This window comes from Kitasatospora sp. NPDC002040 (assembly GCF_040296785.1).
GTDB lineage: Bacteria > Actinomycetota > Actinomycetes > Streptomycetales > Streptomycetaceae > Kitasatospora.
The window spans coordinates 56212-113882 of record NZ_JBEOXV010000018.1 but is presented as its reverse complement, the minus strand read 5'-3'; the positions used below and the strand labels follow the sequence as shown (position 1 = coordinate 113882).

Annotated in this window: 47 protein-coding genes, 2 tRNA genes and 1 pseudogene (2 of these 50 only partly in view); 31 read left to right on the top strand and 19 right to left on the bottom strand. The window is 73.0% G+C overall.

Features of this window, described 5'->3' with window-relative positions:
* The 5 genes in view from ABT118_RS28315 to ABT118_RS28295 are tightly spaced (at most 56 nt apart) and all read right to left on the bottom strand, a layout consistent with a single transcriptional unit that may run on beyond the window.
* A protein-coding gene (locus tag ABT118_RS28315) for a bifunctional salicylyl-CoA 5-hydroxylase/oxidoreductase (protein WP_350674960.1) crosses the window boundary here: on the bottom strand, positions 1-656 show its 5' portion. 1705 nt of this gene lie to the left of the window's left edge; 656 of the gene's 2361 nt are visible here — the first part of the coding sequence; its start codon is at positions 654-656; its stop codon lies off the left edge, out of view.
* A complete protein-coding gene (locus ABT118_RS28310) occupies positions 653-2302 on the bottom strand; it encodes an AMP-binding protein (protein WP_350674959.1) in 1650 nt (549 codons plus the stop codon). Before ABT118_RS28310 ends, ABT118_RS28315 begins: the two co-directional genes overlap by 4 nt.
* Positions 2302-3231 (bottom strand): acyl-CoA thioesterase, encoded by a 930-nt coding sequence (locus ABT118_RS28305; protein WP_350674957.1) that lies wholly within the window; start codon positions 3229-3231, stop codon positions 2302-2304. The genes ABT118_RS28310 and ABT118_RS28305 overlap by 1 nt, the downstream gene beginning before the upstream one ends.
* Entirely contained in the window at positions 3231-3716 is a 486-nt protein-coding gene (locus ABT118_RS28300) for a cupin domain-containing protein (protein ID WP_350674956.1), read from the bottom strand. Before ABT118_RS28300 ends, ABT118_RS28305 begins: the two co-directional genes overlap by 1 nt.
* 56 nt (positions 3717-3772) lie before the next feature.
* On the bottom strand, positions 3773-4591 hold the full coding sequence (locus ABT118_RS28295) for a fumarylacetoacetate hydrolase family protein (protein WP_350674954.1): 819 nt from the start codon (positions 4589-4591) through the stop codon (positions 3773-3775).
* A gap of 123 nt (positions 4592-4714) precedes the next feature.
* Between ABT118_RS28295 and ABT118_RS28290 the strand changes: the two genes are divergently transcribed.
* From ABT118_RS28290 to ABT118_RS28275, 4 genes are all read left to right on the top strand, one after another.
* The gene (locus tag ABT118_RS28290) at positions 4715-5149 is read left to right on the top strand and encodes a RidA family protein (RefSeq protein ID WP_350674953.1); all 435 of its coding nucleotides are present in this window, start codon (positions 4715-4717) and stop codon (positions 5147-5149) included.
* A gap of 87 nt (positions 5150-5236) precedes the next feature.
* Complete coding sequence (locus ABT118_RS28285) at positions 5237-6868, top strand: amidohydrolase (protein ID WP_350674951.1); 1632 nt, start codon at positions 5237-5239, stop codon at positions 6866-6868.
* Between the two features lie 144 nt (positions 6869-7012).
* Positions 7013-8425, top strand: coding sequence for a lipase/acyltransferase domain-containing protein (locus tag ABT118_RS28280; protein WP_350674949.1), 1413 nt, complete (start codon positions 7013-7015; stop codon positions 8423-8425).
* Positions 8422-13860 carry a tetratricopeptide repeat protein gene (locus ABT118_RS28275; RefSeq protein ID WP_350674947.1) on the top strand — a complete coding sequence of 1813 codons (5439 nt, stop codon included), beginning with the start codon at positions 8422-8424 and terminating at the stop codon, positions 13858-13860. The genes ABT118_RS28280 and ABT118_RS28275 overlap by 4 nt, the downstream gene beginning before the upstream one ends.
* Here ABT118_RS28275 and ABT118_RS28270 read toward each other — a convergent pair.
* The 7 genes from ABT118_RS28270 to ABT118_RS28240 all read right to left on the bottom strand — a co-directional run bounded on the left by ABT118_RS28270 (position 13850) and on the right by ABT118_RS28240 (position 19824).
* The gene (locus tag ABT118_RS28270; protein WP_350674945.1) at positions 13850-14542 is read right to left on the bottom strand and encodes a response regulator transcription factor; all 693 of its coding nucleotides are present in this window, start codon (positions 14540-14542) and stop codon (positions 13850-13852) included. The two genes, ABT118_RS28275 and ABT118_RS28270, sit on opposite strands and share 11 nt — an antisense overlap.
* Positions 14539-15768, bottom strand: a complete 1230-nt coding sequence (locus ABT118_RS28265) for a sensor histidine kinase (protein ID WP_350674943.1) — start codon at positions 15766-15768, stop codon at positions 14539-14541. Before ABT118_RS28265 ends, ABT118_RS28270 begins: the two co-directional genes overlap by 4 nt.
* Positions 15769-15995: 227 nt before the next feature.
* Positions 15996-16586, bottom strand: coding sequence for an RDD family protein (locus ABT118_RS28260; protein WP_350674940.1), 591 nt, complete (start codon positions 16584-16586; stop codon positions 15996-15998).
* A gap of 392 nt (positions 16587-16978) precedes the next feature.
* Positions 16979-17102 (bottom strand) — tRNA-OTHER (locus ABT118_RS28255).
* Between the two features lie 279 nt (positions 17103-17381).
* On the bottom strand, positions 17382-18008 hold the full coding sequence (locus ABT118_RS28250; protein WP_350674986.1) for a damage-control phosphatase ARMT1 family protein: 627 nt from the start codon (positions 18006-18008) through the stop codon (positions 17382-17384).
* Positions 17894-18541: an ARMT1-like domain-containing protein gene (locus ABT118_RS28245; RefSeq protein ID WP_350674937.1), complete on the bottom strand. Its 648-nt coding sequence runs from the start codon at positions 18539-18541 to the stop codon at positions 17894-17896. The genes ABT118_RS28250 and ABT118_RS28245 overlap by 115 nt, the downstream gene beginning before the upstream one ends.
* Positions 18542-19736: 1195 nt before the next feature.
* Positions 19737-19824, bottom strand: a tRNA-Leu gene (locus ABT118_RS28240).
* Between the two features lie 178 nt (positions 19825-20002).
* Between ABT118_RS28240 and ABT118_RS28235 the strand changes: the two genes are divergently transcribed.
* Entirely contained in the window at positions 20003-20707 is a 705-nt protein-coding gene (locus ABT118_RS28235; RefSeq protein WP_502884705.1) for an HdeD family acid-resistance protein, read from the top strand.
* A gap of 187 nt (positions 20708-20894) precedes the next feature.
* Positions 20895-21464 carry an ATP-binding protein gene (locus tag ABT118_RS28230; protein ID WP_502884707.1) on the top strand — a complete coding sequence of 190 codons (570 nt, stop codon included), beginning with the start codon at positions 20895-20897 and terminating at the stop codon, positions 21462-21464.
* A gap of 64 nt (positions 21465-21528) precedes the next feature.
* Here the strand turns inward: ABT118_RS28230 and idi are convergent, their stop codons facing one another.
* Positions 21529-22158, bottom strand: a complete 630-nt coding sequence (gene idi, locus ABT118_RS28225) for an isopentenyl-diphosphate Delta-isomerase (protein ID WP_350674932.1) — start codon at positions 22156-22158, stop codon at positions 21529-21531.
* 222 nt (positions 22159-22380) lie between these two features.
* On the opposite strand from idi, the pseudogene ABT118_RS28220 reads away from it, so the two are divergent.
* From ABT118_RS28220 to ABT118_RS28130, 19 genes and pseudogenes are all read left to right on the top strand, one after another.
* Positions 22381-22590 (top strand): annotated as a pseudogene (locus ABT118_RS28220) (DUF5941 domain-containing protein); the annotation flags it as partial.
* A gap of 148 nt (positions 22591-22738) precedes the next feature.
* Positions 22739-23494 (top strand): phosphocholine cytidylyltransferase family protein, encoded by a 756-nt coding sequence (locus tag ABT118_RS28215; RefSeq protein WP_350674930.1) that lies wholly within the window; start codon positions 22739-22741, stop codon positions 23492-23494.
* Positions 23482-24543: an iron-containing alcohol dehydrogenase family protein gene (locus ABT118_RS28210; RefSeq protein WP_350674928.1), complete on the top strand. Its 1062-nt coding sequence runs from the start codon at positions 23482-23484 to the stop codon at positions 24541-24543. Before ABT118_RS28215 ends, ABT118_RS28210 begins: the two co-directional genes overlap by 13 nt.
* A gap of 70 nt (positions 24544-24613) precedes the next feature.
* Positions 24614-25351: a CDP-alcohol phosphatidyltransferase family protein gene (locus tag ABT118_RS28205; protein ID WP_350674982.1), complete on the top strand. Its 738-nt coding sequence runs from the start codon at positions 24614-24616 to the stop codon at positions 25349-25351.
* Entirely contained in the window at positions 25348-26232 is an 885-nt protein-coding gene (locus ABT118_RS28200; RefSeq protein WP_350674924.1) for a glycosyltransferase family 2 protein, read from the top strand. The genes ABT118_RS28205 and ABT118_RS28200 overlap by 4 nt, the downstream gene beginning before the upstream one ends.
* Positions 26233-26365: 133 nt before the next feature.
* On the top strand, positions 26366-27283 hold the full coding sequence (locus ABT118_RS28195) for an ABC transporter permease (protein WP_350674922.1): 918 nt from the start codon (positions 26366-26368) through the stop codon (positions 27281-27283).
* Between the two features lie 31 nt (positions 27284-27314).
* A complete protein-coding gene (locus tag ABT118_RS28190; RefSeq protein ID WP_350674980.1) occupies positions 27315-28088 on the top strand; it encodes an ABC transporter ATP-binding protein in 774 nt (257 codons plus the stop codon).
* 125 nt (positions 28089-28213) lie between these two features.
* Complete coding sequence (gene hpnC / locus ABT118_RS28185) at positions 28214-29143, top strand: squalene synthase HpnC (RefSeq protein ID WP_502884704.1); 930 nt, start codon at positions 28214-28216, stop codon at positions 29141-29143.
* A 41-nt stretch (positions 29144-29184) separates the two neighbouring features.
* Positions 29185-30042 carry a presqualene diphosphate synthase HpnD gene (hpnD, locus tag ABT118_RS28180; protein ID WP_350674978.1) on the top strand — a complete coding sequence of 286 codons (858 nt, stop codon included), beginning with the start codon at positions 29185-29187 and terminating at the stop codon, positions 30040-30042.
* Between the two features lie 94 nt (positions 30043-30136).
* Positions 30137-31537, top strand: a complete 1401-nt coding sequence (gene hpnE, locus ABT118_RS28175; protein ID WP_350674918.1) for a hydroxysqualene dehydroxylase HpnE — start codon at positions 30137-30139, stop codon at positions 31535-31537.
* 74 nt (positions 31538-31611) lie between these two features.
* The gene (locus tag ABT118_RS28170) at positions 31612-32706 is read left to right on the top strand and encodes a polyprenyl synthetase family protein (protein WP_502884703.1); all 1095 of its coding nucleotides are present in this window, start codon (positions 31612-31614) and stop codon (positions 32704-32706) included.
* Positions 32707-32713: 7 nt separating this feature from the next.
* Entirely contained in the window at positions 32714-34804 is a 2091-nt protein-coding gene (gene shc / locus ABT118_RS28165) for a squalene--hopene cyclase (RefSeq protein WP_502884702.1), read from the top strand.
* The gene (locus ABT118_RS28160) at positions 34801-35469 is read left to right on the top strand and encodes a phosphorylase family protein (RefSeq protein ID WP_350674915.1); all 669 of its coding nucleotides are present in this window, start codon (positions 34801-34803) and stop codon (positions 35467-35469) included. The genes shc and ABT118_RS28160 overlap by 4 nt, the downstream gene beginning before the upstream one ends.
* 2 nt (positions 35470-35471) lie before the next feature.
* Positions 35472-36491 (top strand): adenosyl-hopene transferase HpnH, encoded by a 1020-nt coding sequence (gene hpnH, locus ABT118_RS28155; protein ID WP_350674912.1) that lies wholly within the window; start codon positions 35472-35474, stop codon positions 36489-36491.
* 109 nt (positions 36492-36600) lie between these two features.
* Positions 36601-38508: a 1-deoxy-D-xylulose-5-phosphate synthase gene (dxs, locus tag ABT118_RS28150; protein ID WP_350674911.1), complete on the top strand. Its 1908-nt coding sequence runs from the start codon at positions 36601-36603 to the stop codon at positions 38506-38508.
* Complete coding sequence (locus ABT118_RS28145) at positions 38498-39886, top strand: aspartate aminotransferase family protein (protein WP_350674909.1); 1389 nt, start codon at positions 38498-38500, stop codon at positions 39884-39886. Before dxs ends, ABT118_RS28145 begins: the two co-directional genes overlap by 11 nt.
* A gap of 358 nt (positions 39887-40244) precedes the next feature.
* Positions 40245-40664: an apotyrosinase chaperone MelC1 gene (gene melC1 / locus ABT118_RS28140; protein WP_350674908.1), complete on the top strand. Its 420-nt coding sequence runs from the start codon at positions 40245-40247 to the stop codon at positions 40662-40664.
* A gap of 40 nt (positions 40665-40704) precedes the next feature.
* Entirely contained in the window at positions 40705-41532 is an 828-nt protein-coding gene (melC2, locus tag ABT118_RS28135; RefSeq protein WP_350674906.1) for a tyrosinase MelC2, read from the top strand.
* Between the two features lie 289 nt (positions 41533-41821).
* On the top strand, positions 41822-45907 hold the full coding sequence (locus tag ABT118_RS28130) for a bifunctional nitrate reductase/sulfite reductase flavoprotein subunit alpha (protein ID WP_350674905.1): 4086 nt from the start codon (positions 41822-41824) through the stop codon (positions 45905-45907).
* A 79-nt stretch (positions 45908-45986) separates the two neighbouring features.
* Here ABT118_RS28130 and ABT118_RS28125 read toward each other — a convergent pair whose 3' ends face one another.
* Positions 45987-46769, bottom strand: coding sequence for an IclR family transcriptional regulator (locus ABT118_RS28125; RefSeq protein WP_350674904.1), 783 nt, complete (start codon positions 46767-46769; stop codon positions 45987-45989).
* Positions 46770-46928: 159 nt separating this feature from the next.
* Here ABT118_RS28125 and ABT118_RS28120 point away from each other — a divergent pair, with 159 nt between their 5' ends.
* Positions 46929-48437 carry an aldehyde dehydrogenase family protein gene (locus ABT118_RS28120; RefSeq protein ID WP_350674902.1) on the top strand — a complete coding sequence of 503 codons (1509 nt, stop codon included), beginning with the start codon at positions 46929-46931 and terminating at the stop codon, positions 48435-48437.
* A 7-nt stretch (positions 48438-48444) separates the two neighbouring features.
* On the opposite strand, the gene ABT118_RS28115 is transcribed toward ABT118_RS28120, so the two are convergent.
* Positions 48445-48720, bottom strand: a complete 276-nt coding sequence (locus ABT118_RS28115) for a DUF6343 family protein (RefSeq protein WP_350674901.1) — start codon at positions 48718-48720, stop codon at positions 48445-48447.
* A gap of 64 nt (positions 48721-48784) precedes the next feature.
* On the opposite strand from ABT118_RS28115, the gene ABT118_RS28110 reads away from it, so the two are divergent.
* A complete protein-coding gene (locus ABT118_RS28110; RefSeq protein ID WP_350674900.1) occupies positions 48785-48964 on the top strand; it encodes an I78 family peptidase inhibitor in 180 nt (59 codons plus the stop codon).
* A 285-nt stretch (positions 48965-49249) separates the two neighbouring features.
* Here the strand turns inward: ABT118_RS28110 and ABT118_RS28105 are convergent, their stop codons facing one another.
* Entirely contained in the window at positions 49250-49441 is a 192-nt protein-coding gene (locus ABT118_RS28105; RefSeq protein ID WP_350674898.1) for a hypothetical protein, read from the bottom strand.
* 90 nt (positions 49442-49531) lie between these two features.
* Positions 49532-50299, bottom strand: a complete 768-nt coding sequence (gene fabG, locus ABT118_RS28100; RefSeq protein WP_350674897.1) for a 3-oxoacyl-ACP reductase FabG — start codon at positions 50297-50299, stop codon at positions 49532-49534.
* Between the two features lie 466 nt (positions 50300-50765).
* Here fabG and ABT118_RS28095 point away from each other — a divergent pair, with 466 nt between their 5' ends.
* Positions 50766-51590, top strand: a complete 825-nt coding sequence (locus ABT118_RS28095) for a MarR family winged helix-turn-helix transcriptional regulator (RefSeq protein ID WP_350674895.1) — start codon at positions 50766-50768, stop codon at positions 51588-51590.
* Positions 51591-51711: 121 nt separating this feature from the next.
* On the opposite strand, the gene ABT118_RS28090 is transcribed toward ABT118_RS28095, so the two are convergent.
* Entirely contained in the window at positions 51712-52566 is an 855-nt protein-coding gene (locus ABT118_RS28090) for an aldo/keto reductase (RefSeq protein ID WP_350674894.1), read from the bottom strand.
* A 216-nt stretch (positions 52567-52782) separates the two neighbouring features.
* Here ABT118_RS28090 and ABT118_RS28085 point away from each other — a divergent pair, with 216 nt between their 5' ends.
* Both ABT118_RS28085 and ABT118_RS28080 read left to right on the top strand, forming a co-directional pair.
* Positions 52783-54561 (top strand): ABC transporter transmembrane domain-containing protein, encoded by a 1779-nt coding sequence (locus ABT118_RS28085; RefSeq protein WP_350674892.1) that lies wholly within the window; start codon positions 52783-52785, stop codon positions 54559-54561.
* Positions 54558-56330 carry an ABC transporter ATP-binding protein gene (locus ABT118_RS28080; protein WP_350674891.1) on the top strand — a complete coding sequence of 591 codons (1773 nt, stop codon included), beginning with the start codon at positions 54558-54560 and terminating at the stop codon, positions 56328-56330. The genes ABT118_RS28085 and ABT118_RS28080 overlap by 4 nt, the downstream gene beginning before the upstream one ends.
* A gap of 12 nt (positions 56331-56342) precedes the next feature.
* On the opposite strand, the gene ABT118_RS28075 is transcribed toward ABT118_RS28080, so the two are convergent.
* Positions 56343-57584: a serine hydrolase domain-containing protein gene (locus tag ABT118_RS28075; RefSeq protein WP_350674889.1), complete on the bottom strand. Its 1242-nt coding sequence runs from the start codon at positions 57582-57584 to the stop codon at positions 56343-56345.
* A 64-nt stretch (positions 57585-57648) separates the two neighbouring features.
* On the opposite strand from ABT118_RS28075, the gene ABT118_RS28070 reads away from it, so the two are divergent.
* Positions 57649-57671, top strand: the start of a protein-coding gene (locus tag ABT118_RS28070; protein ID WP_350674888.1) for an NUDIX hydrolase. The gene runs 499 nt beyond the window's last position; only the first 23 of its 522 coding nucleotides appear in the window; its start codon is at positions 57649-57651; its stop codon lies off the right edge, out of view.

Sequence of the window (57671 nt, the reverse complement as noted above, 5' to 3'; positions counted from 1 at the left end):
TCCCCGGTCCGGTCGAAGCCGGCCCGCCGCCAGACCTCCTCGTGCATCTCGACGATGAAGGTCGAGCCGGTACCGGAGTACGGGTAGCCGTGGATCTGCATGGTGCCCCACTCCGTCTGCTTGACGAAGAACTGGAACGCCTCGAAGACCAGGTCGGTGCCGAGCCAGATGTACTTGTTGCGCCGCCGGTCCAGCGTCGGCCCGAAGACGTCGGCGTACCTGGTCCGGACGGCGGAGTTCAGCCCGTCGGCGGCGAGCACCAGGTCGTGGGACGCCCGCAGTTCGTCCACGTCGGGCACCTGCGTCCGGTAGTGGACGGTGACGCCGAGACCGGCGGCCCGCCGTTGCAGGATCCCGAGCAGGTCCTGCCGGCTCATCGCCGCGAAGCCCTGGCCGCCGACGGTGAACCGGTGCCCGTCGAAGTCGATGTCGATGTCGGTCCAGCGGGCGAACCGGCTCTCCATCGCCGCATGGACCACCTCGTCGGCGTTGTCGATCCCGCTGAGGGTCTCGTCGGAGAAGACGACGCCGAAGCCGAAGGTGTCGTCCGGCGCGTTGCGCTCCCAGACGGTGACCTCGTGGGCCGGGTCCAACTGCTTCATCAGGGCGGCGAAGTACAGGCCGCCCGGTCCGCCGCCGGCGATGGCGATCCTCATGCCAGGTCCTCCGCTGACTGCTCTCGCACGATCCGGCGGAGCTTGAAGTGCTGGAGCTTGCCGCTCGGGTTGCGCGGCAGCGCGTCGACGAAGCGCACGTCGCGCGGGTACTTGTAGGGCGCGATCAGCTGCTTGACGTGGTCCTGGATCTCCCTGGCCTTCGCCGGGTCGCCGACCACCCCGTCCCGGAGCACCACGAACGCGCAGACCACCGAACCCCGTTCGGGATCGGGCGCGGCGACCACCGCCGTCTCGGCCACGTCCGGATGGGTGACCAGGGCGGCCTCGACCTCGGGGCCGGCGATGTTGTACCCGGAGGACACGATCATGTCGTCGCTGCGCGCCTGGTACCAGAAGTAGCCGTCCTCGTCGCGGACGAAGGTGTCGCCGGTGACGTTCCACCCGTTCACGACGTAGTCGGCCTGCCGCTCGTCGTCGAGGTAGCGGCAGCCGACCGGGCCGATCACGCCGAGCCGGCCGGCGACGCCGGGAGCGGCCTCCTCGCCGTCCGGGCCCAGCACGGTGGCGCGGTAGCCGGGGACCGGCCGACCGGTCGCCCCCGGGCGGATGTCCGGCCCGGCGGCCGAGATGAAGATGTGCAGCAGCTCGGTGGCGCCGATCCCGTCGATGACCTTGATGCCGAGCGCGTCGTGCAGCTTCTCCCACAGGCCCCGGGGGATGTGCTCGCCCGCGCTGACCGCCGTTCGCAGGCCCGAAAGGCGGTGCACCTCACCGGACTTGACGATCTGCTGGTACGCGGTCGGCGCGGTGGCCAGCACGGTCACGCCGTGGTCGGCGACCAGCCGGGCGAGCTGCACCGGGGTGGCGGCCTCGGTCAGGAAGGCGCAGGCCCCGGCCCGGAGCGTGAAGACCACCAGCATGCCCAGGCCGAAGGTGAAGGCGAACGGCGCGGTGCACGCGACCAGGTCGTCCGGGCGCAGCCGCAGCGTGTTCCGCCCGAAGGTGTTGTCGATCGACAGCAGGTCGCGGTGGAAGTGCACGGTGATCTTCGGGACGCCGGTGGTGCCCGAGGTCGGCCCGAACAGCGCGACGTCGTCCGCGGCGGTGTCCACCGCCCGGAACGGCGCCGACCCGGCCTCCGTCCGGCGGCTCAGGTCGTCGGCCGTGTCGCCGCCGTGGGGCAGCACGGCCAGCTCCGGCGCGACCGTGTCCCGTACCGCGAACACCTCGTCGAGGTACCGGTGGTCGACCAGAGCCACGGACGGCCGGGTCTTCGCCACGATCGGTGCCAGCTCGCGCGCCCGCAGCGCGGCCATGCTGCTGACCACGATGCCGCCGGCCTTCAGCACGCCGAGCCAGGCGGCGACCGCCCAGGGGGTGTTGGGGGAGCGCAGCAGCACCCGGTTGCCGGGGACCAGGCCCAGCTCCTCGGTGAGCACCCGGGCGACCCGGTCGGCCCGCCGCTGGAGCTCGCCGTAGGTCCAGACCTCGCCGTCCGGGGTCCGCAGCGCGGGCCGGTCCGGACCGAAGGCCGCCACCGGACGGTCGATCAACTCGACTGCGGCGTTGAGGCGTTCGGGGTACTGGAGCAGTTCGGTGGTGAACTCCAGTACCGGCCACTGCCCGGCCGGGGGCAGGTGGTCGCGGGCGAAGGTGTCGGTGTGGGCCGAGTCCGGCGGTGCCATCACCGGCCTCCCCGGGCGGTGTCCGTCCCGGCCGTGCGCAGCATGCCCTCCTGGACGACGGTGGCCAGATGCGTGCCGTCGGGGGTGAAGAAGCGGCCCGAGCCGAGACCGCGCCCGGCCTCGGCCGCGTCCGCCTGCTGGGCGTAGAGCAGCCAGCCGTCCGCCGCACCCGGCGGCAGGGCGCGGTGGAACCACATCGCGTGGTCGAGACTGGCGGTGACCAGCCCCTCCTGCGCCCAGTGCAGGCCCAGGACGCGCAGCACCGGCTCCAGGATGGTGTAGTCGCAGACGTAGGCGAGGGCGGCGGTGTCCCGCTGCGCGTCGGTGAGCCCCTCGACCGGCCGCAGGGCGTCGAACGGCCTGACCCAGACCGCCTGGTGGGGCACCCGCGCACCCTCGACGCCCAGGTAGACCGGGCCCGGCAGGTGGCGCATGTCGAAGCTCCGCCCGGTGGACCAGTAGGCCTTCGAGGCCGCCGTCATCGTCCCGCCGGTCCGGTCCGCGAGGTACTCGGCGGAGCTGGGCAGACCGTCCGGGCCCGGCAGGTCGGGGAGGACGGCCTGGAAGCTCGAACCCGCCTCGCCCGTGGCGAAGTTGGCCAGGCAGACGTAGAGCTGCTTGCCGTTCTGGTAGCCGCGCACCTGCCGGGTCGAGTACCCCCGGCCGTCGCGCAGCAGCTCCACCTCGTAGCGGACCTCCCGGCCGATCTCGGCGGGGCGCATGAAGTAGGAGTGCATCGAGTGCAGCCGCTTGCCGTCCTCGACGGACCGCATGGCGGCCGCCGCGGCCTGGGCGACCAGGTCGCCGCCGTAGGCCTTCGGCCACGGGCAGGGCTGGGTGACGGCCGTGAACGCGAGGTCGAAGTGCTGGGCCTGCGCCGGGCTCAGGGTGACCGCGGCGGTGAAGGTCTCGGAGGTGGTGTCGGTCATCAGGGGCGCTCCAGCCAGTCGCGCAGGTCCGCGTCCGGGACCTCGGGGAGGTTGACCACGATGTTCTCCGGCGTGCGGGTCGTCATCCAGGTCAGCGGGTGGTCGCGGTCGAGGTTGCACTCGACGTGGGGCATGAACGGCGGGACGAAGACCCAGTCGCCCTCCGCCAGGTCGAGGTAGTCCTCGAAGGTCCGGCCGAAGTAGATCCGCCCCCGGCCCGACAGCACGTAGCCGCCGGTCTCGGCCTCGCCGTGGTGGTGCGGGACCGAGCGGTAGCCGGCCTCGTTGCGGACCTTGCCGAACCAGAGCCTGGTGGCCGGGGTGTGCTGGATGCTGACGCCCGAGATCCGGGAGGCGCCGGCGGACTGGCCGGTGTCCCCGGGCTCCGTACCGGCCCGGGTCACCACCGGGACCACCAGGCCGCTCGCGGTCGCGTACATCGAGTTGTCGCCGTCCAGGACGTGGTCACCGGGCGTGGGGTCCATCGAATCTCCTTGTGGGGCGGGGGAGCCGGTCGGGTCGGAGCAGGCCTGACGCGGCCTCAGGCGGTGAACCGCACGGTGTTGCGCAGCGTGCCGATGCCGGGGATCTCGGTCTCGACCACGTCGCCGTCGGCGAGGAAGCGCTGGGGCTCCCGGGCCGCCCCGATGCCGCCGGGCGTCCCGGTCAGCACCAGGTCGCCGGGGCGCAGCACGGTGAAGGTCGAGATGTACGCGAGCAGGTCGGCGGCGTCGAACACCAGCGTCCGGGTGCTGCCGCGCTGGACCTGCTCGCCGTTGACCCGGCAGATCACCTCCACGCCCTCGGCGGGGTCGAGTTCGTCCGGGGTCACGACCACCGGGCCGACGGGGGTGGAGGCGTCCCACGCCTTCCCCTGGAACCACTGCAGGGTGCGGTACTGCCAGTCGCGGACCGAGATGTCGTTCGCCACGGTGTACCCGGCGATCGCGGCCAGCGCGGTCGGGCGGTCGGCGCGACGGAGGGTCGCGCCCACCACCACGGCGAGCTCGGCCTCCCAGTCGACGTCGAGCCCCTTCGGCAGGACGAGGTCCGCCCCGGGGCCGGTGAGGGTGTCGGCGTACTTGGCGAAGAGCGTGGGACGGGTGGGCAGTTCGCGCCCGGTCTCACGGATGTGGTCGGCGTAGTTCAGGCCGCAGCAGATCACCTTGCGCGGCGCGGGCAGCGGCAGCACCGGAACGGCGCCGTCGATCACCGTACCGGCCTGCGCCCGCACGGCCGGTACGGGTGTCCCCGCCGCCAGCAGCGCCGACAGGTCGGCGGCGGGCAGCGCCCGCCAGACGTCCCCGTCGAGCACCGCGGCGCTGGTGCCGGCCGCATGGGCCACTGTTGCGAGGTGCATGAGCCTTGCTCCTCCTTCGTACCGCCCGGCGATCCGGTATTTCATTATTTCTGCGACCGTTACGCAACTGTCAATAGATGCTACGGTGACGGCGCCCAGGTTCCCGGCCCGCAGGAGCTCGCCATGGCAGCCGATCTGACGCCCGTTCCGGTCAACCCCCCGTCCCTGCCCGTGCCCAGCGGCTACTCGCACGGGACGCTCAGCGGCAACACGCTCCACCTGGGCGGCCAGACGGCGCTCGACCGGAACATGAAGATCGTGCCGGGCGGCATCGTCGAGCAGTTCCGGCAGGCCTTCGGCAACGTCCTCACCACGCTGGCTGCAGCGGGCGGCATCCCGCAGGACCTGGTCAGCGTGACGATCCACCTCACCGACATCGCCGACTACCAGGCGCACGGCCGGGAGATCGGCCGGGTCTGGCGCGAGCTGGCCGGCCCGGTCTACCCCGCGATGGCCGGCCTCGGCACCACGGGGCTGTGGCAGCCCGAGGCGATGATCGAGATCCTCGGCGTCGCGGTCATCCCGGACGAGCGCCTGATCCGGCCCGCGACGGCCTGACGCACCACCATCAGGGCCTTCGGTCGGTTGGCCTGACGTCCCGTCGGCCCGCAGCAGCACTGTCGGATCGAGCCGCTGGAGGCCGCCGTGCCCACGTCCACCCCGCCGCCCGCGGACCTGGTGCTGCGCGCAGGCCGCATCCACACCCTGGTCCCCGGCCAGGAGCCGCAGCGGGCGCTCGCCGTGCGCGGCGAGCGGGTGTTCGCGGTGTCGGCGGCGCCGGACGGGCTCGACCGGCTGGTCGGTCCCGCCACGACGCTGCTCGACCTGCCCGGCGCCACGGTGCTCCCGGCCTTCGACGACACCCACACCCACCTGATCGCGGCCGCCGACAGTGCCCACGACGTGGCCGTGGACGGCGCCCGCTCGCTGCCCGGGTTCCTCGACCTGATCCGGGCCCGGGCCGACTCGACGCCGCCGGGGGAGTGGATCCGCACCGCCGGGCACTGGCAGGAACTCAACCTCGCCGAACGCCGCTTCCCCACCGCGGCCGAGCTGGACACCGCGACCGGCCGCCACCCGGTGCTCGTCCTGCGCGGGGTGCACAACCAGGTCCTCAACAGCCAGGCGCTGCGCCGGTGCGGCATCGACGCCGACACCCCCGACCCGGTGGGTGGCCGGATCGCCCGGGACGCGGCCGGCCGGCCCACCGGACACCTGCGCGGCGGAATGGCGCTGATCCGGCCGCACCTGCCGGTACCCGATCCGGCGGCCCGGCTGGACGGCCTGCGGCTGGCCTCGCACGCCTACGCCGCGACCGGCATCGGCACCGTACGCGACACCAACTCCTCCCCGGCCGACCTGACCGCACTCGGCGAGCTCCGCCGGCGGGGCCAACTCGGCTGCCGGGTCAGGGTCCTGCTCGGCACCCTCGGCTTCAGCACGGTGCGGCAGGTCGAGGACCTGCTCGACGGCACGGAGGCGTGGCGGTACGCCGACGACCCCTGGCTGCGCGTCTGGGGCGTGAAGTTCTGGCTGGACGGCGGGATCGAATCCGCCGCACTGGAAGCCCCGTACTGTCCGGCGCACTGCCCGACCCCCGGCTTCACCGGCCAACTCGCCTGGGAGCCGGCCGAGTTGCAGGCAGCCGTGGAGCAGGTGGTGCGGCGCGGCCGGCGGGTCGGCATCCACGCCTACGGCGACCGCGGCGTTCGCACCCTGCTCGACCTGTATGAGCGGGTGCAGCAGCGCATCCCCGGTCTCCCGTACGGGACCCTGGTGATGGAGCACGGCGGGCTCGCGGACCACGAACAGCGCGTCCGGGCCGCGCACCTGGGCATCCCGGTGACCATCCAGCAGCCGCTGCTGCACGACGTCGCCGCGATCCAGACCGAGTACTGGGGGCGGGAGCGGGTGGCCGCACTGTTCCCCGCCCGGGCGTGGCTGGACGCCGGCGCCGACGTCTCGGCCGGCTCGGACTACCCCGTCGGCGCCTACGGCGCCGCGCACTCGCTGTACGGCCTGACCACCCGGGCGACGGTCGACGGGGTCCTCGGCCCCGAACACGCCGTCTCCCGGGCCGAGGCGGTCCAACTGCACACCGTCGCCGCCGCCCGCCTGACCGGCGAGACCCGCCTGCGCGGACAGCTCACCCCCGGCCGCCTCGCCGACCTGACGATCTGGCCGGACGACCCCACCACCGTCCCCGACCACACCCTCGACGCCCTCCGCCCCACCCACACCCTGCTCGGCGGCTCCCTCGTCCACGGCCCGGCCTGACCCGAACAGCGCCGGGGGCAGTCTGCCCTGCGTGACCCTCCCGCCACTCCCCGCGTTCGGAGGCAGGTAGGGTAGGGGAGTTGACGCATCGACAGCTGGGTGACGACGGCCGCCCCCGCAGGTCGGGTGCGCGGGGCGGGAGACATGGGACCACGGCTGCGGCACCTGATCGTGGTGCTGCCCGGAATCGGCGGCAGCGTCCTGCGGACACCGGGCGGTGCGGCCCGGTGGGACGGCCACCGGCGGCAACTGGCCGCCGCCGCGCTGCACCCCGCCCGGCTGGGCCTGGACGAGCACCCGGAGCTGACACCGGTCGGCCTGCTGCCGGACATCCGGCTGGCCGGACCGTTCGTCCTGCCCGGGTACGACCGCCTGGTCCGCCGGATCGAGCGGACCTTCCACCAGGTGCGGGTCGACACCGCCGGGACGGGCCGCCCCGACCCCCGGGCCGACCTGCTGCTCTTCCCCTACGACTTCCGGCTGGGCACCGAGGCCGCCGCCGAGCGACTCGCCGCCGAACTGGCGCCCCGGCTGGCCGGTCTGACCACCGCAGGACGCCGCCGCCGGGTCGTGGTGGTGGCGCACTCGATGGGCGGCCTGGTCGCCCGCCACTGGCTCGGCCCGCTCGGCGGCGCCCCGGACTGCGCGGCACTGATCACCCTCGGCACACCGCACCGGGGCGCACCGAAGGCGCTGGACCTGCTGGTGAACGGCGTCCGGATCGGCCCGGCCCGGTTCGACGCGGTGACCGGGGTGCTGCGCGGCTGGCCCTCGGTGTACGAGCTGCTGCCCCGCTACCCCGCCGTCGGTGCGCCCGAGGGCGGGGCCCGCTACCCGTACCAGCTCACCGACGGCGTGCCGGCGGACTTCCCGGCCCGGGCCAAGGCGGCCTTCGGTGTCCACGCCGAGATCGAACGGGCCTGGACCGAGCTGGCCGGACGGCCCGAACTGCCCGATCTGGTCCCGGTGTTCGGGCGAGGCCACGCCACCCCGCAGCGCGCCGTACCGACCCCGGCCGGGCTGTTGGTGACCAAGGACGCGGCCGAGTGGCTGCCGAACGGGCACTGGCACGGCGACGGCACCGTACCGGCGATCTCGGCCGTCCCGCCCGACCTGGGGGAGCAGCCCTCGCGCTGGCGCGCCACCCCTGACCGGCACCTCGAACTGCCGTCCTCCGCAACGGTGCCGGACCTGCTCCTGAACTACGCGGCGGACTCGCTCCAGGCCGTCCGCGGCGACACCCCGGACCGGCCCTGGCTGGGCCTCGACCTCGACGAGGCGGTGCTCGCGGGCACCCCGACCCCGGTCACGGTCACCCTGCACGGCGCCGCCGCCGACGAACGCACCGCGCTCCGGATCAGGGCCCGCGCCGAGGACGGCAGCGGCGGCACGGACTGGATCGACTGCGCCCGGACCGGGGACACGGCCTGGCGGGCGTCCGTCCCGCCGCTGCCGCCCGGCGCGCACCGGGTGGTGGCGGAGGCGGTCGGGGTGCCGGGAGCGGACCGGCTGCGCTGCGCCGACGTCCTCGGCGCGGTCCGGGCGGAGGCGCCGTGACCGGCGGCCGGCCCCGGTGGAACCGGGCCCACAGCCCCGCAGGGCTGCTCCAGTACGTCCGACTCGGCCTGGCCGGGCGGCTGTTGGAGCGGCCGCTGCCCGTACCCTCGGACGGTCCGCCGATGGAGCGGGCCCGGCAGGTCTACCAGGCCTTCGCGGCGGCGGGGATCCACTACGTCGGGGAGCCGCCCGGCAGCGAGCCGGGCCGGCAGCAGATCCGGCCCCCCGACCAGGTCCTGCTCCGCCCCCGGCACGCCACCTGCCTCGACCTCGCGGTGACCTACGCCGGGGCCTGCCTGGACGCCGGACTGCACCCGATCGTCGTCCTGCTGGACGGTGAGCGCCCCGAACAGAGCGCACACGCCCTGGTGGTGGTCTGGCTGGGCGGTGACTGGGACGGGGCGGAGGCCCACGACTACCCGCTGCTCGACGGCGAGGGCAACGGCGTGCTCCACCCGGCGCCGCCCGCGGAGCTGCTCGACGACCTGCGCGAGGCGGTCGACCGGCCCGGCGCCTTCCTGGCCGTCGAGGTGACCGGTGCCGCCTCCGCCCCCGACGGCGCGGACCCGGCCCGCCGCACCGTACTGAGCTGGGATCAGGCGGTCGCCACCGGCGCGCAGTTGCTCCGGACCGGGGCGGACCGCTGGTCGGCGGGCATCGACGTGGGCATCGGCCAGCGCCAGGCGGACCCGTTCCCGCTGCCGGACCACCCGCCCGCCGAGGTGCTCGCGCCGCCGTACCTGCCGCTGCCCGCCGGCAGCGGGCCGCTGCGGCAGCTGTCCGCCCGGCACGACGTGGTCGCCTTCCACCCGCGCGACGAACTCGACCTGCTGCTCGACTGGTGCCAGGAACCCGACACCGGGGCCGACGGGGCGGGTCCGACCAGGATCGCCCTGCTGCACGGCGTCGGAGGCGCCGGAAAGACCCGGCTGGCCGCCGAGACGGCGCGTCGGCTCGCCGCCCTCGGCTGGTGCACCGGCTTCCTGCTGCGCGCCTCCGACCCGCAGGACCTGGCCTGGCTCGGCCGTGTCGTCTCGCCCCTGCTGGTGGTCGTCGACTACGCGGAGGAGGCGAGGGCGGAGGAGGTGATCCGGCTGCTCCGCGCCGTTCGGGAGCGGCGCGGCCCCACCTGTCTGCTGCTCACCGCCCGCTCCGTCAGCGGCTGGTGGCACGACGAGATCGCCGACGCCCTGGCCAAGGAGGCGCATCCGCACGTCCTGCGCGACCTCCCGCTGACGGCACGTCACCCCCGGGCCGCCGGGGTGTACCGGGCCGCGCTCCGGTCGTTCGGCACCCATGCCACCGCATCCGGGGCGGGGGCGGGGACGGGGGCGGGTGCGCCGGACTGGGAACCCGAGGCGTACCGCTGGACCACCCTCGACCTGGTGATGCTCGCCTGGCTCGCGGCGCAGGGCGAGCCCGCCCGGCCGGAGTCCGAGCAGGACCTGTACGCCGAGATCCTCCGGCACGAACTCGCGTACTGGAAAAGGGCCTACCGGACCCAGATCGGCGGCAAGCCCCCGGAGGCCCTGCTGCGCGCGGCCGGCGCCTGCGTCAGCCTGCTCGGCCCCGGACCGGCCCGGCTCCAGGCCGTGCTGGGCGCGGTCGGGCCGCTGGCCGAGGACGCCCGTTGGCGGACCCAGATCGCCGACCTGCTGGCGGAGTTGCTGCCCCCGGCCGCCGAGGACGGCTCGCTCGCCATCCGCCCCGACCCGGTCGGCGCCCACCTGCTGTCCGAGGTGTTCGGCGCCGACGAGGACCTGCTCCGCCGGAGCTTCGCCGGTGCGGACGAGGAGGAGCGGCTCAACGGCTGCACCGCACTGTCCCGGATCGGCGGCCTGCCGGGTGCCGAACTCGGCCGCCGCCTGGCCGAGTCGGCGCTGCGGGCGGTGCCGGAGCTCTGGCGGCCCGCCCTGGCGGTGGCGAGCACGCGCGGCGGCCCGTTCGTGGCCGCGCTGGAGACCCTGGCGGCGGAGGAGGACACGCCACTGCCGCTGGAGGTCCTGCGGGAGATCCTGTCCGCCGGGTACGTGACCACGCGGCAGCTTGCACTGATCGTGACCACCAGGCTGGCCCCGGCGGGCCGGGCCGAGGGCGCGGACGAGGAGGCGTGGGCCGGGTGGCTGGTCGAGTACTCGCTCCGCCAGGGCGAGGCGGGCGACCGCCGGGGTGCGCTCGCCTCGGTGGAGGAGGCGGTCGCGATCCGGCGCCGACTGGCGGTGGAGGAGCCGACCGAGCAGCGCCGCTTCCAGCTCGCCGTGGCCCTCGACCGCCTGGGAGTGACCCAGGCCGAGGCCGGCCGCCGGGAGGCCGCCGTGGTCTCGGGGCGGCGGGCGGTGGCCCTGGTCCGCCGCCTGTCGGCCGAGGGGGGTACCGACCTCGCGGCGGCACTGGCCGAGGCCCTGCACAACCTGTCGGTCCATCAGCGGGGCATCGGCGAACGGGACCTCGCACTCCGTACCAGTGCGGAGGCGGTCCGCCGCTGGCGGGCGGTCGGCGGTACCGAGGCCGTTGCGGCGCTCGCCCGGGCCCTGCACGGGCTCTCGATCTGCCAGACCGAGGCGGGCGAGCTGCAGCAGGCCGTCCATACGGCGCTTGAGGCGGTGGAGTTGGACCGCCGGCTGGCGGAGGAGGACCCGGCTGCTCATCTTCCCGGCCTGGCGAACGCGCTCAACGGCCTGTCCAACCAGCTGTCGGCAGCCGGGGAGCCGCGCCGGGCCCTGGCGGCCATCGCCGAGGCCACCGAGATCCGGCGCATGCTGGTCCGGCTGGACCCGGACGCCCATCTCGAGGACCTGGCGGGCGCCATGGTCAACCTGTCGGTGCAGCGCTACGCCAACGGGGACCGCACCGGCGCGGCGGCCACCTCGCGCGCTGCGGTGGAGTTGCTGCGCGGGCTGGCCGATCGGGACGCCGAAGTGTTCCGCCCGGCTCTGGGCGTGGCCCTGCAGAACCTGGGATACCAACTCGCGGCCGTCGGCGACGCGGAGGGGGCGCTCGCGGCGGCCGAGGAGAGCGTCGCCCTCCACCGGGAGCTGGTGCCGCACGCCCCGCAGCTGTTCCTGCCGCAGCTCGCCGCCGTGCTCTCGAACCGCTCCGTGGTCCAGCAGGAGACCGGTGACGCCGCCGGAGCGCTGGCCTCGGCGGAGGAGGCCGTCGCGCTCTACCGGCAGTTGGCCTCGGGTCATCCGGAGGTCTTCCGGCCCCTGCTGGCCAGGACGCTGGCCAATCTCGCGGTCCAGCGGGCGCGCAGTGGTGACCGCAGCGGCGCCCATACCCTCGGGCAGGAGGCGGTCGACCTCTTCACCGGCCTGGCCGAGGAGGATCCGGGATCGTTCCGGGCCGCACTGGCAGGTGCGCTGACCAACCTGTCGCACCATCAACGCGATCTCGGTGACCGGCGGGCAGCGCTCGACTCGGCCCGGCAGGCGGTCGCCCTCCGCCGGGCGCTCGCCCGGATCGATCCGGCCCACGTACCGGAGTTGGCCGGATCGCTCAGCACGCTGGCGGCGAGCCTGACCGAGCTGGGAGACCTCCGGGGTGCACTTGCCACGGAGGAGGAGGCGGCCGGCCTCCAGTGGCAGCTGGTGGCGCTCGACCGGGGCGGCCACCTGGCCGGACTCGCCAGGGTGCTGCACAACCTCTCGCTGTCCCAACTGCGGTTCGGTGACCGGTCGGCGGGACTTCAGTCGGCCCGGGACGCCGTCGAGCTCCAGCGCGAGGTGACCCGGACCAATCCCGGTGGCGGCCGGGAGGGTCTGGCCAAGTTGCTGAACACCCTCTCGATCCAGCAGCGCGAGGCCGGCGAGCTGATGGGCGCGCTGGCCTCGTCGCTGGAGGCCGTCGACCTCCAGGAGCAGCTCGCGGGGGTCAACCCCGCCGCCTTTCTGCCGGAGTTGGCGGGGATGCTCGGCGCTCTCGCGAACAACCAGTCCGCCGTTGGCGAGCTCGCCGCCGCGCTCGACTCCTCGCGCCGCTCGGTCGCGGTCCGCGAGACCCTGGCGGCGGCCGAGCCGGCGGCCTTCCTGCCCGACCTGGCAGCGTCGCTCGGGACCCTGTCGGTCCATCAGGTCGGGAGCGGCGACGGCGCGGGCGCGCTGGTGTCCGCGACCCGGGCCGTTGAAATCCGGCGGGTCCTGGCGGAGGCCGAACCGGCAGCCTTCCGGCCCGGCCTGGCCCGGTCGTTGCACAACCTGGCCGTGGTTCGGGCGGGGACCGGCGGTTCGGCCGAGGCCACCGCCCCGGCGGAGGAGGCGGTACGGATCGCCCGGGACCTGGTGCTGGCCGACGTGGAGCCGTACCTGCCCGCGCTCAGGCTGTACTCCCAGCTCCTGCTGCTCCAGCAGGCCGCCCAGGAAGGCCTGCCGGAAGCCGTACGCCGGTCCGACGCGGTGCTGCTCGGACTCCCCGCCGACGTCCGGGCCCAACTCCTTACCGACCGGGCCGCGTTGCGCGCCAGGCGCGGAGACGGGCCCGGCGCGCTGGCCGACCTGGCCGAAGCCGCCCGCCGGATCGACGAAGGCGGGCAGCCGGTCCGGGCCGGCGAAGTCCGGGGCGCCGTACGCGAGCTCCTGGCCGGACTGCGCGAGGAGCTGACGGACCCACAGTTCCGGTGGCCCCGGTTCCCCGCCTGGGCAGAGCTGGCCACGGACGCCGGTGCCCGCGAATTCATCGACCGCTGGCGGACGGAGGAGTCCTGGGAGCAGCGCTCCGACCTCGTCGCGGCGGCTGCCGACCGGCTGCTCGACCCGGCCTGGCGCGACACCCTCGCGGTGGCCCGGGCGATCCATCCCGAGGAGGAGTGCCTCGACGGGATCGCGGACCTGCTCGACCTGGTGGCCGAGCTCGGTGTCGGGGCTGCGGTGCAACAGCTCCGGACGGAACACGAGTTGGTCGACCTGCTGTGCCGGTGGCTCGTCCTCGACACCTGGCGGGAGGGCCACCAGTACCTGCTGTCCCACCCCGAACTGCGGACCGACCCGCTGGCCAGGGAACTGCTCGAAGGGCTTCCCGACGACCCTGCGGCCCGCCTGCACCTCGCCGTCCTGCGCCTGGCGGACCACGTCGACCCGGCCGAGGTCTACGACGCGGCGGTCGACCCCGCCGCCGCTGCGGACCTCGGTGTCACCCTGCTCGAACAGGGTCGGGTCGCTGCGCTGGCCGACCTGTTCCTGCTCGCCCCGATGCTGCACGAGCAGCCCTTCACCGGCGGTTTCCTGGGTGCGGTCCACGCGCTCCTGACGCCCGCCGGAGCGGACCGGGCGGCCGGGCTGATGCGGACGGCGGCGGCTCAGGCCACCGAGGTCCAGCGCGGCGCCGGCACCGTCCGGCTCCGCAGGCTTGCCGACCGGTGTCCCGAACTCGGGCCCGCCCTGGTGGAGTTGGGCACGATCCTGGCAGCCGGTGGCCGCCCTGCAACGCCGGTCAGTCGGTGAACCCCGGTACCACCAGGCCGGATTCGTACGCGATCACCACCGCGTGGGTCCGGTTCTGGGCGCCGAGCTTGGTGAGGACGTTCCCGACGTGGGTCTTCACCGTCTCCAGGCTCACCGCGAGGGACTCGGCGATCTCCGGGTTGGACAGGCCGGTGGCCATCGACCGCAGCACCTGCTCCTCCCGCCCCGTCAGCGCCGCCCGGGGAAACGCCTCGGCGGAGCTGAGCGGGCGGGCGGTGACCATCCGGCGCAGCGCGCTCGGGAACAGCACCGCCTCCCCGGCCGCCACCACCCGCACCGCCTCCGCGATCTCCCGGACCGGCCGCCGCTTGAGCACGAACCCGCTGGCGCCCGCGCTGAGCGCGGCGGTGACGTAGCCGTCGTTCTCGAAGGTGGTGATCATCACGACCTTCGACGGCTCCGCCGAATCGGCCAGCAGCTGCCGGGTGGCCTCGATCCCGTTGAGGCGCGGCATCCGTACGTCCATCAGGACCACGTCCGGCCGCAGCTGCCGGGCCCGCTCGACCGCCTCGACACCGTCGCCGGCCTCGCCGACGACCGTGAGGCCCGGCTGCGTGGCGAGCAGGGTGCGCAGGCCGCTGCGGGTCACCTCGTCGTCGTCCGCGATCACGAGCGTGACGGGGGTGACGGCGCTGGCACCGTCCGGGTCGGGCCGAATCATGCGGACAACCGTACCGGCAGCCGGACCGCCAGCCGCCAGTGCTGCGCACCGTCCGGGCCGGCCTCGAACTCACCGTGCAACAGCCGTACCCGCTCGGCCAGTCCGGGCAGGCCGTGCCCGGAGGAGGGGAAGGCCCGCGCGCCCGGGTCCGTCCCGGTCCGGGTCAGGTTGACCACGTCGAGCTCCAGTCCGTCCGGCGCGACCGCGACCCGGAGCGCGATCGGGCCGCCGGCCCCGTGCCGCAGTGCGTTGGTCAGGCCCTCCTGGAGGATCCGGTACGCCGCCCGCGAGAGGGTTCCCTGTACCTGCGTCAGATCGCCCGAGAGCTCGGGCTGCACCACTGCCCCCGCGTGCCGCAGCCGGTCGAGCAGCTCGGGCAGATCGCCCAGGGTGCGGGTCGGCGCCGTGCCGGGCTGCTCCTCGCGGAGTACGCCCAGCACGTAGTCCAGGTCCTCCAGGGCGGCCCGGGTCGACTCCTCGATGCTGCGCAGTGCAGCCCGCGCCGCCGCCGGGTCGGCGGAGAGCACCTCACCCGCCACCGCGGCCTGGACGGTGGCCGCCGTCAGGGTGTGTCCGATCGAGTCGTGCAACTCGTGTGCCAGCCGGTTGCGTTCGGCCAGCAGCAGCTCCCGTTCGGCCGCCGATGCGAGCTGCTCGGCCGACGACGGGCCCAACAGCCTTGGCGCCAGCCAACGCAGAGCGCTTGTCACCCCTGCGCACACCGCCGCCGCCAACAGCAGACAGCTGACTGACAGCAGCCAGCTCCACGGACCCTTCGCCTCCATCGACCAGCCGAACACGTTCACCCTGGCCGTGCCGCCGAGCCAGGCGCCCGGCAGCGTAGTGGCGATGAGGAGCAGCAGGCCGGTCAGCAGCCCGCCGATCCACCCGAGCGTCACGTGCAGCAGCAGCCAGAGCGGAGTCCGCCACCGGTCGGCGCCGGGTCGGCGCCGCGCCGTCGGGTCGGGCAGCGGCACCCGCAGCAGCCTTCGGGCGGAGACGACCAGTACCCGCCGGGTGACACCGACAAGCCCGACCAGCCCGACCAGGACGGCCCAGACCAGCAGCATCAGAGCGACCTGAGCCCCCTCCGGTGCGGACTTCCAGGCGAGCGCCGGGATCAGGGCGAAGAACAGCAGCGGCACGCTCGCGAACGCGCCGAGATAGGCGAACAGCACACCTGTGTACGTGGAGCCGCGCAGCAGCGGCCGGAGTCCCGTGATCATGATCGCCAGTATGGTCGGGCAGCTCAGCGGCGTCCTCCCCCGATCGGGGGAGCACTTGTCTGCTGGACGAAGGCCGGCGAGCCCCGGTGGGTGCTCGGTCCGACTGGTAGCCCGGTCGATCATCATGCACCTGTGTGGTCGCTGCCGGAACGCCGAAGCCCGGTCGCTGTCGACAGGGAGTCGGGCGACCGGGCTTCGGCGTCCGGCGGGCCTCAACCCGCCAGCGCTCAGGACTCCTTGACCACCACGGTCTTGGCGGCCTTGTCGTGGAAGCACTGCTGCAGCGGCTTGTCCCAGAGCAGCGACAGCACGTTCACCAGGGAGAACAGGGAGCCGATGCAGTAGACCGCCTGCGGCAGGCCGTAGACCGCACTGCGGGTCCAGAGCTCGTTGTCGCCGGGACGGCCGCCGTGTGCGGCCGAGACCACCCGCAGCTTCATGACCTTCTTGCCGATGGACTGCTGATCCTGGGTGAGCATCATGGCCGCCTCGTAGCCGAAGACGACCACGGCGCCGATGACACCGCTGAGGATCGCGGACCCGATGGCGAACTGAACCAGGATCAGCGGGATCAGCAGGATGCCGAAGTCGATCAGGCGAGCCAGGAAACGGTCGCCGGGATTGGCCAGGACGCGGGTGCCGGGCGCCGCGGGTGAGCCGGGCGGGTTGGTCGCGCCGAGCCACGGCGGGATCTGACCGCCGCCCTGCGGGTAGCCGGACTGGGGAGGGTAGCCGTAGCCGGGCTGCTGTGGCGGGGGCTGCTTGCCGTAGGGGTCCTGCTCTGACGGGTTCCCGTTGCCGGGTGGTTGGTTAGTCATCGTCCCGCTCGTCTCTACGTGATGTGCTCCTACGTCTAGCGGGTCTGACAATCCTTTAGGAAGACCTTGAGGCCAACCGTTACGCGGTGGCGGAGGAATCGCGACTGTTTCACAGCTTGCCGGAGCGTCACCCTGATCCGGAGCCGCTCCGCCGGCCGGGCCTGTGGTCCCAATGGGCCGCATGAACCTGCGGTGCTGGGCCGGAAGAGTGCCCGGGCCAGCTGAGGTCCTCACCCTGCCGGTGGCGGGTATCGGTCCCGACAGCGCCGCCGCATTCACGACCTGAGGCACGGCCGGAGCAGCAACGATCCGAAAGCGGGAGAGAACCCGGTGGAGGTGTCGGCGGACCCACGTGCCAAGCCTCGTACCTGACTGACCAACCGGGTCGGATGCTGGACCGGCGGGATTCGAACCCGCGGGACGACTAGGAGAGATGGACCCTCTCTGGCGTCCAACCCCGCCATGAAGGGTTCCTCTGCATGACGGGGGCGCAATGGGCCGCTCTGCCACAGCCCAGCATCCTTCGGGAGTGCGCACTCCCGATGCGTTGATCATAGGGAGCGCCGCAGGATCAGCCCAGCTCATTCCGCAGCGGCGGGGGCTCTCTTCGCCGGCCTACTGATCACGGCGAGGCTGCAGGTCGTTCTTGTTGCTGCTCTGTTTGATGCTGAAGCTGACAGGCGAGGGTGCGTTGCCCCGGAGCCGGTCCGGGGCAGCCAGGAACGGCTGACGATGGGAGAACCGAGCGGCCCCGAGCTTCGTCGGGTAGGCCAACGTTGCGCGATTGTGCAGTGGTCAGAGGCGGACTTGGATGACGGCGTGACGTCCGCTGGTGCGCCAGGCCGGCTCCGTGCCGTCGAGTCGGGCCACCGTGGTGACGTCGATCCCGGTGACCACGTCCGACTTGAGTGTTCGTAGGGCGGTGACGGAGGTGGGGAAGTGGTCGGTGGTGGCCGTGAACGGAGTGGTCGGTGGCCAGAGTTGGTCGCCGACCAGGCGGCGGTAGTTGAGGTCGCCCTTGAGGATCGTCATCGTTGCGCCGCTGAGTTCGGCCCGTAGGTCGGCGGGGATGTCGTGGAACGGCAGTGGTGCGGAGAAGAACGGGTGCGTGCGGACGACGAATGCGCCGCTGGCCATGGCGTGGTGGAGACGTCGGCCGATCGCGTGGCCGTGGGCGGAGGGTGCTGCGCGCAGCCGCTCGAGCGTGGCCAGGACGTCGGTCATGGTGGCGTCGGAGACGTAGTAGGGCTGGGGCTTCACGTACAGGACAACCTGGCTTGCCGGCCCGCTGTCCAGGAGGTGGTCGATCAGGACCAGATCCGGCAGCAGTTCTCGGCCGGCGTTGTCCGCGATGACGCAGATCCGCCCGCCCCCGGCGCGCTCCAGCGCTGCCCAGAGCGAGGCACTGTCGTCAGCAAGCAGGTCGGAGGAGGACTGGCTGTCGGACGCGCGGTGAGCTGGAAGCTGAGGTCCGCTCGGTTCCCCCACAGTGCGGATGACAGCAGTGCCTGCGCCCGCTGATGCTGCGGCAGGTCGTCGAGCTTGCCCAGGGCGGTGAGTTCGTCGTCCACCGCTGCCCCCGCCAGCTCGGCGTCCTTGAACGGTGCGAACGGGTCGATCCCCCGCCACACTCCGGGCCCGAAGTATCCAGTGGCGTCGAGCAGACGGCGGTAGAAGTAACTCTCAGCCCAGAGAAAGGGTGCGTCTCCCCAGGGCCGGCCCCACAGATCGCGGCCCCACTCCTGCCACTGAGCGTGGTCGTGGGCGCTGACGGGCAGTGGTTGCAGCACACCGGCGGTGCTCTCCTCGAGCAGACGCTCGACCGCGACACGCGCTCCACGGCCGTACGGGCGTGCGTCGAGGACCTGCTGGACGAGCTTGGGATGACGTTCGTGGAACACGCCCCAGGCGAAGGATCCAGGGACGTCTGCGCGGATCACCGGTGCGGTCGGCACGTAGGAACTCGTCTCTCTCGCCATGGGTGGGCTGACGTGGCGTCAGTGGCTGCGCCTGCTGAGCCTACGAGACCGACAGCTGCAGCGACGCCGGGCCGGCCGGGCTGCCGACCAGGACGTGTCCGGTCGCAGTGTTGGCCGCTGCGCAGTGCAGGGTTGCGTCCACCCGGACCTCTGCGGCCTGGCACTGCCGGTCGAGTGACCAGCTCCGGGCCTTACCGTCGGCTGCCGCCGAGACCAGGTGATCAGGGTCGTCGGCGAACGCGACCGTGAGCGCCCAGCCGGCGTGAACCGTGAGGTGCGCAACGTACTGCTCGGCCTGAAGGTCCCGGATGTGCAGTTCACTGGTGCCCGATCCGATAACGGGCGAGTCCCGGTGGCGTCGAGAGCCATGCCCCCGAGGCGTCCAGTGCGATCGGCCCGGCAGCTGTCCCTGCCGTGCTACCAGGCGATGACCAGTGCGGATATGCAGCGCGTCATCGACGCCGTGTACACCATCCGGACCTGACCCGGCAGCCCGGTCGGTTGTCAGAAGACCGGCGGCCGGCCGAGCTTCGCCATCTGCACGTGCGGGCCGCCTCCCGGCCCACCAGGTCATGGACCGGCCGACGCTGGCCTGGATCGCCCGGCCCGCCGGGTCGGGTGTCGGGGCCACCCTGCCACACCGCCCGAGGCTCCTGGTGCCCGAAGTCTCCTGGTTCGCCCGCATGGAGACGGCCGCCTCTATCCACGGTGTCCTGCACGGCGCCCGCACCGCAGTCCTGGTCCAGTTCCTCGCCCACCAGCACGGCCTCGAACCCATCCGATTCCTCGGTTTGGCAGCCACAGTGGCCTGCCACGACTGCCGTCGGCACCACGAAGGCCTCGGTCCGTTGGCGGACCGTGTGCGTCAGGCTCGGCCTGCCGGAGGGCTTCCGTCTCCACGATCTGCGGTACAGCCGGATCAGCAACGATCTCGAAGCGGCAGAGAACCCAGTGGAGGTGTCGGCGAACGCACGGCACCACTCACCCGGCTGCACGATGACGAAGTACGGCCACCGCAGTATGGCCGAGCCGTGAAGTTGGCCGCCGGCAGTGCCCGGCGGATGGGGCTGTCTTCCCTGGCCTGACAAGGGAATCACTCGGCTGTTGGTCACGTGGTTGGTCACGCCACAGCCGGGAAAGCAAAAAACCCCACGTGAAGTGGGGTCTTAGCTGGTGTCCGAGGGGGGACTTGAACCCCCACGCCCGATAAAGGGCACTAGCACCTCAAGCTAGCGCGTCTGCCATTCCGCCACCCGGACAGGGTGTGTGCCTCGGGGCTTTTCTTGCTGTTCCCCTTGGCGACAGAGAGAACACTACCAGGCCGTGGGAGTGCTTCTCACCTGCGTTTCTTCCGCCTGGGAGGCGGCTGTGGGGGTGCGGGGCGGGGGAGGGGGACAGATGATCACAGAACGGGCAGGTCGGTGATCGGAGGCTGCGGTGAAGCACGGTGGAGCACGGGACGGAACGCAGGGCGGGGCCGGCGCGGAGCGGGGGCTGGTACGGGGATTCGGGGTGCTGGTGGTGCTGGGGGTAGTGCTGGTGGGGGCGGCGGTGTTCGGGCTGCTGTACACGGCGTTCGCGACGCTGACGGGGGTGTTGCTGTTCGGGTGGCTGCTGCTGATCGGCGGGGTGGCGGGGCTGGTGCACGCGGTGCTGGCGCGGCGGGCGAACTACTTCTGGCTGGGGGCGGCGGTCGGGGCGCTGAACATTGCGGCGGGGGTGGTGATGATCTGCCGGCCGGGGGCCGCGGCGGAGGGGCTGACGCTGTTCGCGGCGCTGCTGTTCCTGAGTGCGGGGGCGTTCCGGCTGGTGGGTGGCCTGGCGGTACGGGGGCCGCAGTTCGGGTGGACGCTGCTGCTGGGGGTGCTCGATCTGATCATCGGCATCCTGGTGCTGGCGCAGTGGCCCAGCGACTCGCTGTACACGTTGGGGTTGTTCTTCTCACTGGCACTGCTCTTCGACGGGCTGGGGCTGATCAGCATCGGGGTCGGGGCGCGGCGGGTGATCGGGATGGTGGGTGAGGCGAGGAAGGTCGACGAGGAGGAGCGGGGGCAGCGGGAGGAGCAGAAGGAACAGCAGCAGGAACAGGCGGACGTGGAGCCGGCGCCTCCGGTAGATGTGGAGAAGCCGTCGGCGCCGTGAATGTTCCGTCGGCCACCGGCCTCAAGATGCATCGAAGTGTTCAGACTCGGTCGCAAGGCGGTCGGGACACGCCACGCCGCGCCAAGTTGCAGTCGCTGACCCGCTGCTGACTGTCGTTCTCCTAGCCTCGGTGGACCAGTGCGAAGGGCGGTTTGACGTGGAGCAGACCAGAGGACCGGCCGAGTCGATGACGAGACGGCTGCCGGTCGGGCCGGCCGGAGGCCCCGGAGCGGGCCCCGTACCGGCTCCGGCAGCGAGCCCGGCAGGCCCGGCGATCCCGGTGGGCCCGGTCGCGGGGATCTGGCGGTTCTCGGCGGTGGCGCACGAGGCCTCCGTCCCGCAGACCCGGCACGCGGTCAGGGACCGGCTGCTGGCACAGGGGATGGCCGGACAGGACTACCAGGAGCTGATCGACGACCTGCTGCTGATCGTCTCCGAGCTGGTCAGCAACGCGGTCACGCACGCCGCGGTGCTCTCCCCGCACCTGACCACCGAACTGGTCATCGACGAGGGCTGGGTCCGGGTCTCGGTCGAGGACGGCCACCCGTACCGGCCGAAGGCGCTGGAGAGCGACCTCGGCCAGCTCGGCGGGCGGGGGCTGCTGCTGGTGAAGAGCGTGACGCTGCAGGCCGGCGGGGTGTGCGACGTGGAGCGCACCGGCGAGGGCGGCAAGGTGATCTGGGCGTCCCTCCCGCTGCCGCTGCCCCGGCAGCGCGTGGAGGGGAGCGCCGGGAGCGACTGGCTCCCCCGGCGCTGACCCCCGGGCGCCAGCGGCGCCAGCAGAACGCTGACCCTCGGGCGCTGCCGTGGCAGCAGCAGGGCTACCAGTCCCGGCCGGCGATCTCCCGGATGCCGGGCAGGGCAGCCTCGAAGACGGTCCGGAACCAGACCGAGGTGGGCTTCTCCGCCTCCAGGGCCTTGAGCTCCTCCGCGGTGACGAAGCGGGTGTCGTCGACCTCGTCCGGGTTCGGCGCGAGGTCGGCGGTGACCAGGCCGACGAAGAGGTGGTTCCACTCGCGCTCGATCAGGCCGCTGGCCTCGTCGGGCAGGTCGTAGCGGACCGTGCCCGCCTCGCAGAGCAGCGCCGGGGCGACGCCGAGCTCCTCGGCGGTCCGGCGGGCGGCGGCGGCGAAGGGCTGCTCGCCCGGGTAGGGGTGGCCGCAGCAGGTGTTGGACCAGACGCCGGGGGAGTGGTACTTGCTGAGCGCGCGGCGCTGCAGCAGCATCCGCCCCTGACGGTCGAACAGGAAGACCGAGAACGCCCGGTGCAGCCGGCCCGGCTGCTGGTGGGCCCAGTGCTTCTCGGCGGTGCCGATGGTCACGCCCGCGTCGTCGACGAGCTCCAGCAGAATCTCCTCGGCCGCCCCGGGGGCGGCGGGGGCGGCGGGGGCCGCGGCGACGCCGCCGTCCTCGGCGAGCAGGGTCTGACCGGTCGGTCGGGTCTCGGGCATGGGGCCTCTTTCGGAAACGGGGACCAGGGGAGGGCGAGAGGGCTGGGCCGGCCCAACCGGAGCGCCGCGCGGGGCGCCCGTGAGCCAGTCTGCCGTATGGCTGGCTACCCAAATGGGCGCGACGCACACGAGGGCCTGGAAGGGCCGGATGATCAGACAGTGTGTTCGACGCGTGATCGTTCGAGGTCCGGTCGTGGCGCCTTCTGAGCGCCACCGCCCGCGATCCGGCGGGTCGGCCCCGACCCCCACACTCACAGCACCCCGCCCGACACTCACGGCACCCCGGCCACCCACCCCGCCCGCCCGCCCCGGCGTGAGCTGCGGACGAAGGCGGACCCCGCCGCTTTCGGGCTGGTCGCCGCGGTCGCCTACCATCACTACGACACGGTGCCCCGCCTGCGCGGCGGCACCGGGGCACCGGCCGGCTGGCTGGTACGGGCGATGCTGCCGTCCAGGGTGCGCGGGTGGCCCCGGTGGTTGCGTCCGCCCTGGTCGTGGTCGTGGTCGGGGGCGCCGGGGGCGTCCGCGTCCGGGTCCCCGGTGACGCCTCAGCAGAACACGACGAGTCAGGAGACACCGCATGATCGGCCTCGTTCTGGCAGCCGGCGCCGGCCGCCGGCTGCGCCCGTACACCGACACCCTGCCGAAGGCACTGGTACCGGTCGACGGGGAGCGGACCGTCCTGGACCTCACCCTCGGCAACTTCGCCGAGGTCGGCCTGCGGGAGGCCGCCATCGTGGTGGGCTATCGCAAGGAGGCGGTGTACGACCGCAAGGACGCCCTGGAGCAGAAGTACGGCGTCAAGCTCACCCTGGTCGAGAACGACAAGGCCGAGGAGTGGAACAACGCCTACTCCCTCTGGTGCGCCCGGGACCTGTTCGGCGAGGGCCTGCTGCTCGCCAACGGCGACACCGTGCACCCCGTCTCGGTGCAGCGCACCATGCTGGACGGCAACGACCGGCTGATCACCGAGGGCCACGCCCCCGGCATCCTGCTCGCGCTGGACACGGTGAAGAAGCTCGCCGACGAGGAGATGAAGGTGATCGTCGACCCGGTCACCGGGGTGCGCCGGATCACCAAGCTGATGGAGCCCGAAGAGGCCACCGGCGAGTACATCGGCGTCACCGTGATCAATCCCTCGGCCGCCGCCGACCTGAGCAGCGCCCTGCAGGCCACCTTCGAGCGCGACCCGCAGCTCTACTACGAGGACGGCTACCAGGAGATGGTGAACCGCGGCCTGCGGATCGACGTGCAGCCGATCGGCGACGTCTCCTGGGTCGAGGTCGACAATCACGCGGACCTGGCCAAGGCGCGGGAGATCGCGTGCCTGTACTGACCCGGCTGGTCCCGTCGCCGGTCTTCGTCGAGATCCGCCCGGGCGCGCTGGACTCGCTGGCCGGCATCCTGGCCGACCAACGGCTGTCCGCCGCCGGGCGGATCGCGGTGGCGATCAGCACCGGCTCCGGCGCCAGGCTGCGCGCGCGGCTGGAGCCGGCCCTGCCGAGTGCCGACTGGTACGAGGTGGGCGACGGCACCCTGGACAGCGCGGTGCTGCTGGCCGAGCAGATGCGGGCCGGGCACTACGACGCCATGGTCGCGCTCGGCGGCGGCAAGATCATCGACGTCGGGAAGTACGCCGCCGCCCGGGTCGGCCTGCCGCTGGTCGCGGTGGCCACCAACCTGGCCCACGACGGCATCTGCTCGCCGGTCTCGATCCTCGACAACGACGCCGGGCGGGGCTCCTACGGGGTGCCCAGCCCGATCGGCATCGTGGTCGACCTGGACGTGATCAGGCAGGCACCGCCGCGCTTCGTGGCGGCCGGCATCGGCGACGTGGTCTCCAATCTGTCCGCCTGCGCGGACTGGGAGCTCTCGCACGCCGTCACCGGCGAACCGGTGGACGGACTGGCCGTCGCGATGGCCCGTTCGGCCGGGGAGAACCTGCTCCGGCACCCGGGTTCGCTGCAAGATCGGGACCTCCTCACCACGCTCGCCGAGGCCCTGGTACTGTCCGGCATCGCGATGAACATCGCTGGCAGCACCCGCCCTTCCTCGGGTGCCTGTCACGAGATCTCGCACGCCCTGGACGTGCTCTTCCCCAAGCGATCGGCCCAGCATGGCGAACAGGTCGGCCTCGGCGCGGCCTACGCCAGCTTCCTGCGGGGCGAACGTGTGCTCTCCGGCCAGATCGTGGACCGACTCCGGTTCCACGGGCTGCCGGTGACCGCCGCTCAGATCGGCTTCACCGAGGCGGAGTTCACCGAGGCGGTGCACTACGCTCCGAACACCCGTCCGGGACGCTTCACCATCCTGGAACACCTGGATCTCTCCCCCTCTGACATCAGGGACTCGTACGCCGACTATGTCCAAGCCGTCAACAGCTGACCGCCCCGCGGTCGATCTGACCCGCCGCCCCTCCATCGAGGAGCTGCGCGCCGTGATCCACCCCGAGGGCATGCTCCAGCGCCGTAGCGCGGAGCACTGGGCCGGGCGCCTCTACATGCGGAAGATCTCGCTGCGGATCACCCGGGTGCTCTCCACCGTCACGGCGATCACGCCCAACGGCCTGACCTACCTGATGATGTTCACCGGCATCCTGGCCGGAGCCGCGCTGGTGGTCCCCGGCATCGCCGGTGCGGTCCTCGGCGCGGTCCTGATCCAGATCTACCTGCTGCTCGACTGCGTCGACGGCGAGGTGGCGCGCTGGCGCCGGCAGACCTCGCTGACCGGGGTCTACCTGGACCGGGTCGGCCACTACATGTCCGAGGCGGCGCTGCTGACCGGCCTCGGGCTGCGGGCCACCGACCTGTTCCACCACCAGGGCAGCGCCTCGCACTGGGAGTGGGCCTTCCTCGGCACCCTCGCCGCGCTCGGCGCCATCCTGATCAAGTCGGAGACCGACCTGGTCGACGTGGCCCGGGCCCGCAGCGGCCTGACCGCGGTCGAGGACGCCGCCGCCGTGCCGCGCTCCGCCGGGGTGGCGAAGGCCCGCAAGGCCGCCGCCTTCCTGAAGTTCCACCGCCTGGTCGGTGCGGTCGAGGCCTCCCTGCTGATCCTGGCCGCCGGCATCGCCGACGCGGTGGCGGGCGACCTCTTCTTCACCCGGCTCGCGGTGGTCGTGCTGGCCGCGATCGCGATGCTGCAGACCGTGCTGCACCTGCTCAGCATCGTGCTCTCCAGCAGGCTGCGATGAGCGACGGCTTCCGGCTCGGTGCCGTCATCATCACGATGGGCAACCGTCCGGACGAGCTGAACGCGCTGATCGAGTCGGTCCGCAACCAGCGGGGCCCGGCCGTCGAGCTGGCCGTGGTCGGCAACGGCGCCCCGCTGCCGTCGCTGCCGGCCGGCGTCCGCAGCGTCGAGCTGCCGGAGAACCTCGGCATCCCGGGCGGGCGCAACGTCGGCATCGAGCTGTTCGGCAAGGACGGCTGCGACGTCGACGCGGTGCTCTTCCTGGACGACGACGGCCTGCTGCCGAACACCGACTCGGCCGAGCTGCTCCGGCAGGCGTTCGAGGCGGACCCGGGGCTCGGCATCGTCTCGTTCCGGATCGCCGACCCGGAGACCGGGGTGACGGCCCGCCGGCACGTCCCCCGGCTGCGGGCCAGCGACCCGCTGCGCTCCTCCCGGGTGACCACCTTCCTCGGCGGCGCCAGCGCCGTCCGGAGCAAGGTGTTCGCCCAGGCCGGACAGCTGCCCGGCGAGTTCTTCTACGCGCACGAGGAGACCGACCTCGCCTGGCGCGCGCTGGACGCCGGCTGGACCATCGACTACCGCGCCGACGTGGTGCTGTTCCACCCGACCACCTCCCCCGCCCGGCACGCCACGTACTTCCACAACGTGGCCCGGAACCGGGTGTGGCTGGCACGACGGAACCTTCCGGCCCCTCTGGTGCCTCTCTACCTGGGAGTCTGGTTCCTGCTCACCCTGGCCCGTCGCCCGTCCGGCGATGCGTTCAAGGCCTGGATGGGCGGCTTCCGGGCCGGCTGGCGCGAACAGTGTGGTCCGCGAAAGCCGATGCGATGGCTTACGGTATGGCGGTTGACCAGGATGGGCCGACCACCAATCATCTGATCGCAGAACATTCCGATGGCCCCCCGCGCCATCGGACCGGAACATCCACCCGTGATCCCGGTGGATCAGCCCGGACCTCCACCGACTCCCCCCTCGGCGGAAGCCTGGTCATCCGATCCCGTGAAGGACGAATGTGTCGACAGTGAGTGACTCGGTCAATTTCTCCGCGCCAAGCGGTGTTGACGCGGGTCTGACCCCGAAGCAGCTCGCGGCCAAGTACGGCCTTGCGGTGAGCGGCAAGCGGCCCGGTTTCGTGAAGTACGTCAAGGAGCTGTGGGCCCGGCGCCATTTCATCGTCGCGTTCGCCACCGCCAGACTGGTCGCGCAGTACACCACGGCCAAGCTCGGCCAGGTGTGGCAGGTGCTCACCCCGCTGCTCAACTGCGCGGTGTTCTACCTGGTCTTCGGCGTGATGATGAAGAACCGGGACGGGATCACCGACTACATCGGTTGGCTCTGCATCGGCGTCTTCGTCTTCCAGTTCAGCCAGAGCGCGGTGCTCTCCGGCACCCGGGCGATCTCCGACAACCTCGGGCTGATCCGGGCGCTGCACTTCCCCCGGGCCGCGCTCCCGATCGCGTTCACCATCATCCAGCTCCAGCAGCTGCTGATCTCGATGGTCGTGCTGGTCGGCATCGTGCTGTTCTTCCAGCCGCCGACGATGACCTGGATGCTGGTCGTCCCGGCGCTGCTGCTGCAGAGCGCCTTCAACACCGGCCTGGCGCTGGTGATGGCCCGGATCGGGGCCAAGACCAGTGACATGGCCCAGCTGATGCCGTTCCTGCTGCGCACCTGGATGTACACCTCCGGCGTGATGTACAGCGTCAAGGGCGCGGTCGACTCGTTCCCGCCGTTCTTCCAGGTGCTGTTCCGGATGAACCCGGCCTCGGTCTTCATGGACCTGATCCGCTACGCGCTGATGCCGAACGAGTACAACAAGAACGCGCTGCCGGACCACATCTGGATCATCGCCACCGCCTGGGCGGTCTTCGCCGGGGTGGCCGGCTTCATCTTCTTCTGGAAGGCAGAGGAGGAGTACGGCCGTGGCTGACACCGCTACCACCGAGATCCGAGAGGCCGCCATGACGAACGCCCAGGACGCCCGCGTCCCCACCGTGGTCGTGGACGACGTGCACATCGTCTACAAGGTGCACGGGGCCGGTTCGGGCAAGGGCAGCGCCACCTCGGCGCTGAGCCGGATCATCTCCCGCAAGCGCTCGCCCGCGATCCGCGAGGTGCACGCCGTCCGGGGGATCAGCTTCACCTCGTACCGGGGCGAGGCGGTCGGCCTGATCGGCTCGAACGGCTCCGGCAAGTCGACCATGCTGGCGGCCATCGCCGGCCTGCTGCCGACCGAGAAGGGCGCCATCTACACCAACGGCCAGCCCTCGCTGCTGGGCGTGAACGCCGCGCTGATGAACGACCTGACCGGTGACCGCAACGTCATCCTGGGCTGCCTCGCGATGGGCATGTCCCCGGCCGAGGTGAAGGCCCGGTACCAGGACATCGTGGACTTCTCGGGCATCAACGACAAGGGCGACTTCATCTCCCTGCCGATGCGCGCGTACTCCTCGGGCATGGCGGCCCGGCTGCGGTTCTCGATCGCGGCGGCCAAGACCCACGACGTGCTGCTGATCGACGAGGCACTGGCCACCGGCGACCAGAAGTTCCAGCGCCGCTCCGAGGACCGGATCCGCGAGCTCCGCAAGGAGGCCGGCACGGTCTTCCTGGTGAGCCACAACAACAACTCGATCCGGGACACCTGCGAGCGCACCATCTGGATCGAGCGGGGCGAGCTGGTCATGGACGGCTCGACCGACGACGTGATGAGGGAGTACGAGAAGTCCAACCACTGAGCGTGGTGGGACCGACGGCGGGGGCCGGTACCGGGAGCGACCCGGAACCGGCCCCTCGGCCGTGCCGGTTGCGTGTCCGGTGGGCCGGGTGCCCGAGGGCGGTGTAGAACGGGGGAGTGACGGCAGTGGTGGCTTCAAGGCAAGCGGACGGTCCGACCGACGGCGGCGGCACGCTCGGCAAGGCGGACCTGGAGAACTTCCCGGTCGCGCCCGGCTTCCTGCCCGCGGCCTGGCGGGCCGACCTGATGGCGATCTACGGGTTCGCCCGGCTGGTGGACGACGCCGGGGACGGGGACCTGGCCGAGCCCGAGCGGGTGGCCGGGCTGCTCGGCGTCGCGGGGGCGCCGGCCGACCAGGGGTTCAGGCTCGCCCTGCTGGACGGGCTGGAGCAGGACCTCGACCGGGCCTTCGGCGCCGCGCTGGACCCGGCGGCGGAGAGCCCCCGGCACCCGCTGATGCGGGCGCTGGTCCCGCTGATCGACCGCCACCCGGTCACCCCGGAGCCGTTCCGCCGTCTGATCGAGGCCAACCGGGTGGACCAGACCACCACCCGCTACGCCACCTACGGCGACCTGATCGACTACTGCACCCTCTCCGCCGACCCGGTCGGCCGGCTGGTGCTGGCCGTGGCCGGCTACGGCACCCCCGAACGGATCACCCTCTCGGACGCGGTCTGCAGCGGCCTCCAGGTGGTCGAGCACCTCCAGGACGTGGCCGAGGACCTGGGCCGGGGCCGGATCTACCTGCCCCAGGAGGACCTGGAGCGGTTCGGCGTCACCGAGGCCGACCTGGCCGCGCCGAGCGCCGACCCGAACGTCCGTGAGCTGGTCGCCTTCGAGGTGGACCGGGCGCGCACCCTGCTCGACCGCGGTGCTCCGCTGGTGGGTACGGTTCGGGGGAGGCTCCGTCTGCTGCTCGCGGGATTCACCGCGGGCGGGTACGCCGCCCTGTCGGCCGTCGAGGCCGCCGGGTACGACGTGCTCGCCGTGCAGGCGAAGCCGGACAAGCGCCGCCTCGCGCTGAAGGCGGCGGCAATCTTCGCGAAGGGAAGGTGAACGCCCGCGTGGCGGCATCACCACTGGCCCCGGCCCCGGTCATGGCGGCCTACCGGTACTGCGAGGCGGTCACCGCCCTGCAGGCCCGGAACTTCAGCTACGGCATCCGGCTGCTGCCCGAGCCCAAGCGGCTCGGCATGTCGGCGCTCTACGCCCTGGCCCGCCGCGTGGACGACATCGGCGACGGCGAGCTCTCGGCCGAGCGCAAGACCGAGCTGCTGCGGCAGACCCGGGAGCTGCTGGACGAGGTCCGGCTCGGCACGGTCAGTGAGGAGGACACCGACCCGATCAAGGTCGCGCTGGCGGACACCGCCCGGCGCTTCCCGCTCGATCTGGGCGGCTTCGACGAGCTGATCGACGGCGTCGAGATGGACCTCAAGGGCGTCGAGTACCAGACCTTCGAGGACCTCAAGGTCTACTGCCGCTGCGTGGCCGGATCGATCGGCCGGCTCTCGCTCGGGATCTACGGCAGCGAGAACCCGAAGCTCGGCGCCGAGTACGCGGACACCCTCGGCCTGGCCCTCCAGCTCACCAACATCCTCCGCGACCTGCGCGAGGACGCCCTGAACGGGCGGGTCTACCTGCCGACCGAGGACCTGGTGCGATTCGGCTGCGAACAGGGGTTCGCCCTGGACCGCCCGCCGGTCGGGGCCGACTTCACCGGGCTGATCGCCTTCGAGGCCGAGCGGGCCCAGGAGGCGTTCGCGGACGGCCTGCGGCTGCTGCCGCTGCTCGACCGCCGCAGCCGGGCCTGCACCGCCGCGATGGCCGGGATCTACCACCGCCTGCTCGGCCGGATCGCGGCCGAGCCGGAGTCGGTGCTGCGCGGCCGGGTGTCGCTGCCGGGCTGGGAGAAGGCGTACGTGGCTCTCTCCGGGCTCGCCGGAGGGCGTTCTTGATTCTCTCGGCGATTATGTCACGCTGTGTCAGCACGGCATCACCTCGTGCCGGTTCGGCGTGCGCCGCCGGGAACCACGACAGGGGGAGGGGCAGATGACGGCACGGCACGACCCGGACCGGGCCAGGCCCACCGCCGTGGTGGTGGGCGGCGGCCTGGCCGGGATCACCGCCGCGCTGCGGCTGGCCGAGGCGGACCACCGGGTCACCCTGGTGGAGTCCCGGCCCCGGCTCGGCGGGCTGGCGTTCTCGTTCCGGCGCGGTGAGCTGACGGTCGACAACGGCCAGCACGTCTTCCTGCGCTGCTGCACCGCCTACCGGGGCCTGATCGACCGGCTGGGCGCGGGCCGTCTGGTGGATCTTCAGCCCCGGCTCGACGTCCCGGTGCTCGGGGTCTCGGCCGACGGCCGGCGCACTCTGGGCCGGCTGCGCCGGGCGGGGCTGCCGGTCCCGCTGCACCTGGCCGGCAGCCTGGCGACGTACCCGCACCTCTCCCCGGTCGACCGGCTGCGGGTGGTGCGGGCCGCACTCGCGCTGAAGGCGCTCGACCTGGCCGACCCGGCGCTGGACGCGATCTCGTTCGGCGACTGGCTGCGCCGGCAGGGCCAGAACGCGGCCACCCTGGCCGCGATGTGGGACCTGGTCGGGGTGGCCACCCTGAACGCGACCGCCGACCAGACCTCGCTGGCGCTGGCCGCGATGGTCTTCAAGACCGGCCTGCTCTCCGACCCGGGCGCCTCCGACATCGGGATGGCCAACGTCCCGCTCGGCGCGATCCACCACGACGCGGCCCGCGCCGAGCTGGAGCGGGCCGGGGTGCGGGTGCTGCTGCGCTCCCGCGCGGTGGAGCTGAAGCAGGCCGAGCAGCACGCCGTCCGGCTGGACGGCGGCGAGCTGCTCACCGCCGACACCGTGGTGCTGGCGGGGGCCCAGGAGGCCGCCGCCGCGCTGCTCCCGGCCGGGGCGCTGGACCGGCCGGAGCGGCTGGCCGAGCTGGGCCACGCCCCGATCCTGAACGTGCACGTGGTCTACGACCGCAAGCTGCTCCGGCAGCCCTTCTTCGCCGCGCTCGGCTCGCCGGTGCAGTGGGTCTTCGACCGCACCTCGCACTCCGGCCTGGCGGTGCCGGGCGCGCAGTACCTGGCGCTGTCGCAGTCCGCCGTGGAGGACGAGATCGAGCTGCCGGTGGCCGAGCTGAGGGCGCGTTACCTGCCCGAGCTGGAGCGCCTGCTGCCCGCCGCGAAGGGCGCCGAGGTGCTGGACTTCTTCGTCACCCGGGAGCGCACCGCGACCTTCGCGCCCGCCCCCGGCACCGCCCCGCTCCGCCCCACCGCCCGGACGAAGGTGCCCGGCCTGCTGCTGGCCGGCTCCTGGACGGCCACCGGTTGGCCCGCGACCATGGAGGGCGCCGTGCGCAGCGGCCACGCGGCCGCCGACGCGGCGCTCACGGCCGGCCGCCGCCCGGTGGACCGCGGCGACGGAAGGTGGCCCCGATGACCTCGGCCCCCGCCAGCACCGACACCGGATCAGACCGGCCGCACGCCGCGGCCCCATCACCCCAGGGAACGTACGTGGAGCCTCGCACCGGAACCGCCGCCTCCGTCCAGGACGCGCCGGTGGCGGACGTGCTGTCGGTGCCGGAGCTGCTGGCCCGCGGCCGGACGCTCTGCACCCCGCCGCTGCGGGCTGCGGTGGCCGCGCTGGCCGCGCCGATGGACACCGTGGCCGCGTACCACTTCGGCTGGATCGACCGGGACGGCACGCCGGTCGCGGGTGACAGCGGCAAGGCCGTCCGGCCGGCGCTGGCGCTGCTGTCGGCCGAGGCGGTCGGGGCACCCGCCTCGGTGGGCGTCCCGGGCGGGGTCTCGGTCGAGCTGGTGCACAACTTCTCCCTCCTCCATGATGATCTGATGGACGGTGACGAGACGCGCCGGCACCGGGCCACGGCCTGGACGGTCTTCGGCCCGGCCCAGGCGATCCTGGTCGGCGACGCGCTGGCCACCCTGGGCACCGAGGTGCTGCTGGACGCCGCCGTCACCGGCGGTGCCTCCGCCACCGACGCGGCCCGCGCGGTGCGGCTGATCACCACCGCCACCAGGAAGCTGATCGACGGTCAGGCGCAGGACCTCTCGTTCGAGCACCGCGACGTGGTGACGGTCGAGGAGTGCCTGGCGATGGAGGCCGGCAAGACCGGTGCGCTGCTGGCCGCCGCCTCGGCGATCGGCGCGGTGCTGGCCGGTGCCGACGACCGGGTCTCGGACGCGCTGCAGCGCTACGGCAACCACCTCGGCCTGGCCTTCCAGGCGGTGGACGACCTGCTCGGCATCTGGGGCGCCACCGAGGTGACCGGCAAGCCGCACTGGGGCGACCTGCGCCAGCGCAAGAAGTCGCTGCCGGTGGCCGCCGCGCTGGCCGAGGGCGGCGCCGCCTCCCGGGCGCTGGCCGAGCAGCTCGCCGACCCGGCCGGCCGGGGCGAGGAGAGCGAGCAGCAGCTCGCCGCCCGCGCCGCGCTGATCGAGCAGGCCGGAGGGCGTTCCTGGACCCAGGACGAGGCCCGCCGGCAGCACCGGACCGCCCTCGCCGCCCTGGACGAGGTGCCGATGGCCGACGAGGTGCGCCAGCGCTTCGTCGCACTCGCGGAATTCGTGGTGGTACGAGAGAGGTGACGTTGAGGTGACAGCAACCGCGGACGGCCGGCTCGACCCTGAGTACGATCCCGAGCCGGCCGCGGTGGGTGAACGCCCGCCGGTACCAGAACGGCTGAACGGCCGTCAGGTGACGGTGGCCCAGGCGGCAGCGGTGCCGCTCGGGTCGAGACGGTGGGAACCCGACGGAGCGACTGCGGTAGTACCGTCAGACGATCCCACTCCGACGGAGGCCCTGGCCCGGGCCACCGCCGAGCTGTTGTCACGCCAGAGCCCTGAGGGCTGGTGGAAGGGCGACCTGGAGACCAACGTCACCATGGACGCCGAGGACCTGTTACTGCGTCAGTTCCTCGGGATCAGGACGGCCGAGCACACCGCGGCCACCGCGGCCTGGATCCGCTCCCAGCAGCGCGAGGACGGCACCTGGTCCACCTTCTACGGCGGCCCCGCCGAGCTCTCCACCACGGTCGAGGCGTACGTCGCGCTCAAGCTCGCGGGCGACGACCCGGGCGCGCCGCACATGCTGGCCGCCGCCGCCCACGTCCGGGCCGCCGGCGGCATCGCGGCCAGCCGGGTGTTCACCCGGATCTGGCTGGCGCTGTTCGGCTGGTGGCCCTGGGAGCGGCTGCCGGAGATGCCGCCCGAGATCATCTTCCTGCCCCGCTGGGTGCCGCTGAACATCTACGCCTTCGGCTGCTGGGCCCGGCAGACCATCGTCCCGCTCACCGTGGTCTCGGCCCACCGCCCGGTCCGGCCGGCGCCGTTCGACCTGGACGAGCTGCACACCGACCCGGCGGACCCGTACCCGCTCCGGCCGCTCCCGCCGCTGAACGGCTGGGACGGCATCTTCGAGCGGCTCGACCTGGCCCTGCACGCCTACCACCGGCACGCCGTCAAGCCACTGCGCCGGGTGGCGCTGGCCCAGGCCGGGCGGTGGATCGTCGAACGCCAGGAGGCGGACGGCTGCTGGGGCGGCATCCAGCCGCCCGCGGTCTACTCGCTGATCGCCCTGCACCTGCTCGGCTACGAGCTCGACCACCCGGTGATGCGGTCCGGCCTGGCCGCCTTCGAGCGCTTCACCGTGCACACCGAGGACGGTGCCCGCTGGCTGGAGGCCTGCCAGTCCCCGGTCTGGGACACCTGCCTGGCCACCATCGCGCTGCGCGACGCGGGCCTGCCCGCCGACCACCCCGCGCTGGTCTCGGCGGTGGACTGGATGCTGGCCGAGGAGATCACCAGGCCCGGCGACTGGTCGGTGCAGCGGCCCCGGCTGGCGCCCGGCGGCTGGGCGTTCGAGTTCGAGAACGACAACTACCCCGACATCGACGACACCGCCGAGGTGGTGCTCGCGCTCCAGCGGGTCGACCACCCGGACCGGGCCAGGGTCGCGGGCGCGGTGGAGCGCGGGGTGGAGTGGAACCTCGGCATGCAGTCCAAGAACGGCGCCTGGGGCGCCTTCGATGTCGACAACACCAGCACGCTGCCGAACAAGCTGCCGTTCTGCGACTTCGGCGAGGTGGTCGACCCGCCCTCGGCGGACGTCACCGCGCACGTGGTCGAGATGCTGGCCGAGACCGGCCGGGCGGACGACCGGCGGACGGTGCGGGGCGTCGACTGGCTGCTGCGGAACCAGGAGGCGGACGGCTCCTGGTTCGGCCGCTGGGGCACCAACTACATCTACGGCACCGGCTCGGTGCTCCCCGCCCTGGTCTCGGCCGGGTTGCCGACCGGCCACCCGGCGATCCGACGGGCCGTCAGCTGGCTGGAGGACCGGCAGAACCAGGACGGCGGCTGGGGCGAGGACATGCGCTCCTACGAGGACCCGGAGCAGTGGTCCGGCCGGGGCGACTCCACCGCCTCGCAGACCGCCTGGGCGCTGATGGCCCTGCTGGCGGCCGGCGAGGGCCCGGACGGCGCGCGCAGCGAGGCCGTCGAGCGCGGCGTCCAGTGGCTCTGCCGCACCCAGCTGCCCGGCGGCAGCTGGGACGAGCCGCAGTTCACCGGGACGGGCTTCCCGTGGGACTTCTCCATCAACTACCACCTCTACCGGCTGGTCTTCCCGGTCACCGCACTCGGCCGCTACCTGCACGGCAGCCCGCTGACGGGAGGACGCAAGTGAACGGTGCCCCACCACCCGGTGCCCCGCTGCTGGTGGTCTGCGCGCTCGGGCCCGAGGTCTGGGCCCTGCGCGGCGGCGACTGGGACGGCCCGGCCGTGCTGGTCCGTACGGGGGTCGGCCGGGTCCGGGCCCGGCGCTGCCTCGGGAACCTGCTCGCCCGGGACGGGTACGGTGCGCTGGTGGTGGCCGGTTTCGGCGCGGCGGTCGGCCCCGGCGTCGAGCCCGGTGACGTCATCGTGGCCGACGCGGTCCGCAACGGCGAGGGTGACGAGTGGCCGCTGGATTCCGCCAAGGCGATGGCCGCCGCGCTCGCCGCGCAGGGGCTGACCACCCACGTCGGGCTGCACCACACCGCCGACCGGGTGGTCCGGGGCCCGGAGCGCCGGGCCCTGTACGCCACCGGCGCCCGGGCCGTCGACATGGAGGCGGCCGCCGTACTGGCGGCCCGGGCCGAGCTGCGGCCCGGCCTGCCCGCCGCCGTCCTGCGGGTGGTGGTCGACACCCCCAGCCGCGAGCTGCTCCGCCCCGGCACCCTGCCGGCCGGGTTGCACGCCTGGCACACCCTGCGGTCCGTCGTCCCGGCGCTCACCGCCTGGCACCGGCAGAGCGCCACCGACCCGATCCATGCACCACAGTCCTCGACGCTCCCTCAGGAGGCGAGCTAGTCATGGCAATGCCGCTGCGCCAGACCGTGCGGGTCAGCACCTACCTCATGCAGCAGAAGTTGAAGCGGCGGGACAAGTTCCCGCTGATCGTGGAGCTGGAGCCGCTGTTCGCCTGCAACCTCGCCTGCGAGGGCTGCGGGAAGATCCAGCACCCCGCCGGGGTGCTCAAGCAGCGGATGCCGGTCGCCCAGGCGGTCGGCGCGGTGCTGGAGTCCGGCGCCCCGATGGTGTCGATCGCCGGCGGCGAGCCGCTGATGCACCCGCAGATCGACGAGATCGTGCGCCAGCTGGTGGCCCGCCGCAAGTACGTCTTCCTCTGCACCAACGCCCTGCTGATGCGGAAGAAGCTGGACAAGTTCACCCCCTCGCCGTACTTCACCTTCACCGTGCACATCGACGGCCTGCGCGAGCGGCACGACGCCTCGGTGGCCAAGGAGGGGACCTTCGACGAGGCGGTGGAGGCGATCAAGGAGGCCAAGCGGCGGGGCTTCCGGGTCACCACCAACTCGACCTTCTTCAACACCGACACCCCGCAGACCATCATCGAGGTGCTCGACTACCTCAACGACGAGCTGCACGTCGACGAGATGATGATCTCTCCGGCGTTCGCCTACGAGAAGGCCCCCGACCAGGAGCACTTCCTCGGCGTCGAGCAGACCAGGGAGCTGTTCCGGAAGACCTTCGCCGGTGGCAACCGGCGCCGCTGGCGCCTCAACCACAGCCCGCTCTTCCTGGACTTCCTGGAGGGCAAGGTGGACTTCGAGTGCACCGCCTGGGGCATTCCCAACTACTCGCTGTTCGGCTGGCAGCGCCCCTGCTACCTGATGTCGGACGGCTACGTGCCGACCTACCGCGAGCTGATCGAGAAGACCGACTGGGCCAAGTACGGCCGCGGCAAGGACCCGCGGTGCGAGAACTGCATGGCGCACTGCGGGTACGAACCGACCGCGGTGCTGGCCACCATGGGCTCGCTCAAGGAGTCCATCCGGGCGGTCAAGGAGACCCTGGCCAGCAAGGCCTGACCCCTGTCGGGGCCCGCTTCGGCGGGCCCCACAACAGGCGCGCCACCGGTGATGACCGCAATCTGGGTACAGACCGTCATCGTCCTGACCCGAGCCGCGAGGTGAAGCCATGTCACTCCTGTCCACCGTCCAGGGTCCCGCCGATCTCCGACGCCTCTCACCGGCCGACCTCGGGCTGCTGGCCGACGAGATCCGCGAGTTCCTGGTGGACGCCGTGACCCGCACCGGCGGCCACCTCGGGCCCAACCTGGGCGTGGTCGAGCTGAGCATCGCGCTGCACCGGGTCTTCGACTCCCCGTACGACCGGATCCTCTGGGACACCGGGCACCAGGCGTACGTGCACAAACTGCTCACGGGCCGTCAGGACTTCTCCCGGCTGCGGATGCAGGGCGGCCTGTCCGGCTACCCGTCCCGGGCCGAGTCCGAGCACGACGTGATCGAGAACTCGCACGCCTCCACCGCGCTCGGCTACGCCGACGGCCTGGCCAAGGCGCACCAGCTGCTGGGCACCCCCGGCCGGCACACCGTCGCGGTGATCGGCGACGGTGCGCTCACCGGCGGGATGGCCTGGGAAGCGCTGAACAACATCGCCGAGAGCGACCGCCCGCTGGTGATCGTGGTGAACGACAACGAGCGCTCGTACGCACGCACCATCGGCGGCCTGGCGCACCATCTCGCCACCCTGCGCACCACCCAGGGCTACGAGCGCTTCCTGGCGCTCGGCAAGGGCGCGCTGCAGCGGACGCCGCTGGTCGGGCAGCCGATCTTCGACGCCCTGCACGGGGCGAAGAAGGGCTTCAAGGACGCCTTCACCCCGCAGGGCATGTTCGAGGACCTCGGGCTCAAGTACCTCGGCCCGATCGACGGGCACGACGTCGGTGCGGTCGAGCAGGCGCTCCGGCAGGCGCGCGGCTTCGGCGGCCCGGTGATCGTGCACTGCCTGACCGTCAAGGGCCGGGGCTACCGGCCGGCCGAGCAGGACGAGGCGGACCGCTTCCACGCGGTCGGCGCGATGGACCCGTACACCTGCCTGCCGATCTCGCCCTCGGCCGGGGTCTCCTGGACCTCGGTGTTCGGCAGCGAGCTGCTCGCGCTGGGGGCCGAGCGGCCCGACCTGGTGGCGATCACCGCCGCGATGCTCCAGCCGGTCGGGCTGGCCAAGTTCGCCGCCGAGTACCCGGAGCGCACCTTCGACGTCGGCATCGCCGAGCAGCACGCGGTGGCGAGCGCGGCGGGCCTGGCCACCGGCGGGCTGCACCCGGTGGTGGCGGTCTACGCGACCTTCCTGAACCGGGCCTTCGACCAGGTCCTGATGGACGTGGCGCTGCACAAGCTGGGCGTCACCTTCGTGCTGGACCGGGCCGGGGTGACCGGCAACGACGGCGCCTCGCACAACGGCATGTGGGACATGTCGATCCTCCAGGTCGTCCCCGGCCTGCGGCTGGCCGCGCCGCGCGACGCCGACCAGCTGCGGGCCCAGCTGCGCGAGGCGGTGGACGTGCCGGACGGGCCGACCGTGGTCCGCTTTCCCAAGGGCGACCTCGGCCCCGCGGTGCCCGCGCTGGAGCGGATCGGCGGCATGGACGTGCTCCAGCGCACCGGCCCGGCCCCGGAGATCCTGCTGGTCGCGGTCGGCGCGATGGCCTCCGCCTGCCTGGACGCCTCGGCGCTGCTGCTGGCCGAGGGCTTCACCTGCACCGTGGTCGACCCGCGCTGGGTCAAGCCGGTCGACCCGGCGCTGCCCGAACTGGCCGCCGCGCACCGGCTGGTGGTCACGGTGGAGGACAACGGCCGGGCCGGCGGCGTCGGTTCGGCGATCGCCCAGGCGATGCGGGACGCCGGGGTGGACGTCCCGCTGCGCGATCTCGGCATCCCGCAGGAGTTCCTGGCGCACGCCGGGCGGGGAGAGCTGATGGAGGAGATCGGCCTCACCGGTACCGGCGTGGCCGCCCAGACCGCCGTCTTCGCCAAGCACCTGCTACCGAACCGAGGAGCGAACCAGCACCATGCCGGCTGACCGTCTCGACCTGTCCGCACTGCTCGCCGAACGGGGCGCCGAGCGCTACGAGTTGCAGGCCAGGTACCTCAACCCGCAGCTGCCCCGGATGCTGCACACGATCGGCTTCGACAAGTACTACGAGCGCGCCGAGGGCCCGTACTTCTACGACGCCGAGGGCAACGAGTACCTCGACATGCTCGCGGGCTTCGGCATCTTCGCGCTCGGCCGGCACCACCCGGTGGTGCGGGCGGCGGTCCAGCAGGTGATGGACCTCGACCTGCCGGACCTGACCCGGTTCGACTGCTCGCCGCTGCCCGGCCTGCTGGCCGAGCAGCTGCTGTCGTACGCACCGGGACTGGACCGGGTCTTCTTCGGCAACAGCGGTACCGAGGCGGTCGAGACGGCGCTCAAGTTCGCCCGCTACGCGACCGGGAGGCGGCGGGTGCTCTACTGCGACCACGCCTTCCACGGGCTGACGGCCGGCTCGCTCTCGGTCAACGGCGAGGGCGGTTTCCGCAAGGGCTTCGACCCGCTGCTGCCGGACACGGCCATCCCGCTGGGCGACCTGAGCGCGCTGGCCAAGGAGCTGCGCAAGGGCGACGTGGCCGCGCTGATCGTGGAGCCGATCCAGGGCAAGGGCGTGCTCGCCCCGCCGCCGGGCTGGCTCGCGGCGGCCCAGCAACTGCTGCACGAGCACAAGGCGTTGCTGATCTGCGACGAGGTGCAGACCGGCATCGGCCGGACCGGTTCGTTCTTCGCCTACCAGCAGGAGGAGGGCGTGCTGCCCGACCTGGTCTGCGCGGCGAAGGCGCTCTCCGGCGGGTACGTCCCGATCGGGGCGACGCTCGGCAAGAGCTGGATCTTCGAGAAGGTGTACTCCTCGATGGACCGGGTGCTGGTGCACTCGGCCAGTTTCGGCTCCAACGCCCAGGCGATGGCGGCCGGGCTGGCCACCCTGCACGTGCTGCGGGAGGAGAAGGTGGTCGAGAACGCGCGCCGGGTGGGCGACCTGTTCCGGGACCGGCTGGCCGCGCTGGTGGACCGGTACGAGCTGCTGGCCGAGGTGCGCGGCCGGGGACTGATGATCGGGATCGAGTTCGGCCGGCCGAAGTCGCTCAAGCTGCGGACCGGGTGGACCGCCCTGCAGGCGGCCCGGAAGGGCCTGTTCGCCCAGATGGTGGTGGTGCCGCTGCTGCAGCGCCACCGCATCCTGACCCAGGTCTCCGGCGACCACCTGGAGGTGATCAAGCTGATTCCGCCGCTGATCATCACCGAGCGCGAGGTGGACCGCTTCGTCACCGCCTTCACCGAGGTGATGGACGACGCCCACCGGGGCAGCGGTCTGATGTGGGACTTCGGCCGCACCCTGGTCAAGCAGGCCGTGGGGAGCCGCTGACCCCTCCGCATCGCGCCGTTCCTGCGGGGTGAGCCCGGTCACCGCTGCGGCCGTGACCGGGTGCCGGGGCGGAGGATCTCCGGCGGCCCGACTGCACAGAGTGAAGATCCTGGACTTTCTGATGATCGTTCAGTGAAGGCAGTGAAGATCTTACCGGCCGTCCGAGGGGTGGGCGGCCGGTTTTTGGCTTGATTGTGTGCATCCTTCGTACCCCCGCCGATCGGCAGTTCCGTAGGTCATCGCGGATTGAAAGCATCGAAACAGCGAGAGTGATCATGTGATCGCCTCGCATTAACGTTTCTGCACTGCTCGATGAACGGCGCCCCAATTCCACCGGGCGCCCGAGGGGGATCCACCGATGTCCGAACTCACCCATGCCTCGGCACTGACCCGTCGACGGATGCTGCAGGGGGCCGCCGTCGCGCTGACCGCCGCCGCCGGCACCGCCGTGCTCGGGATCGCGGGGCCGACCGGCAAGTCCGCCAACGCCGCCGACCCCGGCGCGTCCGACACCTTCGACGAGGTCTTCCAGGGCCGCCGGATCCAGGGTCGCCCGGTCGCCGACGGCGGCGGCCACCACCACGGCACCACCGGGGCCGGCGGCACCGGCTACTCGGTCCGCGTCGACGGCGAGGAGCTGCACATGATGCGGAACGCCGACGGCAGCTGGATCAGCGTGGTCAACCACTACCAGACCTTCCCGACGCCGCGCTCGCTCGCCCGCGCCGCCGTCACCGACCTGCAGGGCGCGACGCTCGTGCCGGTCGCCGTCGCCTGAACCCGTACCCGTACCGACACTCGCACCAAAGGGGGGACTCATGGCAGTCCGCAAGAACCAGGCGACGCTCACGGCCCAGGAGAAGCGCGCCTTCGTCAACGCCGTGCTCGCGCTCAAGAGCAGCGGCGGCTACGACTCGTTCGTCAGCACGCACAACCAGTTCATCGTCAGCGACACCGACAACGGCGAGCGGGTCGGCCACCGCTCGCCGTCCTTCCTGCCCTGGCACCGCCGGTTCCTGCTCCAGTTCGAGCAGGCGCTCCAGGCCGTCGACCCCAGCGTCACCCTGCCGTACTGGGACTGGACCGCGGACCGGACCACCGGCGCCACGATCTGGGGCGCCGACTTCCTCGGCGGCAACGGCCGCAGCTCCGACGGCCAGGTGACCACGGGGCCGTTCGCCTACTCGACCGGCAACTGGAATCTCACCGTCCGACCCGACAGCCGTCCCTTCCTGCGCCGCTCGCTGGCCGCCGGGGTGGCCCAACTGCCCACCCGGGCCGAGGCGGAGAGCGTGCTGGCGATCGCCCAGTACGACGCCGCGCCGTGGAACAGCACCTCGGCGGGCTTCCGCAACAACCTGGAGGGCTGGCGCGGCGTCAACCTGCACAACCGGGTGCACGTCTGGGTGGGCGGCATGATGAGCACCGGGATGTCGCCGAACGACCCGGTGTTCTGGCTGCACCACTGCTTCATCGACAAGCTGTGGTCGGAGTGGCAGAAGCGGCACCCCTCGGCGACCTACCTGCCCACGGCGGGCACCGCCAACGTGGTCGACCTGAACGAGACCATGAAGCCGTGGAACGACGTCACGCCGGCCGACCTGCTGGACCACAGCGCGCAGTACACCTACGACACCGGCTTCTGACCGGCCGGCAGTCGAGCGGGCGGTGACGAGGCCTCCCGGCAGGGTGGCGCCGGGGCGGGGTCGGGTTCACCGACAACCCTGCTCCGGCGCTACCCGTCCCGGGCGGAGGTGTGGAAGGCTGGCTGCTCCGGCGCCCCGATCTTCACGACACCTCCGCCTCACAGGGCGGGCCGATCCGGGTGCGGTGGGTGTAACGCGGAGGAATCGATCTCCGTCATCTGCCTGCAACAGGGGCTTCGTAGTCTGCGACCAGGGCATACGGGGTGCGGCTGTGGCGAAGGGACTACGAGTGGATCAGGTACGGACGGTCTGCTCGTACTGCGGGGTCGGGTGCGGGATCGTGCTCGATCTGGCCCGGGGGGCCGACGGACGGGTCACGGTGGCGAAGGCGGCCGGCGACAAGGCGCACCCGGCGAACGGCGGCCGGCTCTGCACCAAGGGTGCGACCCACGCCGACCTGCTGGCCGCGCCCGGCCGGCTGGCCACCGCGCTGATCCGGAGCGACCGGAGCGAACCGCCGGTGGCGCTGGACGTGGACGCGGCGATCACCGCCGCGGCCGGCCGGCTGCGGGCGGTCCTGGACGAGCACGGGCCGGACGCGCTCGCCCTCTACGTCTCCGGGCAGATGTCGCTGGAGGCGCAGTACCTGGCCAACAAGCTGGCCAAGGGCTTCCTGCGGACCAACAACATCGAGTCCAACTCCCGCCTCTGCATGGCCAGCGCGGGCACCGGCTACAAGCTCTCCCTGGGCGCGGACGGGCCGCCGGGGTCGTACGAGGACTTCGACCGTGCGGACGCCTTCCTGGTGATCGGGTCGAACATGGCGGACTGCCACCCGATCCTGTTCCTGCGGATGATGGAGCGGGTGAAGGCGGGCGCCAAGCTGATCGTGGTGGACCCGCGCCGCAACGCCACCGCCGACAAGGCCGATCTGCACCTGCCGGTGAAGCCCGGCACCGACCTGGCTCTGCTGAACGGGCTGCTGCACCTGCTGGTCGAGAACGGCCACACGGACCCGGAGTTCATCGCCGAGTTCACCGACGGCTGGGACGGGCTGCCGGAGTTCCTGGCCGACTACCCGCCGGCCGTGGTCGCCGGGATCACGGGCGTCCCGGAGGCCGACCTGCGGCAGGCCGCGCAGTGGATCGGCGCGGCGGGGGAGTGGATGAGCTGCTGGACGATGGGGCTCAACCAGTCCACCCACGGCACCTGGAACACCAACGCACTGGTCAACCTGCACCTGGCGACCGGGGCGATCTGCCGACCCGGCAGCGGACCGTTCTCGCTCACCGGCCAGCCGAACGCCATGGGCGGCCGGGAGATGGGCTACATGGGGCCGGGCCTGCCGGGCCAGCGCTCGGTGCTGGTCGCGGCGGACCGGGCCTTCACCGAGGAGCTCTGGGGCATACCCGAGGGCACGCTGCGGACCGAGGTCGGCCGGGGCACGGTCGAGCTGTTCGAGCAGCTGGCGGCCGGTGCGATCAAGGCCTGCTGGATCATCTGCACCAACCCGGTGGCCTCGGTGGCCAACCGGCGGACCGTCATCGAGGGCCTGGAGGCGGCCGAACTCGTCATCACCCAGGACGTGTTCGCCGAGACCGAGACCAACGCGTACGCGGACGTGGTGCTGCCCGCCACGCTGTGGGCCGAGTCCGAGGGCGTGATGGTCAACTCGGAGCGCAACCTCACCCTGGTGCCCGGCGCGGTCTCCCCGCCCGGACAGGCGCTGCCGGACTGGCAGTTGATCGCCCGGGTGGCCTGCGAGATGGGCTTCGCCGAGGGCTTCACGTACGGCTCGGCCGAGGAGGTGTTCGAGGAGCTCAAGCAGGCCTGGAACCCGAAGACCGGCTGGGACCTGCGCGGGATCGACTACGACCGGCTGCGCGAGACGCCGGTGCAGTGGCCCGCCGCGCCGGGCGGGCCCGCGCGCAACCCGGTCCGGTACCGCAACGACGGGGTCAGCCAGACCCTGGTCGAGCGGCCCGACGGCAGCCGGCCCCGGCTGGTCTTCCCGACCGCGACCGGCCGGGCCTCGTTCTTCGCCCGCCCGCACCTGCCCGCGGCCGAACTCCCGGACGACGAGTACCCGTTCGTGCTCAACACCGGTCGCCTGCAGCACCAGTGGCACACCCTCACCAAGACCGGCAAGGTCGCCAAGCTCAACAGGCTCAACCCCGGGCCGTTCGTGGAGATCCACCCCGCGGACGCGGCCGCCCTGGGCATCGGCGCGGGCGACGGCGTCGAGCTGGCCTCCCGCCGGGGCCGGGCCGTGCTGCCCGCCGTGCTGACCGACCGGGTGCGGCCGGGTGACTGCTTCGCCCCGTTCCACTGGAACGACCTCTTCGGCGAGTACCTGAGCGTCAACGCGGTCACCAACGACGCGGTCGACCCGATCTCGTTCCAGCCCGAGTTCAAGGCCTGCGCCGTCGCGCTGCGCCGGACCTCGGTCGGCCCGGCCGAGGCCGCGCCGCCGCAGCCCGAGGCCGCCGCGACCGGACAGACGGCCGGACCGGCGGCCGGACCGGCGGCGGGGACGGTCGCGCTGCTCGCCTCCGCGCTCGGCCTGGGCGAGCTGACCCCGCCGACGCTGGCCGAGCAGGAGCGCTACTACCTGGCCGGGTACCTGACCGGCGTCGGCTCGGTCCCCGCGCCGGAGGGCGTGCCGGTGCTGCCCGCCGGGGCGCCGATCGCGGCGGCCACCGCACGCTGGGTGGACGGCCTGCTGGCGGGCATGTTCTCCTGGCTGCCGAAGCAGGCGGACGGCGCGCCGCCGGCTCCGGCCGGCCCGGCGGCCCTGGTGCTCTGGGCCTCCCAGACCGGTAACGCGGAGGAGTTCGCCAACTCCGTCGGGGCCCGGCTGACCCGGGCCGGCCGGAGCGCCACGGTGCGCAGCATGGCCGACCTGTCACCGGCCGAACTCACCTCGGGCGCCGACCTGTTGGTGGTCTCCAGCACCTTCGGGGACGGCGAGGCGCCGGACAACGGCGCCGAGTTCTGGCAGCAGCTGACCGCCGGTGACGCGGCCCGGATCGACGGCACCCGGTTCGCGGTGCTCGCCTTCGGCGACTCCAGCTATGACGACTTCTGCGCCCACGGCCGCCGCCTGGACGAGCGGTTGGCCGAACTGGGCGGCACCAGGCTGCTGCACCGGGTCGACTGCGAACCCGGCGGGGAGACGGCGGCGGACCAGTGGCTGGAGCAGGTGGTCGAGGCGCTGGCCGCCCGTCCCGCCGCCGCCGCACCGGCTCCGGCCCGCACCGGCCGGAGCGCACCCTGCGAGGCCCGGCTGTCCGGCAACCGGCTGCTCAGCCTGCCCGGGGCGGGCAAGGAGGTCCGGCGGTTCACCTTCGACCTCGGCGACAGCGGCCTGGAGTACGAGGCGGGGGACGCCCTCGGGGTCCAGCCCGTCAACTGCCCCGAGCTGGTGGCCGAGTGGCTCGCCGTCACCGGCATCGACCCGGACACCGAGGTGGTGCTGGCCGGTACCGAACCGCTGCGGTTCGCCGACGCGCTGAGCCACCAGCTGGACATCACCCGGATCGGCTCCGACCTGCTCCGGCTGGCGGCCGAGCGGACCCGGGACCGCGAGCTCCGCCACCTGCTCAGGCCGGACAACAAGGATGGCCTGGCGCAGTGGAGTTGGGGACGGCAGGCGGTCGACGTGCTGGCCGAGTACCCGGTCCGGATCACCGCCCAGGAGTGGGCCGAGCAGCTGCGCCGGCTCCAGCCCCGGCTCTACTCGATATCGTCCAGCCCGCTGACCGACCCCCGGCAGGTCTCGCTCACCGTCTCGGTGCTGCGCTACGAGGGGCCACGGGGCGGGCGCCGCAAGGGAGTCGCCTCCGGCTTCCTGGCGGATGCCGACCCCGGGCAGCCGGTGCCGGTCTTCGTCCAGCGCTCGGCGCACTTCCGCCCGCCCACCGATCCGGCGGCGAAGGCGGTGATGGTGGGCCCCGGCACCGGGGTGGCCCCGTTCATGGGCTTCCTGGAGCAGCGCCGCGCCCTCGGCCACCACGGCGGCAACTGGCTCTTCTTCGGCGAGCAGCGCCGGGCGACCGACTTCTACTACCAGGACGAGCTGGCCGGCCTGCACCGGGACGGCACCCTGTCCCGGCTCGACCTCGCCTTCTCCCGCGACCAGCGGGCCAAGGTCTACGTCCAGGACCGGATGCGCGAGCACGGTGCCCAGCTCTGGTCCTGGCTCCAGGACGGCGCCCACTTCTACGTCTGCGGCGACGCCGCCCGGATGGCCAAGGACGTCGACCGCACCCTCCGGGAGATCGCCGTGACCCACGGCGGTCTCACCGAGGAGGACGCGGTGCTCTACCTCAAGCAGCTGACGGCCGACCGGCGTTACGCCCGGGACGTCTACTGACCGACCGGCCCGGCGCGGGCGCTCCGGCCGGATTCAAGGACATGAACCGGAGCCGGCCGTCGATCACCGGCGCCCCGGGTCAGAGGTGCCGGGTGGCCAGGGCCAGCCGGTCCCGGGCGTCGAACAGCGCCTCCCGGATCTGCTCCTCGCGGCCCGGCGTCAGCCGTGCCACCGGCACCGACACGCTCACCGCGTCCCGGGCCGGGGTCCGGTACGGGAGGGCGATGCCGAAGCAGCGCAGCCCGAGGGTGTTCTCCTCCCGGTCCACCGCGTACCCATGCGCGCGGACCTCCCGGAGCTCGGCGATCAGCTGCTCCCGGTCGGTGTGGGTGTGCTCGGTGAGCGGCTCCAGCCCGGCCGGCAGCAGCTGCCTGATCCGCTCGTCCGAGTGGGTGGCCAGCAGCGCCTTGCCGTGCGAGGTGCAGTACGCGGGCAGCCGCCGTCCGATCCGGGTGAACGGGCGCAGGCTGTGCTGGGACTGACGGGTCGCCAGGTAGACCACGCTGGCGCCGTCCAGGCGGGCCAGGTGGATGGTCTCCCCGGTGTCCTCGGCGAGCCGGTCCAGGGCCGGTCTGGCCAGCGCCACCACCTCGTCGCCGTCGATGTACGAGCTGCCGACCAGCAGCGCCCGCACCCCGATGCCGTACCGCGTCCCGGTGGCGTCGGTCTCCACCCAGCCGAGCTCGACCAGGGTGCGCAGCAGCATGTACAGGCTGCTCTTCGGGTAGCCGGTCTGCTCCTGGACCACGGCCAGGCTGTGCATGCCGGGGCGGCCGGCGAAGTACTCCAGCAGCTCGACGGTGCGCACCGCCGACTTGACCGGTGCGCCGCCGCCGGGGCCCGGGTTGGCCGTCGAGTCCATCTGCTTGACCCCTTCTGTCGCGCGGCGTAGCGTTCCGCGAGGTTTAGCCATCCGTCCAGCGTTCAGCATACTGAACAGATCCGGGCCGTGGGGAGGGCCGGGCGGCCGCAGTTCCGGCGGGCGCCGGCCGACCGGCGCCCGGCCGAGGAGGCCCGCGCAGTGCAGTCAGAACCCGGCTCAGAGTCCCGTCGCCCGGTCCACAGCTCCGACCCCCGCACCGGCGAGCCCGGTGTGCAGGTGGCCGTCGAGTCCGGCCCCGAGCAGGTCGACCGGGCCGTCCGCGCGGCCGCGGCCGCCGCGCCCGCCCTCGCCGACCGCGCCGTCCGGGCCGCGCTGCTGCGGGCCGCCGCCGACCGGCTCGCGGCTGCGGCCGAGGAGGTGATCGCCGCCGCCGACGCCGAGACCGCCCTCGGGGTGCCCCGGCTGACCGGTGAACTCGCTCGCACCACCTACCAGTTGCGCTCCTTCGCCGAGCAGGTCGAGCAGGGCGCCTTCCTGGACGTGGCGATCGACCGGGCCGATCCCGCGCTCGGCCGCCCCGACCTGCGCCGGATGAAGGTGCCGCTGGGCGTGGTCGCGGTGTTCGCCGCCAGCAACTTCCCGCTCGCCTTCAGCGTCCCCGGCGGTGACACCGCCAGCGCCCTGGCGGCGGGCTGCCCGGTGGTGGTCAAGGCGCACCCGGACCACCCGGCCACCAGCGAGCTCTGCGCCCGGCTGGTGCGGGAGGCGGCGGCGGGGCTCGGCCTGCCCGAGGACGTGCTCGGCCTGCTGCACGGCTTCGACGCCGGGCCGGAGCTGGTGCGCCACCCGCTGGTCGCGGCGGTCGGCTTCACCGGATCGGTCCGGGGCGGCCGGGCGCTGCACGACATCGCCGCCGCCCGGCCCCGGCCGATCCCGTTCCACGGCGAACTCGGCTCGCTCAACCCCGTGGTGGTCACCGAGCGGGCCGCCGCCGAGCGGGCCGCCGAGATCGGCGCCGGACTGGCCGGCTCGTTCACCCTGGGCAGCGGGCAGTTCTGCGTGAAGCCCGGACTGGTGCTGATCCCGGCGGGGGCAGGGGAGTTGGAGCAGGAGGTGGTGACCGCGGCCGCCAAGGCGGCCACCGGGCCGCTGCTCGACCCCCGGATGCGGGCGGCGTTCCTGGCGGGCGTCCAGGACCGGGCGGCCCGACCGGGCGTCCAGACCCTGCTCGCCGCCGGACCGGCCGACACCGCACCGCTCGCGGTCACCCCCGGGGTGCTCGCGGTCGCGGCGGCGGAGCTGTCCGAGGAGCTGCTGGAGGAGTGCTTCGGTCCGGTCACCCTGCTGGTCCGCTACCGCGACGCGGACGAACTCGACGGTGTGCTGGGTCAGTTGAGCGGCAACCTGACCGCGACCGTGCACCTGGCCGAGGACGAGCGCGGCCCCGAGGCGGTGGCCCTGCTCGGACGGCTGCTCCCGCTGGCCGGCCGCCTGGTGGTGGACGGCTGGCCGACCGGCGTCGCGGTCGCCCCCGCCATGCACCACGGCGGCCCGTACCCGGCCAGCACCAGCACCTCGACCTCGGTCGGCGCCACCGCGATCGAGCGCTGGCTGCGCCCGGTCAGCTACCAGAACACCCCGCCGGAGCTGCTGCCCGCCGAGCTGCACGACACCAACCCGCTCGGGGTGCCGCAGCGGATCAACTAGAGCTCCGTCAGAGCTCCGTCCGGCGGCGGCGCAGCACCACCAGCAGGTCGGCCGCGGCGAACAGCGTCAGCAGCCCGCAGGCGACGGCGAAGGCGGTCAGGGTCCCCGGGCCCGGGTTGTCGCCGGGGCCGGCCAGCGCGGCCCAGAGCGCGAAGCCGGCCGTGGCGAGGGCGAACAGCGGGGTGAAGAGGACGGAGAGCAGCAGCCGGAGCTTCAGGTCGCTGCGCGCCGTCATCGGTTCGGTACCGCTCCGCCAGTTGCGGGGTGTCTTCGTCGGACGCATCGCCAGGTCACCTCCCGGGCCTACCATCCACCGTATGCCCGGCGAACCGAGAGGGGTCACAGGGATGGACGAGCAGGAGTACGTCGGCCTGGCGCAGCAGGAGGCCGAACGGCTGGCCGCCGAGCGGGGGTGGCGCACCGTCCGGGTGCTGGCGCCCGGGGCGATGATGACCATGGACCACCGCGAGGACCGGCTGAACCTCGCCGTCCGGGACGGACGGGTGGAGCGCTGCTGGCAGGGCTGACCGGTCCCGGAGCGCCGCAGGGGCGAGCAGGGACGGCCGCTTCCGCAGGGTGGGGGTCCTGCGGAAACGGCCGTCGGACTGCGTCTGACACGGCGTCAGTGAACCTGTACAGACATCAGCTGCAGAGGAACCTAGCAGCCCGCCGGGTCCCGTGGTCACCGGATTTCGTGCCGGTCGGGGCGGCGGGCGGGGGCGGGGAGCCGCGGGGGCACCGCGCGGTCGGCAGCCGTCAGGCCCCGTACGCCGTACGGGGCCTGACTCCTCGGTACACCTCTGTCCGGCGCCTCAGGGAAGCAGTCGCTCCACTGCTGCCGCGCCCTCCAGTTCCAGCTGTCTGCGGGCCTTCTCGACCAGCTCCGGGGTGGGGGTCCGGCCCGAGGCCATCACCAGGTCCTCGGGGTCCACCGGGTGCTCGCCGCCGGTGTGCAGCAGGCTGTCGGGCGTCGGATGCGAATCCACGTCGTCCGCTTGGGTCATCTCTTGCCTCCCGTGTCCTCGGGTGCGCACCGGGCACCCGCACCCCGAGTCTGCGCCTGCCCGCCGGACCCCGCGAGCGGACGGCGGCAGTCAGTCCAGCGGGCCGCCGGCCACGTAGACGACCTGGCCGGAGACGAACCCGGCGCCCTCGCCGGCCAGGAAGGAGATGGTGTTGGCGATGTCCTCCGGGGTGCCCACCCGGTTGACCGGGATCTGGGTGGCGGCGGCGGCCTTGAAGGCCTCGAACTCCATCCCGATCCGGGCCGCGGTGGCGGCGGTCATCTCGGTGGCGATGAAGCCGGGGGCGACCGCGTTGGCGGTGATGCCGAACTTGCCCAGCTCGATCGCCAGGGTCTTGGTGAAGCCCTGCAGACCGGCCTTGGCGGCGGAGTAGTTGGCCTGGCCCCGGTTGCCCTGGGCCGAGGAGGAGGAGAGGTTGACGATCCGGCCGAAGCCCGCGTCCACCATGTGCTTCTGGCAGGCCCTGGACATCAGGAAGGCGCCCTTGAGGTGCACGTTCATGACGGTGTCCCAGTCGGACTCCGACATCTTGAAGAGCAGGTTGTCGCGCAGCACGCCCGCGTTGTTGACCAGGACCACCGGGGCGCCCAGCTCGGCGGCGATCCGGTCCACCGCGGCCTGCACCTGCTCGCCGTCCGAGACGTCGGCGCCGACCGCGAGGGCCCGGCCGCCGGCGGCGGTGATCCGCTCGGCGGTCTCCCGGCCGGCCTCCTCGGTCAGGTCGACCACCGCGACCGCGTAGCCGTCGGCGGCCAGCCGGAGCGCGGTGGCCGCGCCGATGCCGCGGGCCGCGCCGGTGACCACCGCGACGCGAGGGGAGCTGCTCTGCTCGGTCATGTTCGTACTCGTCTCTCTCGGAGGGGTGACAGGAGTCCGTCATCCGGACCGCGGCGGGCCCGGGTGTGCGCTGCGGCGGCCAGATTACCGACCGGTAGGAATGCTGACCAGAGCACAGAGCCGCAGGTGACAGAGGGTGAGGGTGGCTCATGTTCGTACATGTGACGATCGAGTGGACGTGAGCGCGACATACGGCGGAAATATGCCAACTTCGCCGAACAAACATCTACTATTGGCCCCCGCCTGCCGGTACGGGCCGACCGTTTGTATAGTGTGCGCCAGCAGCCACCGGCTGCACGGCTGGCGCGCCTACCCTCACAGCGGGACGCTCACTCGCCGTTACTGCCCGCCCGGGTGTCCCACACACACCGGGTGTGACATCGGGACGGATTTCATGGTGCTGGGGGAGATCCCGACAACCCGCGTGTCAGGTCGGCTGCAGCAGTCGCCTGGACACCTCATCCGCGTGGCCCAGCAGGTGCACACCCGCCTCTGGTCCGAGCACGTCGGCAACGAGTTGACGGCACCTCAGTTCGCCGTACTGCTCGCGCTGGCGCTCGAACCAGGAGCGGACCAGCGCACCGTCGGCGAACGGGCCTCGCTCGACAAGGCCACGATGGCCGAAATGGTCGCCCGGCTGGTCCGGCGCGGCCTGGTGCTGCGCCGCCGCGATCCTGCGGACGGCCGCCGCAAGCTGCTCGCCCTGTCGCAGAACGGCGCTCAGGCCGTCCGCGAGGCGACCGGAGGAGTGGTCCGTGTGCAGCGGACGCTCTTCGAGCCGCTCAGCCCGGACGAACAGCTGGAACTGGTCCGGGTGATGGCCAAGATCGCCCGGCTGGAGCCCGCGGCGGTCGCCGCGCTGACCGACGCCCGGCCGCTGCTGGACGCCCAGCGCGCGGTCGGCTACCTGATCAGGGTCAGCCAGCAGGTGCACACCAAGCTCTGGTCCGACCAGGTCGGCTCCGACCTGACGGCGCCCCAGTACGCAGTACTGGACGCGCTGGAGGCCGAGCCGGGTGCGGACCAGCGCACGGTCGGCGAGCTGGCCTCGCTGGACAAGGCCACGATGGCGGAGATGGTCAGCCGGCTGGTCCGGCGCGGCCTGGTGCTCCGCCGCCGGGACCCGTTGGACGGGCGGCGCAACCTGCTGTCGCTCTCGCCCGCGGGCCAGGAGCTGCTGCACCGGTCCTCGGCCGGTGTCCGCGCCGTGCAGGAACTGCTGCTGGCTCCGCTGGAGCCGCACGAGCACGCCGCCGCCATGGCGCTGCTCGCCAAGGCGGCCCGGCTGTAACGATTCACCACGCGCCATGGGCCTGGCAGGAACGATTTGTCAGGCGTTCGGACTTCGGCGCAGCACGACGGCCGTCGCCCCATCCGCAGGGGGCGGCGGCCGTCGTGCGTACCGGAACCGGTCAGTTCCAGTCGAAGCCCTGCGGGTCGGGGCCGAGGCGCTTGCCGGTCTCCAGCGCGGCGATCGCGGTCAGGTCGTCCGCGTCCAGCTCGAAGCCGGTCACGTCCAGGTTCTCCACGATCCGGGACGGGGTGACCGACTTCGGGATGGCGATGATGCCGCTCTGCAGGTGCCAGCGGAGCACCACCTGGGCCACCGTGCGGCCGTGCCGGGCCGCGATCTGCGCCAGCACGGGCTCGGCGAGCAGCTCCTTGCCCTGGCCCAGCGGGCTCCAGGCCTCGGTCGCGATGCCGTGCTCGGCGTGGTACGCCCGGAGCTCGCGCTGGGGGAAGTGCGGGTGCAGCTCGACCTGGTTCAGCACCGGGACGAGGCCGCTCTCCTCGCGCAGCGCGTCCAGCTGGACCTGGCCGAAGTTGGAGACGCCGACCGACTTCGCCCGGCCGTCGGCGGCGATCTGCTCGAACGCCTTCCAGACGTTGCCGAAGCTGCCGTGCATCGGGCGCGGCCAGTGGATCAGGTACAGCTCGACCTGGTCGAGACCGAGCCGGCCGAGCGACTCGTCGAACTCGCGCAGCACCGCGTCCCGGCCCTGCTGGCCGGACCAGTCGCGGGTGCCGGAGTTCCACAGCTTGGTGGTGACGTAGAGCTCCTCGCGGGGCACCCCGGCCGCCGCGATCGCCTTGCCGGTGCCGGTCTCGTTCTCGTAGATCGCGGCGGTGTCGATGCTGCGGTAGCCGGCCTTGATCGCCGTCTCCACCGCCGACCTCGCCTCGTCGTCGGCGACCTGCCAGACGCCGAAGCCGAGCTGCGGGATGACCTGGCCGTTGTTCAGGGTGATGCTCGGGATGGTGCTCACGGGGAAGGATTGCCCTCCGGATCGTCCAATGCTGCCGACATGGGACCAACTGGTGGTGCCGACCACTTGTTCCCGTTCGACGGGAATTCACCGGAATTGATGACTCGGACATGCCCGCCCCGCCCGTGACGTGGTCGAACCCGGAAAAACCTGTTGCGACCACGGTGTGAGCCCCGCCACGCTCGATGCCCCCGACCACCCCCGCATCGGAGCGTCATGCCGCTCACCACCCTGCCGATGGCCGACCCCGGCCGACCCGACCTCGACTCCCCGCTCGCCTTCCTGCGCTGGCTCCAGCGCAGCCAGCGCCGCGGCCAGTGGCTCGCCACCCTCTGGGGGACGGTCGAGATGGGCGCGATGGCCGCCCTCCCGGTCGCCCTCGGCCTGGGCATCCAGTCCGCCGTCGACCACGACACCGGCGGCATCTGGCGGGCCGGCGCGCTCGCCGTGCTGCTCACCTCCGTCCAGGCCACCGGCAGCGTCCTGCTGCACCGCCAGGCAGTGTGGAACTGGATCACCGCCGCCGCCCAGACCCGCCAGCTGGTGGCCCGGCAGGCCAGCGCCCTCGGCGCCGGCCTCTCCCGCCGGATCGCCACCGGCGAGATCGTCGCGGTCAGCAGCGGCGACGTGGAGAAGATCGGCTGGTACGTCGAGCTGGTCGCCCGGGTCCGGGCCGCCGTACTGGTCTGGCTCACCGTCAGCCTGGTGGTGCTGGTCCAGCAGCCGCTGCTGGGCGCCGCCGTCCTGCTCGGCGTCCCGGTGCTGGCGGTCTCGGTGCTCCCGCTGCTCGGCCCGTTCGAGAAGCGCTACAGCGAGCAGCGCGCGCTCGGCGGCAAGGCCACCGAGCTGGCCGCCGACACCGTGGCCGGGCTGCGGGTGCTGCGCGGCATCGGTGGCGAGGAGCTGTTCCTGGAGCGCTACCGCCGGGCCTCGCAGAAGGTGCGCGGCGCCGCCGTCCGCACCGCCAGGGTCTGGTCCCTGATGCAGGCCCAGCAGGTGCTGCTGCCCGGCCTGTTCGTGGTCGGCGTCACCTGGTACGGCGTCGAACTGGCCGCCGACGGCCGGATCGGCGTCGGCGAGCTGGTCGCCGTCTACGGGGCGACCGCCTTCCTGGCCGCGCCGCTGCGCATCCTCGGCGAGGCCGCGCACGCCTGGTCGGTCGCCCGGGTCTCGGCCGGCCGGGCCACCCGGGTGCTGTCGCTGCGCCGCACCGCCGATGCGGCCGGGCTGACCGCCGCCCTGGCCGCCCCCGGCCGCTCCGACCTGCACGACCCGGCCACCGGCCTGACCGTCCGGGCCGGCCGGCTCACCGCGGTGGTCTGCGCCGACCCGGAGACGGCCGACCGGCTGGCGGACCGGCTCGGCGGCCACGTCCCGCTGGCCGAGGACGAACTCCCGGGCCCGGCGGTCCGGCTGGGCGGCGTCGAGCTGGACGCCGTCCCGCTGGCCGAGGCCAGGGCGGCGGTACTGGTGCACGACAAGGAGCCGGTGCTGCTCTCCGGCACGCTGGCCGAGCTGTTCGAGATCCCCCGCTCCGGCCGGGTCACCCCGGCCGAGGCGGTCGCCGCGGCCCAGGCCGAGGACGTGCTGGACGCCCTGGTCGACGGCTCGCCGGAGGCCGGCGGGGACCCGATGCGGGCGCAGATCACCGAGCGCGGCCGCTCGCTCTCCGGCGGCCAGCGCCAGCGGCTGGCGCTGGCCCGGGCCCTGGTGGCCGACCCGCCGGTGCTGGTGCTGGACGAGCCGACCAGCGCCGTCGACGCACACACCGAGTCCCGGATCGCGGCCGGGCTGCGCAGCATCCGGGCCGAGCGGACCACCGTGGTGCTGGCCACCAGCCCGCTGCTGCTGGACCAGGCCGACACCGTGGTGCTGATCGACGGCGGCCGGGTCACCGCCACCGGCACCCACCGCGAACTCCTGCACACCGCCCCGCACTACCGGGCCGTGGTCACCCGCGAGGACGACCAGGCCGCCGTCGAGGAGAAGGTATGAAACCCCCCACGATCCAGGAGCGCGGCCCGGCGACGATGCTGCCGGTCGGCTCGCCGGCCACCGTGCGCAGCTACGTCCGGCTGCTGGCACGCCGTCACTTCCGCGGCTTCGGCTCGGTGGTCGGGCTGCACACGGTGGCCACCCTGGCCGGGCTGGTCGGGCCCTGGGTGCTCGGCTCGCTGGTCGAGGACCTGAGCGCGGGCACCGCGCAGGGCAAGGTGCTGGCGGCGGTCGGCTGGTACCTGGGCGCGCTGGCGGTGCAGGCCGCCTTCACCGGCTGGTCCCGGCTGCGCGGCGGGGTGCTGGGCGAGGAGGTGCTGGCCGACCTGCGGGAGGACTTCCTGGTCCGCTCGGTGGCGCTGCCGCCGGGCGTGCTGGAGCGGGCCGGCACCGGCGACCTGGTCTCGCGCGGCACCACCGACATCGACCGGCTCTCCAAGTCGATCCGCGAGGCGGTGCCCGAGCTGGCGGTGGCGGTGGTCTCGGTGGTGCTGGTGCTCGGCGCCCTGGTCTTCACCTCACCGCTGCTGGCGATCACCGTGGTGGTCGCGCTGCCGCTGATCCTGTCCACCTCGCGCTGGTACTTCCGCCGCGCACCGCAGTCCTACCGGGCCGAGTCGGCCGGGTACGCGGCGGTCAACACCGTGCTGGCCGAGACGGTGGACGCCGGGCGGACGGTCGAGTCGCTCCGGCTCGGCACCGAACGGGTGGAGCTGACGGACCGCAAGATCGGCGAGTGGCAGGCCTGGGAGCGGTACACGCTCTGGCTGCGCACGGTCTGGTTCCCCACGGTCGAGGCGACGTACGCGATCGTCATCATCGGCACGCTGGTGCTGGGCGGGCTGTTCACGGTGCAGGGCCTGCTGACGGTCGGTGAGCTGACGGCGGGTGTGCTCTACGCCCAGGCGCTGACCCACCCGGTCGACCTGATCCTGCGCTGGTACGACGAACTCCAGGTCGGCCAGGCCTCGCTGGCCCGGCTGGTCGGCGTCCGCGAGGTGGTGGACCCGGAGACGGACGAGCTCGCCGAGCCGGACGGCCGCCGGGTCGAGGCCACCGACGTCCGGTTCGGCTACCGCGAGGGCGCCGACGTGCTGCACGGCATCAGCCTGGACGTCGCCCCCGGCAGCCGGGTGGCGCTGGTCGGCCCCTCGGGCGCGGGCAAGTCCACCCTCGGGCGGCTGCTGGCCGGGATCTACGCCCCGGGCCGGGGCAGCGTCACGCTCGGCGGCACCGCGCTGGCCCGGATGCCCGCCGAGCGGGTCAGGGCCGAGGTGGCGCTGGTCAACCAGGAGCACCACGTCTTCGTCGGCACCCTGCGGGACAACCTCCGGCTGGCCCGTCCGGACGCGGACGACAGCGAGCTGCGGGCCGCGCTGGACGCGGTGGACGCGGGGGAGTGGGCCGACGCGCTGGCCGACGGCCTGGACACCGAGGTCGGCTCGGGCGGGGTCGCCCTGACCCCGCCGCAGGCCCAGCAACTCGCCCTGGCCCGCCTGGTGCTGGCCGACCCGCACACCCTGGTGCTGGACGAGGCCACCTCACTGCTCGACCCGCGCGCCGCCCGCCACCTGGAGCGCTCGCTCTCCCGGGTGCTGGCCGGCCGCACGGTGATCGCGATCGCCCACCGCCTGCACACCGCCCATGACGCGGACGTGATCGCGGTGGTCGAACGCGGCCGGATCAGCGAGTACGGCGCCCACCACGAGCTGGTCGCCGCCGACGGCCCGTACGCGGCCCTGTGGCGCTCCTGGCGGGACGAGCACTAGCCGGCCGGGCGCTCAGAGTCCGAGGCAGCGGCGGACGGCGGCGATCAGGGTGCGGGAGCGGATGTCGCCGGTGACGCCGGGCTGCATGCCGTTGGTGACGTAGCCGAAGCCGATGCCGAGGTCGGGGTCGGCGAAGCCGAGGGAGCCGCCGCGGCCCGGGTGGCCGAAGGAGGCGGGGGAGGCCATCGGGGAGCTCGGGCCGTGCCGGAAGAAGCCGAGGCCGAACGAGGTGTTGACGATCAGCACCCGGTCGGGGCCCTTGACCGCGGGGCCCATCGCCTCGGCCAGCAGACTCGGGCTGAGGACGGCGGGGAGCAGTTCGCCGGGCGCCCCGCCGTGCCGGTCGGCCGCACCGATCAGGGCCGCGTAGAACCGGGCCACCGAGCGGGCGGTGCCGATCCCGCCCGCGCCGGGGATCTCGGCGGCCTGCACCGCCGGGTCGTTCAGGTCGACCCTGGGCCGGACCGAGGCGAACGAACGGGCCGTCAGGGAGGAGGGGTCCTGGTAGGCGTCCACCACCGACTGCCGGGGCCGCAGCCGCAGGCCGTTCGGGCCGGCCAGGGCGGCCTCGGGGGCGGGCAGGTCGACCAGCCGGCCGACCCGGGGCGCCGCGCCGGCGGGCAGGCCGATCCACAGGTCGAGGCCGAGCGGCCGGGCGATCTCCTCGGCGAAGTACCGGCCGACGCTGCGCCCGGAGGCCCGCCGGACCACCTCGCCGACCAGCCAGCCGAAGGTGTAGGGGTGGTAGCCGTGCGCCCGGCCCGGCTCCCAGAACGGGGCCTGGGCGGCCACCGCGTCGACGGCGGGCTCCCAGGCGATCACGTCCTCCACCCGCAGCGGCACGTCCAGCGCGGGCAGCCCGGCCTGGTGCGAGAGCAGCCAGCGGACCGGGACGCGGTCCTTGCCGGCCGCCTTGAACCCGGGCCAGTACGAGGCGACCGGTGCGTCCAGGTCGAGCCGGCCCCGGTCGGCCAGGTGCAGCGAGGCGGCGGCGGTCAGGCCCTTGGTGACCGAGCGGAGCACCTGCGCGGTGTCGGCGGTCCAGGACACCGCCGGATCGGGCCGCCCGCCCACCTCGGGCCGGGCGTCACCGCCCCAGAGGTCGACCACCTTGCGGCCGTCCAGGTAGAGCGCGAAGGCGCCGCCGAGCTCGCCGTGGTCGCGGAAGTTGCGCGCGAACGCCTCCCGGACGGGTTCGAATCCCGGTGCCGCCTCGCCCCAGATCTCCACCACCGCGTGCCGCCTTCCGCTCATCCGGATCCCGGAACCGAACGATAGTCGGACCGCCCCGGGGCCGCCGAGTCGGTAGCGTGCCCCCATGACGAACCCTGCTGACGAAGT

What these genes read in the sequence shown, in the direction of transcription:
- ABT118_RS28295 (WP_350674954.1), bottom strand. Translation starts at nt 4,591, where the DNA reads ATGCACCTCGCAACAGTGGCCCATGCGGCCGGCACCAGCGCCGCGGTG.
- ABT118_RS28300 (WP_350674956.1), bottom strand. Translation starts at nt 3,716, where the DNA reads ATGGACCCCACGCCCGGTGACCACGTCCTGGACGGCGACAACTCGATG.
- ABT118_RS28110 (WP_350674900.1), top strand. Translation starts at nt 48,785, where the DNA reads ATGGACGAGCAGGAGTACGTCGGCCTGGCGCAGCAGGAGGCCGAACGG.
- ABT118_RS28145 (WP_350674909.1), top strand. Translation starts at nt 38,498, where the DNA reads ATGCCGGCTGACCGTCTCGACCTGTCCGCACTGCTCGCCGAACGGGGC.
- hpnD (WP_350674978.1), top strand. Translation starts at nt 29,185, where the DNA reads ATGGCGGCCTACCGGTACTGCGAGGCGGTCACCGCCCTGCAGGCCCGG.
- ABT118_RS28125 (WP_350674904.1), bottom strand. Translation starts at nt 46,769, where the DNA reads ATGGACTCGACGGCCAACCCGGGCCCCGGCGGCGGCGCACCGGTCAAG.
- ABT118_RS28265 (WP_350674943.1), bottom strand. Translation starts at nt 15,768, where the DNA reads ATGATCACGGGACTCCGGCCGCTGCTGCGCGGCTCCACGTACACAGGT.
- ABT118_RS28310 (WP_350674959.1), bottom strand. Translation starts at nt 2,302, where the DNA reads ATGGCACCGCCGGACTCGGCCCACACCGACACCTTCGCCCGCGACCAC.
- dxs (WP_350674911.1), top strand. Translation starts at nt 36,601, where the DNA reads ATGTCACTCCTGTCCACCGTCCAGGGTCCCGCCGATCTCCGACGCCTC.
- melC2 (WP_350674906.1), top strand. Translation starts at nt 40,705, where the DNA reads ATGGCAGTCCGCAAGAACCAGGCGACGCTCACGGCCCAGGAGAAGCGC.
- melC1 (WP_350674908.1), top strand. Translation starts at nt 40,245, where the DNA reads ATGTCCGAACTCACCCATGCCTCGGCACTGACCCGTCGACGGATGCTG.
- hpnH (WP_350674912.1), top strand. Translation starts at nt 35,472, where the DNA reads ATGGCAATGCCGCTGCGCCAGACCGTGCGGGTCAGCACCTACCTCATG.
- ABT118_RS28260 (WP_350674940.1), bottom strand. Translation starts at nt 16,586, where the DNA reads ATGACTAACCAACCACCCGGCAACGGGAACCCGTCAGAGCAGGACCCC.
- ABT118_RS28080 (WP_350674891.1), top strand. Translation starts at nt 54,558, where the DNA reads ATGAAACCCCCCACGATCCAGGAGCGCGGCCCGGCGACGATGCTGCCG.
- ABT118_RS28230 (WP_502884707.1), top strand. Translation starts at nt 20,895, where the DNA reads ATGACGAGACGGCTGCCGGTCGGGCCGGCCGGAGGCCCCGGAGCGGGC.
- ABT118_RS28190 (WP_350674980.1), top strand. Translation starts at nt 27,315, where the DNA reads ATGACGAACGCCCAGGACGCCCGCGTCCCCACCGTGGTCGTGGACGAC.
- hpnE (WP_350674918.1), top strand. Translation starts at nt 30,137, where the DNA reads ATGACGGCACGGCACGACCCGGACCGGGCCAGGCCCACCGCCGTGGTG.
- ABT118_RS28105 (WP_350674898.1), bottom strand. Translation starts at nt 49,441, where the DNA reads ATGACCCAAGCGGACGACGTGGATTCGCATCCGACGCCCGACAGCCTG.
- ABT118_RS28215 (WP_350674930.1), top strand. Translation starts at nt 22,739, where the DNA reads ATGATCGGCCTCGTTCTGGCAGCCGGCGCCGGCCGCCGGCTGCGCCCG.
- ABT118_RS28280 (WP_350674949.1), top strand. Translation starts at nt 7,013, where the DNA reads ATGGGACCACGGCTGCGGCACCTGATCGTGGTGCTGCCCGGAATCGGC.
- ABT118_RS28270 (WP_350674945.1), bottom strand. Translation starts at nt 14,542, where the DNA reads ATGATTCGGCCCGACCCGGACGGTGCCAGCGCCGTCACCCCCGTCACG.
- fabG (WP_350674897.1), bottom strand. Translation starts at nt 50,299, where the DNA reads ATGACCGAGCAGAGCAGCTCCCCTCGCGTCGCGGTGGTCACCGGCGCG.
- idi (WP_350674932.1), bottom strand. Translation starts at nt 22,158, where the DNA reads ATGCCCGAGACCCGACCGACCGGTCAGACCCTGCTCGCCGAGGACGGC.
- ABT118_RS28205 (WP_350674982.1), top strand. Translation starts at nt 24,614, where the DNA reads ATGCTCCAGCGCCGTAGCGCGGAGCACTGGGCCGGGCGCCTCTACATG.
- ABT118_RS28115 (WP_350674901.1), bottom strand. Translation starts at nt 48,720, where the DNA reads ATGCGTCCGACGAAGACACCCCGCAACTGGCGGAGCGGTACCGAACCG.
- ABT118_RS28290 (WP_350674953.1), top strand. Translation starts at nt 4,715, where the DNA reads ATGGCAGCCGATCTGACGCCCGTTCCGGTCAACCCCCCGTCCCTGCCC.
- ABT118_RS28085 (WP_350674892.1), top strand. Translation starts at nt 52,783, where the DNA reads ATGCCGCTCACCACCCTGCCGATGGCCGACCCCGGCCGACCCGACCTC.
- ABT118_RS28200 (WP_350674924.1), top strand. Translation starts at nt 25,348, where the DNA reads ATGAGCGACGGCTTCCGGCTCGGTGCCGTCATCATCACGATGGGCAAC.
- ABT118_RS28305 (WP_350674957.1), bottom strand. Translation starts at nt 3,231, where the DNA reads ATGACCGACACCACCTCCGAGACCTTCACCGCCGCGGTCACCCTGAGC.
- ABT118_RS28075 (WP_350674889.1), bottom strand. Translation starts at nt 57,584, where the DNA reads ATGAGCGGAAGGCGGCACGCGGTGGTGGAGATCTGGGGCGAGGCGGCA.